The organism is Actinomadura nitritigenes, from assembly GCF_017573545.1.
GTDB lineage: Bacteria > Actinomycetota > Actinomycetes > Streptosporangiales > Streptosporangiaceae > Spirillospora > Spirillospora nitritigenes.
Map to the genome: position 1 here is coordinate 1 of NZ_JAGEOK010000052.1, position 49,789 is coordinate 49,789.

A 49,789-nucleotide genomic window follows, 5' to 3' on the forward strand; every position below is an offset into this window, starting at 1 on the left:
GCCGCAGAGGCTCCAAAGTCAAGGGTGGACGAAGTCCATCGCGAAGCGACGCCGAAGGCGCCCTTGACTTTGGAGGGGCGGCCCCGTACGCCAGCGCCACCCCACCACCCGAACACCCCTCTTGCCATTCAAACGAACACCCACCTCGAGAGCCCCCAACACCCACCTCGAAAGCTTCCCGAACACTTACCTCGAGGCGCCCTGAGTCCCCTATCCGATGGACCGCCCCGACGAATGCCCGTTGCGAGATCCCGGTTGCCATCCTGAAAGCGTCAAATACCAGCGCGACCAATTTCCGAATCAGGCATCGGCACCCACCTCAGCGCGAAAACCAAACCCGCACACCCACACCCACACCCACACCCACACCCACACCCACACCCACGATGCGCTACAGCACAGAAAACGAAACCAAACACCCGCCCCAATCAACGGCGGTCTTCACCCGTCGGCAGGGCCGGGATGCGGCCCGGCTTCCAGCCCCGACGGCGTCCCATCGGAATGACGGCGCCGCCGAAGGCCACGATGACGGTGAGGCCGAGGGCGCCACCGGCGATACCGAGCCCGATGTTCCGGGTGCGGTGGTCGACGGGCGCGGCGTGCGCGATGGGGACGGGGCTGCTCAGCGGGCGGGCGGCGGACGTCTGCCCGGGCTTCGCGTTCGGGTCCATCACGGCGGACACCGCCTGCATCGGGCTGATCATCCCGTACCCGCTGCCCTGCCCGTTGCCGCCCTCCGCGGTGATCAGGATCCGGTTGATGACCTGCTGGTACGTCAGTTTCGGAAACCGGGACCGGACGAGCGCGGCGACTCCGGCGGCGTAGGGGGCGCTGAAGCTGGTGCCCTGCAGGCCGCCCGCGTAGCCGGTGCCGACGGTGGAGATGATGTCCTGGCCCGGCGCGGACACGTCGATGCGCGTCTTGTGGTTGGAGAAGTCGGAGATCGTGCCGTTCTGGTCCACCGCCGCGACGGACAGGACGCCCGGATAGTTCGCCGGGTAGCCCGCGCTCTCCTTGCCGCGCTCGTCCTTGTCGACGTTGCCGGCCGCGGCGACGATCAGCGCGTCGTGCTGCTGCGCGACCTTGACGGCCTGCTGGAGGAGCGTGGTGTCGGGGGCGCGCGCCGAGACGTTGATGACCTTGGCGCCGTGCTCGGCGGCCCACTTGATCGCCTTCGGCAGCAGGGTGTTGTCGTCGGTGCTCTCACCGGTGGTGAACTTGGCGTCGAGCAGCTTGACCTGCGGCGCGACCCCGACGAACGGGACGTTGCGGCGGCGCATGTCGGACGCGGCGATGATGCCGGAGACCTGGGTGCCGTGCCCGTAGCAGTCGGTGGGCGTGGTGCCCGTCGCGTCGAAACTGCCGACGATCTTGCCCTTGAGCTGCGGATGCGCGGCCTCGATGCCGCTGTCGACGACGGCGACGGTCACGCCGGCGCCGCGGGTGATCGACCACGCCTGCTCGAAGTCCAGCCGCCGCTGCGCCCAGGGCTGCTGGGTGATCGCCGAGGCGGGCTGGCCGCTCGGCTTGTTGCACTGGCCACCGGACGGGGCCTGCTGCTGCTTGCGCTCCGGGGACTTGGTCGGCGTCGGCTTCCCGGTGGCCGGCGGCTTGGTGGTCGGCGCCGCCTGCGGCCGGTCGCCGGGGGCGGCGGACGCGACCGGGGCGAACGCGAGTGCCGTGGTCAGGGCCAGGCCGGTGGCGCCGGCCACGAGTCCCGCTCCGCGCATTCCCATCTCTCCTGAAACCGTGCGATCGCCATGACTCTAGACGATTCGCCGCCGTCACCCGGACTGCCGTCCTCATCGGGACACGCGCGCTCGCCGCCCTTCAGCGGAACTCCGGAAAGGTCCCGTCCCTCACGCGCGCTTCCGAAGGGCCCGCGCCTTCACTGGGATTCCTCGTCCTTGCGCGGCGGCTCGACGAGGTCCTCGTCCCACGTCCAACCGAGGGTCCGGGCGGTGGCGGCGAGGGCGTCCCGGCTGCGGCCGCTGATCTCGACGGCGAAGTCGGCCATGCCGGTGTCGTGCCGGACGATCACGTCGGGGCCGCCGAACAGGGCGGTGTCGGCGCCGAGTTCCCGCCAGTTCTGGAAGCCCATCGGCCGGTAGGCCGCCTCGATGCGCTCCCGCACCGGGGGGCCGTCCGGGAAGTCGTCGTCGCCGAGCTGGACGGACCAGCCGAAGTGGGACGGCAGCCGGACGGCGGCGAGCAGCACGAAGAACTCGGAGATCGACCGGGCCTGCAGGACCCACCCGTCCTCGCCGACGCTGGCGAGCACGCGCGGGTCGTCGTGGCCGGCCTCGGACGCGAGGTAGGCCCACTCGTTGCAGTACTCGTATTCGGCCATGAAGCAGCAGAGCCGCAGGTCACCGCCGGGTTCGACGAACGGGTTCGGTTCCGGCAGGCCCTCCGAGACGCCGTAGCCGGACGGGTCGGGCCGCAGCGTCAGCGGGTACTCGGGGTTCGTCCAGTACAGCCGGGGCGAGTACGTGAAGGAGTTGAACGGCAGGTCCCACCATTCGTCCAGCGCCTTCGGGACGGGCAGCGTCCGGTCGACGCCCTGGAAGGGGTCCTCTTCCTCGCCGGTCCATTCCTCGTGGAGCGCGCGGACGTAGGCGTGGTGCTCGGACTCGGACCATTTCGGCCACGGGTCGACTCCGGCGGGAACCGTGTAGCCCCATTCGTCCTGGAATTCGCGCAGCAGGTCCCAGCGCGGGCGCGGCGCGGCGAGCCGGTCCGCGAACCGCCCATAGTCGATGATCTCCGTCACGCTGGCAGCGTAGTGCCCGCGCCCTCCAGAAGACCCCGAACCAGGCCATCAGCGGACCTTAGGGACTCAACAGCCGCCGTACTAGCATTCGGCGCGTGCACTCCACCGCCCCCGTCCCCCCGCCTCCGAGCGGGCCGCCTCCGGGGGAGCCGTTCGGCGAAGGCGGGGACCGCGCCTCCGCGAGGCGCCGGCTGGTCCCCGCCGCCGTGGTGTGCGCGGTCGCCGCCGTCGCGGCGGTGACGTGGGTCGCGGGCGGTTTCAAGGAGGCGCCGAAGCAGCCCGTCGAGCGGCCGGGCAAGGCGCTGAACGTCGGCCTGTTCACGGTGACGGTCCGGGACGCGCGGCTCGGCCTGGTCAAGGGCGGGTTCGACGCGGCTCCGAAGCGGTACCTGATCGTCCGGATGCGGGTCGTCAACAACGGCAAGGAGACCGAGTCGCTCGGCAACGGCGGCCTGACGGACGGGCTCGCCGCGCGCACCAAGGCGGGCAAGTGGCTGGAGCCCGACCAGGTCGAGGGCGTCGCGGGCGGCGCGAAGACGGACTCGGTGCAGCCGGGCCTGCCCGTCGAGGCGTCCGCGATGTGGCAGGCGGGGCCGTCGGACGCGCCGCGCCGGTTCACCGTCGGCCTGCGGAAATGGGAGTACCGGACGGGGTTCACCGACGTCAGCTACAACTGGCTGCCCGACACCGAGGACGGCGCGCTCGCCGCGAAGATGACCCTCCCGGTCGCGGCCGCCGCGACTCCGGCGGCCCCCGCGTCGTCCCCGGCGCCGTTCCCGACCCGGGCGGCGCCCCCCACCCGCGCGGCGCGCCCGCCGTCCGGAGCCGCGCGCCCCTCGTCCGGAGCGGCGCGTCCGACCGCGCGGACCACCCGGCCGCAGCGGCCCCGGCCGACCGCGAGCCCCTGATGGACGGGCGCGAGCTGCTGGTGCGCGGCGGTGCCGGGGTCGTCGGGACGGGCCTGCTCGTCGCGGCGATGTGGGTGCACACGATGCGGCCGAAGGTGGACGCCAAAGAGCTGGACCCGCTCCGCAACGACGGGAGGATCGGGCAGACCGTCTCCAACCGCATGTTCAGCGTCCGCGTCGACGGCGTGCAGGCGGCGCGGTCGCTGGCACCCGGTCTGAGCTTCGGGAACGAGCCTGCGATCGGCACCGACGGCATCTACCTCGCGGTGCGGATCCGGGCGAGGAGCGAGCGCGAGCCGCTCCGCCTCGGCACCGCGGTGCTGGAGACGCCCGGCGGCTACAGCTACCGGTACGACCCGCGCTCGGGGACGACGAGCACCGTCCCGGACATGCAGCCGCTGATCTGGGCGCCGGGGACGCTGCTGTTCGAGCTGCCGAAGGACCGCCTGCGCGGCGCGCATCTCGTCGTCGGGACGGGCGGGCTGCTCCCGCAACTGTCCGCCGCCGCCGACATCGACCTCGGGATCGACGCGAACCGGGCCGAGGCGCTGCTCCGGAGCGCCGCCGACCGCTTCGACCCGGAGGCGGGCTCGTGACGACCGCGGCCGGTTCCGGGTTCCACGACCCGCAGCCGACCAACCCCGACCTGCCCGTGATCCCCCCTCGGCGGCGGTCGCGGCTCCGCCCCCGCGACCGGCGCGTCGTCCAGGCGCTCGCGCTGACCGCGCTGCTGCCCGCCCTCCTCGTCCTGAAGTGGATGGACGAGACCGACAGCGTCCAGAAGAGCCTGAAACCGCCGGAGAAGGTGACGGACGTTCCGCACGGCGCGACCGGCACGCTGGTGGGCGCGCAGTGGAAGGTAATCGCCCGGCAGGCCACCGCGCCGCTGTCGTTCGGCACGAAGCCGAAGGACGACACCGTCACGGAACTGCGGGTCGTGCTCGCCGTCCGGCCGGACGACGCGGCCGCCGCGAAGGCGATCGGCTCCTACGGCATCGTCTACACCTTCACCGACGGCGACGGACGCAGCTGGTCGGCGACCGGTCTCGCCGCCGGGACGGCGCGGCCCGGCGCGGTCAGCCGCCTCACCGTCAGAGGGACGGTGCCCCGAACGGTGGCGGAGGCCCTGGCGCTGCGGGTGCAGGCGCCGAAGGCGTCACGGAAGCAGGGGACGCCACTGCCTTCGCTGCGTTTCGCGCCGTGACCCGCGCCATCACCAGGTTGAACGCGGCGGCGAGCAGGCAGATCCGGAGGATCTCGAAGACCAGGCCCGTCCCGAAGTCCACCAGCGGCAGCCGCGGCATCCACCACGTCACCTCGTGCGGGCCGAGCAGCTCGTACACCCACCGGCGGGACGCGTCCCGGCCGACGTCCAGCGCGGAGAACAGCAGGCAGAACACCGCGAACGGCAGCATCCCGGACCGGCGGACGAGCCGCAGCCCGTACCAGGCGGGCAGCCACATCTCGCGGAACCCGCGGGTCAGCACCTCCCTGACGCTGCCCTGCCGCTCGATGCCCCCGGCCGCCGCGAGCCGCCGCGCGGCCCGGCCGCGGCCGAGCACGACCCGCTCGTCGCCCGCGTCCAAGCCGAGGATCACCCCGGCGATGACCAGCCAGATCAGCGCGCCGAGCACCGCGTCCTTGAACGGCGGCCACAGGTCCAGGACGGGTCCGGCGGCGCCGTCGATCCACTGCCACGCCTGCCGCCCGGTGATCCGGTCGGCCGCGTCGCCGCGCAGGTGGTCGATCGTGAAGATGCCGAACAGCGTGAAGTTGATCTCCAGGAAGGCCATCAGCGCGCCCGCCGAGCGGCCGAGCCGCTCCTCCAGCAGCCACTCCACCGCCGTCTTGACCAGGAAGAACGCGGCGGTGATGGCGACGGCGAGCACGACGTGCTTCTCCAGCGAGATCAGCATGCCCATGCCCTTGAGCTGCCCCTGGAAGCCGCCCTCGGCGAAGCCGCGGCTGGCCGCCATGTCGGCGAACTCGCGGGCGTCGTCGGTCTGCATCCCCCACGCCAGGTAGAAGATCACGAAGGGGAGCGCGGCCCGCGCCATCGCGCCGACCACCGACTCGTCGTTCCCGACGGCCCACGGCGTCAGGTCGCCGTCCGCCGCGCGGGCGTGCACGACGTCCAGGCCCTCGCGGACGCAGTGCACCATCAGCACCGCCGTCGCCAGCGTGATCATCACCAGCAGCCCGACGGTGACGAGCGGCGCGACCGTCGCGGCGGTGCCCTTCATCGCGCCGAGCCGGTACCCACCGTACAGCGCGCCGTACCGCAGCAGCCGCCCGGCGGTGAACCACAGCGTCAGCGGCAGGACGAACCGTCCCGCGAGCTTGAGCGCGGCCCACGGCAGCAGCAGCGGCGACCGACCCGACAGTGCGAACATCGCGCCGATGCTACTCCGCGGGCCCCTACCGCCCCAGGCCACCGGCCTCCCCGGGCACCCCGGCACCGGCACCGGCACCGGCCGGGAAACGGCGAACCCCGCCGTCCCGGACGGACCGGGACGGCGGGGTTCGGAGGTTCCAGGCCGGACCTGGCCGGTACCCGCTCAGGGACGCCCCCGAGCGGGCGCACGGCAGAGGTCAGATGGCCACCTGGAGCGCGGCGACCTCGCCGGTCTTGGCGGTCACCGCGTTGTCGACGCTGACCCCGCCCGCGGCCAGCACCCGCACCGTCCAGTCGCCGTCGGCGGCGAAGAAGCGGAACACGCCCTCGTCACCGGTGACGACCTCGGCGGTGAACTCGCCGGTCGAGTCGAGCAGGCGCGCGTACGCGCTGGACACGGGCGCGCCGTCACGGGTGACGGTGCCCTGGATGACGGCCTCGTTGGTCAGGTCGACGGTCGCGGGAAGGTGCGCCGTCTGCTCCGGCGCTGCGCAGCCCTGGGTCATTGCTCCTCCATCTCCGTGCACACGGAAAGATTCGTTCCGCCGGCGGCGGTGGGGTGTCGTTACTTGGGCTCGCCGAGCTCGATCGGCACGCCGACCAGCGAGCCGTACTCGGTCCACGAACCGTCGTAGTTCTTCACGTTCGGCAGGCCGAGCAGCTCGCGCAGCGCGAACCAGGTGTGGGACGAGCGCTCGCCGATGCGGCAGTAGGCGATCGTGTCCTTGTTCAGGTCGACGCCGGCCTCGGTGTACAGCTGCCGGAGCTCGTCGTCGGACTTGAACGTGCCGTCGTCGTTGGCCGCCTTGGACCACGGGATGCTGCGCGCGGTCGGCACGTGGCCGGCCCGCTGCGACTGCTCCTGCGGCAGGTGCGCCGGGGCGAGCAGCTTGCCGCTGAACTCGTCCGGGGACCGGACGTCGATCAGGTTCTTGCTGCCGATCGCGTCGACGACCTCGTCGCGGAAGGCGCGGATCGAGAGGTCCTGCTCGGTGGCCTTGTAGTCGGTCCGCGGACGCGACGGGACGTCCTCGACCAGCTCGCGGGAGTCCAGCTCCCACTTCTTGCGGCCGCCGTCGAGCAGCTTCACCTTGTCGTGCCCGTACAGCTTGAAGTACCAGTACGCGTAGGCGGCGAACCAGTTGTTGTTGCCGCCGTAGAGGATCACCAGGTCGTCGTTGGCGATGCCCTTGGCGGACAGCAGCTGCTCGAAGCCGGTCTTGTCCACGAAGTCGCGGCGGACCGGGTCCTGCAGCTCGGTCTTCCAGTCGATCTTGACGGCGCCACGGATGTGGCCCTTGTCGTAGGCGGACACGTCCTCGTCCACCTCGACCAGGACCAGGCCCGGGTCGTCCAGGTGGGCCTCGACCCAATCGGTGTCCACCAGGACGTCGGAGCGGCTCATGCGGGAACCTCCCTGTCGGAGCGAATCTTCGCGGTGATACGTCGGAAGAGCGGATAAATCTCGCAGCCGAGGCAGAACCCGAACGCCGCGTTCAGGAACGCCGCCGCCAGCGCGAGGGCGGTGGCACCGATGCCGAGCCAGGTGATCCCCGTCACGTATCCGACCGTCCCCACCACGGCGAAGACGAGCCCGACGCCCTGCGCGAAGCGGGGCGCGGCCGCGTCCTCCAGTTCCGCGGGAGGAGCGAGCCGGGGGCGGATCAGCGCTTTGAACACCAGCCCGTACGGGGCGTGCCGGAGGCCGAGGAACGCGCCGATGGCGAACACGACGGCCTGAGCGGCGAGCAGTGCCCAGCTTCCGGTCACCAGGACCGCGACGAGAACGACCGTCGTGACCGAGGCGCCGAAGCGCGGCCCACGCGGATCAACCTGCATCGGGGTGCTCCATGGCGGAGAGGAAGCGTGCGTACGAGCGTGGAAATCGGAAGAGCTCGGGGGCGGATGGGCTCGATGCCTCAGGCCGTGCGACAGAGCGAGGCGGCCACGCGGCAGAAATCGACCGCGCGGCGCTTCGTGAGCATCTGCTCTGTCCAGTAACGCACGGACACGATGTTAAGCCGACAATCCACGCCCTGTCACATCCGTCTCGCCTTCCGAGACAGTGACATGTGTCTTATCGCAGGTCACCGGGGTACGGCTCACAGGTTGATCGGCCGCTCCCGGGTCTTGACAGCGCCGTGACGGGCCCGTCCGCACGGCCTCCCGGGCCCGGGATCGCGGTCACCGGACCACGCTCACCGGACCACGCTCACCGGACCACGCTCACCGGACCACGCTCACCGGGCTGCGATCACCGGGCCGCGGTCACGGGATCGCGACGCCGAGGGCGGCGATCACGTCGGCCTTGCGGGGCGCCCCTGAGGCGCGCTGGACGACCCGCCCCGCCCCGTCCAGGACGAGGACCGTCGGCGTCCGCACCACGTTCAGCCGGCGCACCAGCTCCAGGTGCGCCTCGGCGTCCAGCTCCACGTGCGCGACGCCGTCGACCATCCCGGCGACCTCGCCGAGGACGCGCCGGGTCGTGCGGCAGGGCGCGCAGAACGCGCTCGAGAACTGCACGAGCGTGGCCTTCGCGCCGAGTTCGGCGCCCAGCTCGTCGGGTCGCAGGGTCTCGCCCACCTGGTCGTCGCCGTCCTTCCGCCCGTCGCCGGTGGCGCCGCCGGCGCCCGGCGCGGCGCGCAGCACGCCGTCACGGCGCCGGCGCACGAGGCCGAACGCCGTCGCCGCCAGCAGCACCCCGAGGGCGACCAGAGTTCCCGTCATCACCTTGGGCAACCCGCCCGCGATCGTGTTTCTTCCACACCGCGAGCCTACGTGGGGATCGTGAGCAGCGGCTTCCCGTCCAGCCCGACGATCTCGAACGAGTAGAGCTGGCCGCGCGGGAACATCGTCGAGCCGTGGTAGTCGCCGTAGCCGGTGTCGTAGGGGACGGACCAGCTGCCGATGGCGTCCCGCCGCCCGTCCCGGGCGATCACCATCATCCGGCAGTGCTCCCCCTTCGGCACGCCCGACAGGTACAGCTCGACCTGGGTGCCCCACTCCTTGCGCTGGAGGAAGACGACGCCCTTGATCTTGTTGTCGGGGTTGACGGCGACGATCCGCTCGCCCCGGCCCGCCGGGCTCAGGGTCGTCTCCGGCTCCGGCTCCGGCGAGGCCGACGCGGCGGGCGGGGACCCGGCGGGCGGGGACGCGGTGCGGCCGCCGCCGCCGGACGGCAGCACGAACCCGCCGAACAGCGCGCCCGCGACCAGCAGCAGGCACGCGGCGGCGGCGAGCGGGGCCCATCGGATGACGCGGCCCCGCCCGCCGGCCCGCCGCCCCAGCGGTCCGAGCCGTCCCCTCCGTCGCTCGGCCGCGCGGGCCAGCAGCCCGTCCAGGAACTCCGGGTCCGGCGCCGCCGCGCGGCCCGGCCCGGCCACCTGCTCCAGCTGCGCCTCCTCGACCCGGCCGAGCAGCGCCGGCAGCCCGGCCAGCCCGGCCAGCTCGTCCCGGCACGCCGGGCAGCCCTCCAGGTGCGCGTCGACCCGCGCCCGCTCGGCCGGGTCGATCGCGCCGACCACGTAGACGCCGAGCGCGGTGCGCACGTCCGCGCATTCGTTCATGGCGCCAACCCCCGCTCCTCCAATGCGAGTTTGAGCGCCCGCAGCGCGTAAAAGGTGCGGGACTTCACGGTGCCGGCCGGGATGCCGAGGGCCTTGGCGGCCTCGGCGACCGACCGGCCGCGATAGTAGGTCTCCACGAGCACGGCCCGGTGCGGCGGGGTCAGCGCGGCGAGCGCCTCCGCGACCGTCCAGGACTCCAGCGCCCGGTCGATGTCGTCCGAGCCCGGCAGGGTCGCCATCACCTGCTCGTCGATGCCGGTCTCCGGGGGCCGCGCCCGTTTCGCCCGGTGCGCGTCCACCACGAGGTTGCGCGCGACGGTGAACAGCCACGGGCGGACCGGACGGCCCGCCAGCGCGTCCGGGTGCCGCCAGGCGCGCAGCAGCGTCTCCTGCACGACGTCCTCCGCCTGGAGCCGGTCCCCGCCGGTCAGCCGCAGGACGTAGCCCAGGAGGGGACCGCCGTGCTCGCTGTACAGGGCGCGCAGCAAACCCTCATCCGCGGTGGGACCCACATCACTGTCACGGATGCGGGCGCGCCCCGGTTCACGGAGGCCGCGGTTATTTCTGCTGCTGCTGGAGATCGTTCAGGTTGACGTTGTGGGCGGTCGCCGTGACCTTCAGGCCGCCCGCGGTCGGCTCGATGCCGCTGATCCGCGACCCGACGGGCAGGTCCCTGACGGGGACGACCCAGGTCAGCTGCTGCCGGACCAGCGTCAGCGGCATCTGGGCGGCGCCCTCGCCCACCGACTCCGGCGTGATCGCGATGCCCTTGGAGGTCGGCTTCACCGACACGACCGCGGTGCCGTTCACCTGGAACCCGAGGACGGTGCCGGTCAGGTCCACCGCGAGGTCGTTCCCCTTGGGGCCGATGCTCCTGACCTCCTTCGGCGCCTCCTTCTTGATCACGTCGTAGGGGATGATCGCGGAGGCGGCCGCGGTGTCGGCCGTCATGTTCGTGGTGTCGCCGTTGATCACGTCGGACAGCGGCGCGTTGAGCCCGCGCATGTCCACCGTCACGTCGGAGACGGTGACGCCCTGCTCGGTCCAGTCGCCGATGTCGACGGTGATGTGGTCGTACTCGCCGCCGACCACCTGTGTCAGGAACGGGATGCCGTGGATCGTGACATCGGGCTGCCGCGGCAGGTCGTACTGCGCCGCGACCTGCTGCCCGATCCGGTTCTGCGCGATCCGGACCCCGACCCGGTCGGCGACGACCAGGCCCACGGCGACCACGATCAGCAACCCCAGCAGTGCTTTGCGCATCTCTCTCCCTCGAGCGGCGGCATGCGCGATCGCCACACCTTAGTGCCCGGAACGCCCCGGTCGAGTCGCACTGCGGGATGAGTTGCCGGACGCGCGGATCACCCCGGGAGGTCGGTTCCGGCGCCGGAAAGGCGGGATCAGCCGCCCGCGAAGGGCGGCAGCACCTCCACCACGCCGCCCTCCGGCAGCTCCACCGACGCGTGCGGCCGGCCGCCCACCGGGTCCCCGTCGATCAGGAACGAGCTGCGCCCGACGACCCGCGCGAAGTCGGCGCCGCGCCCGTCGCGCGCCAGCGCCGCCTCGATCGCCTCGGCCAGGTTCCCGGCTTCGTAAGGCTCCTCGTGCGTCCCCGCCGCCGCCTTGGCCGCGGCCCAGTACCGCATCGTCCCTCTGGCCACGCTCCCACGATCTCATGCCTTCCCGGTATGCGGCCATTGCCTCCCTCCAGGGCTCGGATATGCTCGTGACGAGGGATCCGGGCGACGAGGCCATGGAGTTCATCCGCATGACCCTTCATGGTCACCTCGTCTTCGAGCCGCCGACCGTGGCCGGGGGCTTGAGGGTGAGCCGCCTGGGTCCTATGTCTTTTTCAGGGGACGAGGAGGCGGGCACTTGAGCAGTCTGCTCTTGCTGACCAACGCGCTGGAGCCGTCCGACGAGGTCCTGCCCGCGCTCGGGCTGCTGCTGCACTCGGTGCGGGTCGCGCCCGCCGAGGCGTCCGCGCTGATCGACGCGCCGCCCGCCGACGTCGTCCTGGTGGACGCGCGGCGCGAGCTGGTCCAGGCCAAGAGCCTGTGCCGGCTGCTGCGCACCACGGGGCTGGACTGCCCGCTGCTCGGCATCGTGACCGAGGGCGGGCTCGCCGCGCTCAGCTCCGAGTGGGGGCTGGACGACATGCTGCTGCAGACCGCCGGGCCCGCCGAGGTCGAGGCGCGGCTACGGCTCGCGGTCGGCCGGGCCGCGGCGGTCGCCGACGCCGACGAGGTGCCCGGCGAGATCCGCAGCGGCGAGCTGACCATCGACGAGGCCACCTACACCGCGCGGCTGCGCGGCCGGATCCTGGACCTCACGTTCAAGGAGTTCGAGCTCCTCAAGTACCTCGCGCAGCACCCGGGCCGGGTCTTCACCCGCGCCCAGTTGCTGCAGGAGGTGTGGGGCTACGACTACTTCGGGGGCACCCGGACCGTGGACGTCCACGTCCGGCGGCTGCGCGCCAAGCTCGGCGCCGAGTACGAGTCGCTGATCGGCACCGTCCGCAACGTCGGCTACCGCTTCGTCCCCGATCATCGCCCCGGCGACGCCGAAGACCGAACCCCCGCCAAAGCGTGAGCCCTGGCGGGGGTTCTTCGTTCAGCTCCTGCTGACGACCCCTCCGGTGGCGGGGTCGAGGATGACCTGCTTGGCCTTGGGGTGGCGGAAGTCGAACATGCCCTCGATGCCGCCCGCGCGCGCGTCGAAGGAGGCGTCGCCGATGCGGCCGGTGCCCCAGTTGTCCTCGATGAAGCGCAGCACCGACGTCTGCTCCACCGGGCGGTGGTCGACGTGGTTGACCTTGGCGTACGGGGAGACGACCAGCATCGGCAGGCGCTGGCTCGGTCCGCAGCGGTCCTGGTAGCCACCGGCCGCCTCGGCCTTGCCGCACAGCGGCGAGTCGGTCGCGGGGTCGGTCGAGCCGTTCATGATGCGCGGTGCGACGTGGTCGTACCAGCCGTCGGAGTCGTCATAGGCGAGGACGACGGCGGTGGACGCCCACTCCGGCGACTTCTGCAGCTTGTTGATCGTGCTGGTGACGAACCTCTGCTCGTCGATCGGGTCGGAGTAGCCGGCGTGGCCGTCCTGGTACTCGGCCGCCTTGAGGAAGCTGACGGACGGCAGGTTGTGCGCGGCGAGCGCGGCGTCGAAGTCGGTCAGGTCGTACTGGTGGTTGGCCTGGTCGGTGTACCCGATGGCCTTGGTCGACGACGGCGGCAGGTGCTTCTCGTTCGCCGTCGACTTGTAGTACTGGAACGGCTCGTGGTGCGGGCTGTAGTCGACGACCTGGTTCTGGCCGATGTTGGCGTGGGCGGAGCCGCAGACGGCGTAGCCGTTCGCCTTGCCGGTCGGGCGGAAGCCGCCCTGGAACCAGCCCCAGGTGACCTTCGTGGCGTTGAGCAGGTCGCCGATGTTCTTGCCGGTCATGGCGGCGAGGTTGTTCTTCGACGTGTGGTTGTTGCCCGAGCAGTCGTCGAACGCGGGGTCAGGGTCGTTGATCACCGTGCCGACGCCGTCGGCGTTCGGGGAGGCCACGACGTAGGAGTCCGAGACCTTCGCGTGGGTGACGGGGTCGACGGCGTAGCCGCCGTGCGTCTGCCCGGAGATCAGGTTGAGGGCGCCGGGGGTGGACGGCCCGAACACCGAGTCCCACGAGTTGTCGCTCATGGCGTAGTTCTGGGCGTAGTTCCACATGCCGGTGACGGTGTTGCCGTCGTAGTAGTCCATGACGAGGCCCGGCTCACCGAACAGGATGGGCTGCCCGGTGCACTTGTCCTTGCCGGTGTTCTCGACGAACTTGTCCATCTTGCCGCCGTTGACGGCCTTCTGCTCCGCGGCGTAGCCGTGGTCCTGGTCGCAGGTGAGGGCCTGGGACGGGGACAGCCGCTTCGGGTCGTACTGGTTCGGGTTGTCCGTCAGCAGCTTGTGGGTCAGCCCGTTGATCCTCGGCGTGCCCTTCGCGGCGTGGAACGGCGTCCCGTCGGTGTTGGCGGCCTTGGGGTAGGTGCCGAAGTAGTGGTCGAAGGAGATGTTCTCCCCGTAGATCACGACGACGTGCTTGATGGGGCTGCGGGACGTTCCGCCGTGCCCCTGGCCGGCGGCGCTGTGGTCGGCGGCCAGCCCGGCCGTTCCGGAGCCGGTGCCGCAGGCGGCGGCGAGCGCGGACAGTCCCGCGGTGACCGCGGCGGCGGCGATCAGTACGGGGCGGCGGCGGACGCCGGGGCGGGCGCCTTTCCTGCCGGTGCCTCCCGACCCTGATGTGTCCTGCATGTTCCCTCCTTCGATGCGGGGTCCAGCAGGCGCGTCCGCGCCTACTCCAGCAGACCCCGGCCGAGATGATCTACCCCGTTCCTTACGCCGGGAAGAACGAAGAAGTAACCGCCGCCGAACGGTGATATGTAGTCGGTGAGGGGTTCACCGGCGAGGCGCTCCTGGACGGCCTCGAACTGGCGGTGCGGATCCTGCTGGAAGCAGCCGAAGACCAGGCCCATGTCGAGGTTCCCGGCGCCGTCGACGCCCCGGTCGTAGTTGCAGGACCGGCGCAGGATGCGGCCGGCCTCGGTGTCCGGGACGCGCGGGTTGGCGCGGCGGATGTGGCTGGTCAGCGGGATGACCTTGCCGATGGGGTCGGCGGCGTAGCGGGGCGTGTCGGTCTCGTGGACGCCGTCGAGGGGCGCGCCGGTGTCGCGGCTGCGGCCGAACATCTGCTCCTGCTCGGGCAGCCCGACCCGGTCCCAGAACTCGACCAGCATCCGGATCAGCCGGATGACCTGGTACGTCCCGCCGGACGTCCAGGACGGCTCGTCGCCGCCCGCCCAGACCAGCCGGTTCATCGCGGCGGCGTCGGTGACGTCGGGGTTGGCGATGCCGTCCTTGAAGCCCATCAGGTTGCGGGGCGCGCCGGACGGCCGGGGCCGGCTGGAGAATCCGTTGATCCGCCAGCGGATCTGCATGCCGCCGCGGGTGTGGCGGCAGATGTCGCGGAGCGCGTGCAGGACGGTGTCCTCGTCGGCGGCGCCGAGGGTGAGGGCGAGGTCGCCGTGGCACCAGGCGGGGTCGAGGTCGTCGTCGGGGAACGTCCGCATCCGGGTGAGCCGCTTCGGGCGCCTGGACGCGAGCCCGAACCGGTCGTCGAACAGGGACGCTCCAACGCCGGCGGTGACGGTGAGGCCGCCGCCGGGGGCGTCCGGGCCGAGGATGCCGGAGTCGGGCGGCGGCGCGCTGATGCCGGGCTCGGCCGGGACGCCGCCGCCGGTCAGGAGGCGCGCCCGGTCGGTCAGCGCGCGCATCAGGTCGGTGAGCTCCGCCTTGCTCTCGGCGATCACGTCGAACGCGACGACGATGGTGCGGGCCTGCGGTTCCTCGATGATCCCGGCCTGGTGGACGCCGTGGAACGGCGGCGCCTTCGGGGACGGGCTTTTCGGGTGCTCGGCGTCCTTCGACTCAGTCGCGGCGGCGGCGCCGGTCGTGACCGCTCCCGCGACGCCCGCGGCGAGCGCGCCGCGCAGGAACGAGCGGCGGCCGGGCCCGCTCACGACGTCCCCCGGACGGCGGCGCTCATGACGTCCTCCGGACGGCGGCGACGGACGCGACGGACGCGAGCCGCTCGACGAGGTCTCCGACGGCGCCGTTGACGCGCTCGCGGTCGGTGGTGCTCAGCTCGTCGAGCGGCGTCCACCTCCCGTGCCGGCGCTGCGCCTCCAGCAGCCTGGACGTCCGGTCGAGGCCGCCGTCGATGCCGCCGAGGTCCATCCGGGACTTCAGCACGGGGCGCAGCGGGTCGAGGACCGCACGGGTCCCCTCCAGGTTCGCCGACGCGGTCGCGAGGGCCGTCCCGCTGCCCTGGTCACCCTTGCCCGTCAGCTCGAACTGCACCGTGTTCTCCAGGATCTCGTGCGCCCGCAGCCCGAGGTCGGACGGATCGATCTGCTCGCGCGGGAAGTCGGCGATCAGTGCCCGGACGTCGGCGGCGAGCCGGTCCGCCGGTCTCCGCAGCGACGCCGCGGACTCCCCGTGCCACAGCCCGTGCTCGATGCGCCGGAAGCCGGTGAAGCCCGGGTCGCGGACGCCGTCCGGCAGCCCCGCGGGGCGTCCGTCGATCTTGTCGGCGTAGTCGCCGAAGGTGCCGTACGCGGCGCCGAGCCGCTCGTAGGCCAGGTGCGCGGGCAGCCACTTCTCGCGCGCCGCGTCCAGGTCGCCGGAGCGGACGGCGTCGCGCAGCTCGTCCACCCGGTCGCGCAGGACGCCGAGCCCCCTGGTCACGTACGCGCGGTAGGACCGCAGCGCGGGGAACAGGTCGTTCTGCGTGACGGGACGCACCGCCGGGCCGCCCGCGGAGCCGGTCACGGTCACCTTGGGTCCGGTGACCGGGTGGCCGCCGTCCGGGAAGCACCAGAACGCGTAGGTCCCGCCGCCGACCGTGACCCGCAGCGCCCGCGTCGTCCCCGGCCCGACCCCTTCCAGCTCGGCGTAGATCGCCCCGCTGGACGGGTCGATGAGGTCGACCTCCGTCGCGGCGCTGTCGGCGTTGTGCACCATCAGCGTCTGCGTGCCCGCGCGCGGATCGCTCCACCCCCGGCCACAGTGCGCCCGGTCGGCCTGCACCACCGGCGCGGCCCGGTGGCCGCCTCCGCCGCCGCAGCCCGCGAGACCGGCCGCCGCCACGACCGCGAGCAGCGTGAACGCGGGCGTCCTCAACAGGCGCGCCCGCGGGCGCGCGCGGTCTCCGTCCACCGCGGCAGGCTAGCCGAAGCGGCCGGTGATGTAATCCTCCGTGCCCTTCTGCTCGGGGTTCGTGAAGATCTTGCTGGTGTCGTCGATCTCGATGAGCTTGCCGGGCTTGCCGGTGCCGGCGATGTTGAAGAACGCCGTCCGGTCGCTGACGCGGGCGGCCTGCTGCATGTTGTGCGTGACGATGACGATCGTGTACTGGCTCTTCAGCTTGCCGATCAGGTCCTCGATCGCGAGCGTGGAGATCGGGTCGAGCGCCGAGCACGGCTCGTCCATCAGCAGCACCTGCGGCTGGACGGCGATCGCGCGGGCGATGCACAGCCGCTGCTGCTGGCCGCCGGACAGGCCCGCGCCGGGCTTGCCGAGCCGGTCCTTGACCTCGTTCCAGAGGTTCGCGCCGCGCAGCGACTCCTCGACGACCTCGTCGAGGCGGCGCTTGCCGCGCACCCCGTTCAGCTTCAGCCCGGCCGCGACGTTGTCGTAGATCGACATCGTCGGGAACGGGTTGGGCCGCTGGAACACCATGCCGACGACGCGGCGGACCGCGACCGGGTCGACCGACGAGGCGTACAGGTCCTCGTCGTCCAGCATCACCTTGCCCTCGACGCGCGCGCCCGGGATCACCTCGTGCATCCGGTTCAGGGTGCGCAGGAACGTGGACTTGCCGCAGCCCGAGGGGCCGATGAACGCCGTCACCGAGCGCGGCTCGATCGTCATCGAGATGTCCTCGATGGCGTGGGTGCCGCCGTAGTAGGCGTGCAGCCCGGAAACTTCGATCCGCTTGGCCATTGTGAGGTTCTCTCCTATCGGGCTAACGGGAGGACGGCTTGCGCAGCCACGCCACCAGGCGCGCCGCCAGGTTGAGCAGCATGATGAGCACGATCAGCACCAGCGCGCCCGCCCAGGCGCGGTCCACCGCGTTGGTGTTGGGGTCGGTGGACTGGTCCCAGATGAAGGTGGGCAGCGAGCCCTGCGCGCCGCTGAACGGGTCGGTGTTGATCGCCTTCGTGATGAAGATCGTCAGCAGCAGCGGGGCGGTCTCGCCCATCACGCGCGCGACGGCGAGCATGACGCCGGAGACGATCCCGGGCAGCGCCGTCGGCAGCACCACGAACATGATCGTGCGCCAGCGCGGCACGCCGAGCGCGTACGCGGCCTCCTTGAGGTCGCCGGGGACGAGCTTGAGCATCTCCTCGGTGGCGCGGACGACGGTCGGCAGCATGAGGATCGTCAGCGACAGCGCGCCCGCGAAGCCGGAGAAGTCCATGCCGAGCGCGAGCAGCCAGAACGCGAGGACGAACAGGCCCGACACGATCGACGGGATGCCGGTCATGACGTCGACGAAGAAGCTGATCGTGCGGCCGAGCCGCCCGTTGCGGGCGTACTCCACCAGGTAGATCGCGGTGAGCACGCCCAGCGGGACGGAGATCAGCGCGGTCAGCCCGACCTGTTCCAGCGTGCCGATGATGGCGTGGTAGGCGCCGCCGCCGGCGTCCTTGCTGGCCAGACCGTTCATCGAGTGGGTGAGGAACACGCCGTCGAACCGCTTGGCGCCGTTGGCGATCACCGTCCAGAGCACCGACACCAGCGGAATGACCGCCAGCAGGAACGCGAAGTAGACGAACACCTTCGCGGCGCGGTCCTTGGCCTTGCGGCCCGCCGACACCGACCCCAGCGTCGACGTCGCCTTCGTACCGGAGAGGGAGGTCACGAGAACTCCTTGCGGCGGGCCACGACCGCGCGGGCGCCCACGTTGACGATCAGGGTGATGACGAACAGGACGAGACCGGACGCGATGAGCGCGCTGCGTCCCGTCGGCCCGGACATGGCGAAGGTGTTCGCGATGTTCGCCGCGAACGTGTTGCCGCCGTCCTTGAGGATGTGCCAGTCGATCCCGGACGTGGTGGACAGCACCATCGCGACCGCGATGGTCTCGCCGAGGGCGCGGCCGAGGCCGAGCATCGCCGCCGACACCATCCCGGAGCGGCCGAACGGCAGCACCGACATCCGGATCATCTCCCAGCGGGTCGCGCCGAGCGCCAGCGCCGCCTCCACGTGCGCGTGCGGGACCTGCACGAACACCTCGCGGGTGATCGCGGAGATGATCGGCAGGATCATGATGGCGAGCACGATGGAGGCGGTGAGGATCGTCCGGCCGCCGGTCTCGTTCCCGCCGAACAGCGGGATCCAGCCGAAGTAGGAGTTGAGGAACTCCGACACCCCGGTCATCTTCGTGACCAGGAAGTTCAGGCCCCACAGGCCGTAGACGATGCTGGGCACCGCGGCGAGCAGGTCGACCAGGTAGGCCATCACGCCGGCGAGCCGGCGGGGCGCGTAGTAGGTGATGAACAGCGCGATGCCGACCGCCACGGGCACCGAGATGACCAGCGCCAGGACCGAGGTCATCAGCGTGCCGAAGACGAGCTGGGCGATGCCGAACTTCGCGGGGGTCCCGTCGGGGTTCCACTCCTGCGAGGTGAGGAAGTTCGCCTTGTCGTCCTGGAGCGCCGGGATCGCCTTCCACACCAGGAAGACGGCGATCGCCGCCATGATCGCCAGGATCACCAGGCCGGAGCCGCGGCTCAGCCCGGCGAAGATCCGGTCCCCGGCGCGGCCGGTGCTCATCGAGAGCGCGGGCCGGGGACGCTCCGCCGCCTTGGCCAGGGCGGCGGGGGTGTCGCTCGTCACGGTGTCTCCCTCCTCGCGGCCCGCGTCCGGGCCGCTGAGACGTGCGGCGGCCCCGCCGCCGGGATCACCGGCGGCGGGGCTGTGGCTGGTGCCGGAGTCCTCGCGGGTCAGGACAGGCCCTTGACCGTCTCGCGCACCTTGGTGGCGATGTTGTCGGGCAGCGGGGCGTAGCCCTGCGAGGTCAGCGACTGCTGGCCCTCGGGGCTGGAGATGTAGGTCAGGAAGGACTTGACGAACGTGGCCTGCTCGGCGGGCAGGCCCTTCTCACAGGCGATCTCGTAGGTCACGAGGACCAGCGGGTAGGCGCCCGCCACCTTGGTGTTGTAGTCCAGCTTCAGGGCGAGGTCGTTGCCGGTGCCGACGATCTGCGCGCCCTGGACGGCCTTGGAGGCGTTCTCCGGGCTGATCTCGGTGTACTCGCCGGCACCGTTCTGCAGCTTCGCCGTCTGCAGGCTGTTGTTGCTGGCGAACGACAGCTCGACGTAGGAGATCGAGCCCTCGGTCTGCTTCAGCGCGGTGGAGATGCCGTCGGAGCCCTTCAGGCCCTGGCCGCCGGGGGCGACCCACTTCTTGCCGGGCTCGAACGACCACACGTCGGGCGCGGTCGCCTTCAGGTACTTCGTGAAGTTGTCGCTGGTGCCGGAGTCGTCCGAGCGGTGCAGCGTCTTGATCGCGGTGGACGGCAGCTTGGCGCCGCTGTTCTCCTTGGCGATCGCCGCGTCGTTCCACTTGGTGATCTTGCCGGCGAAGATGCCCGCGAGCGTCTTCGGCGACAGCTGGAGGCCGTCGACCCCGTTGAGCTTGTACACGACCGCGATCGGGCCGGGCACCATCGGCAGGTCGATCGCCTTGCCGGTCTTGCAGCGCGCGTCGGCGGGGCCGTGCTCCTCGGGCTTGAGGGCCGAGTCGGAACCGGCGAAGGCGACCTGGCCGGACGTGAAGGCCTGGATGCCCGCGCCCGAGCCGCTCGGGTTGTAGTTGATGTTGGCGCCCGAGCACTTGCTGGTGTAGACCTTCGTCCACTCCTCGATCGCGTTCTTCTGCGCGCTCGACCCGGCCGCGTTGATCGCGCCCTTCGCGCAGTCGATGTTGGCGGCCGCCGCACTGGTGGCGCCGGTCGAGCCGCCGCCGCCGTTGTTGTCGTCACTGCCGCAGGCGGACAGGGCCAGCGCCCCAGCGACGACCACACCGCCGAGGGCGGCGAGCCGAGAACCGTTCTTCACCGGGAGGTCTCCTCTTGGATTCGTCGGGCGGGTCCCCCGACCGCCGCACTGGCACGGTTTGACCAGGTGGTGGGGTCGCCGTCGGATGCGACGGTAGGCAGGCGAGGTGACCGGACGCCCCGATCCAGGTGAACGGAGAATGAACGAGGCCGGGACCTGTTGCGAAGAATGTCCCGATTTGGCGTGGCCGCCGGGTTAACAGCGCAGCTCAGACATGCCAAAAGCCCGTGCGGAGAAGGTCATGCGGGTTTGCCGGAACGGACACCGGGAAGCGGCCCGATCCGGTCAGGGAGACGGATCCGGACCGCCGCCGGAGGATCCCCCGGCGCGGCGTCGCCGCCGGTCACCGCGGATCGGCGGGCTCGTCCAGGCGGCGCTTGTAGTAGGCCCAGGGCGAGTCGAAGTCGGACGGGACGACGAGCTCCCAGCCCTGCTCCTCCAGGGCGCGGCGGCGCCGGCGCGACGGCCACCACAGCCGCCGGTGCTCCCACTTGTCCGGCGACGCCTCGACCAGATGGAAGAGGTACCCGTAGTCGACGGCGTGCCAGCCGCGGCGGCCCTCCCTCTCCAGCGCCTCCATCTCGTTGAAGGCGTGCAGCGGCCGCAGCACCCGGCGGGCGGGGCCACCCTCCGGGACGGACTCCTTGGCCGCGGCCACGGAGGCACCGAACCGCTGCTGGGCGGCCTGACGGCTGATGCCGAGCAGCCCGCCGAGGACCTCCCAGCTGTGCCCGGCGGCGCGCGCGCCGGTGATGGACTGGCGCAGCAGCCTGCCGGCCTCCTCCGCCGCGACGGCGGACGCGGCGACCATCAGCAGGGACGCGTCCGGGTCGCTGTCGAGGCCCTCGCGCCCCTGCTCGCTCGCGGACAGGACGGCTTCGGCGACGGCCTCGCGGATCGCGTCCGCCTGCTCATCGGCAAGGGGCGCGCTCACCGGGCGTCCTCGTCGGGGGCGGGAGGGGTCATGATGTCAAGGATTCCTTGACATCCCACCCGTGTCAACGATTCGTTGACATCACTCGGGAGCGCCGTACATCACGTCGACCGCGTATCGGGTGAACCCCAGCGACTCGTAGAGCCGGACGGCCGCCGTGTTCGACTCGTCCACGTAGAGCATGAACTGCGCGAGCCCGGTGTCGCGCAGATGGTGCAGCCCGGCGAGCGTGAGGGTTCGCCCCAGTCCGAGGCCCTGCGCGTCCGGGTCCACGCCCACCACGTACACCTCGCCGATGCCGCCCGGATGCACCTTCGTCCAGTGGAACCCGGCCGGCTCGCCGCCCCGCTCGGCCAGGAAGAAGCCGGACGGGTCGAACCAGTCCTCCGCCTCGCGCTCGCGGACGTCCTCGATCGTCCAGGCGCCCTGCTCGGGATGGTCGGCGAACGCGCGGCCGTTCACCCGCAGCCACGCCTCCTCGTCGCGCCCCGGATCGAACGTGCGCAGCCGGACGCCCTCGGCGACCGCCGGCTCGGGCAGCGGCCCCTCGGCGGGACGGCGCATCTGGAACAGCGCGCGCACACGAGGCATGCCCTCGGACTCGGCGAGCGCTGCGGCGGCCGGCAGATCGCCGTGCGCCCACACTCGCAGCGGACCGCCGGCCTTCTCGCGCAGCGCCCGCAGGAGCGCGCGCCCATGCCCGCGCCGCCGGTGGCCCGGGTGCACGACCAGCTCGCCAGAGGCGGGCTCGTCCTCCGTCGCCGGATCGAGATGCGCGTAGCCGGCGACCGCGCCGCCGTCGCGGACCACCAGTCCCCCGCGCCCGGCGCGCAGCGCGAGCAGCGCGTGCTCCGACAGGGGCGCGACGCCGTCGGCCCCGGCGGCCGCCTCGACCAGCGCGCCCACCTGCTCCGCCTCGTCCCCCCGCAGCTCGTCCATGATCACACCCTAACCGCCCGCCGCCCTGGTCAAGTTGTCACATAACCGTCATCACTCCGCCGATCGCCGGATGCCCGGCCTCTCTACCGTCCAGCGCATGATCAGACGACGCACCCTCCTGGCCGGCGCCACCGCGGGGCTGGTGGCGGCGGGACTGGCCGCGCAACCCGCGTCCGCGCACCCCAAGCCCCCGGCGTCCGTCCGCCTGCTCGCGCTGAACGACTTCCACGGCAACCTGGAGCCCCCGACCGGCAGCTCCGGCACCGCCATCGACGAGAACGGGAACTCCGTCCCCGCGGGCGGCGCCGCCTACGTCGCCGCCCACCTCAAGCAGCTGCGCGACCGCGACACCCTCACGGTCGCGCAGGGCGACCTGATCGGCGCGTCCCCGCTGATCTCGGCGGCGTTCCACGACGAGCCGTCCGTCCAGTTCATGAACGACATCGGCCTCACCGCGTCGGCCGTCGGGAACCACGAGTTCGACGAGGGCTACCAGGAGCTGCTGCGCATCCAGAACGGCGGCTGCCACCCCGTCGACGGCTGCTCCCCCGCGGGTGAGTGGAAGGGCGCGAAGTTCGACTACCTGGCGGCGAACGTGCTGCTGGAGAAGAAGAACAAGCCGCTCCTCGACCCCTGGACGATCCGCCGGATCAACGGCGTCAAGATCGGCTTCATCGGCGTCGTCACCAAGACCACGCCGACCATCGTCACCGCCGACGGCGTCAAGGGCCTGCGGTTCGACGACGAGGTCGACGCCGCGAACAAGGCCGCCAAGGAGCTGAGGAAGCGCGGCGTCCACGCGATGGTGCTGCTCGTCCACGAGGGCGACAACGTCAACGCCGGCGAGAAGCCCGACGACTGCGGCGTCGTCCCCGGCGCCGGCACCCGCATCGCCCAGCAGGCCGACCCGGACATCGACGTCGTCCTCGCCGGCCACACCCACCAGCAGTACGTCTGTACGGTGAAGGGCCCGGACGGCCGGCCGCGGCTCTACTCGTCCGGCTCCTCGTTCGGCCGGATCATCACCCAGGTCGACTTCAAGGTCGACCGGCGCACCGACGACATCGTCCGCTCGTCGATGACGGCCGACAACCACGTCGTCACCCGCGACGTCCCGCCGGACCCGGCGACGCAGAAGTTCGTGCAGACCTGGAAGGACCGGGTCAGCGTGATCGCCGACAAGCCCGTCGGCAGGATCACCGCCGATCTCACCCGCGCCCCGTCCGCCGCCGGCGAGACGGCGCTCGGCGACGTCATCGCCGACTCCCAGCTCGCCGCGATGAAGGACAAGGGCGCCCAGGTCGCGCTGATGAACCCCGGCGGCGTCCGGACCGACCTCACCTACAAGGCGAGCGGCTCCGAGGGCGACGGCGTCGTCACCTACGGCGAGGCGTTCGCCGTCCAGCCGTTCAGCAACGTGCTCGGCGTGACGTCGCTGACCGGCGCGCAGCTCGACGCCCTGCTGGAGCAGCAGTGGACGTCCGCGGGCGAGAAGATCCTCCAGCCGTCCGCGAACCTGCACTTCACCATCGACCGCTCCAAGCCGGTCGGCGACCGGGTCTCGAACATCACGGTCGGCGGCGCCGCCGTGGACCCCGCCGCCACCTACAAGGTCGCCGCGAACAACTTCCTGCTCGGCGGCGGCGACGGCTTCACCACGTTCACCCAGGGCAAGGACCAGGTCCTCGGCCCGATCGACCTGGACGGCTTCGTCGCCTACCTGAACGCCCAGGGCACCATCAGCCCCCCGCCCCTGGACCGGATCTCCGGGAGCTGAGAGCCGGCTGAACACCGGCACGGAAAGCCCGGCTGAAGAAGGCACGGAAGGCCAGACCCCAGCCAAGGCCACGGGTGGGCCCGCGGAGCGAGTGCAGCGAGCGCAGCGGGCCTACCCGACGACTGACAGGCTGTTTCGCCGCGGAGCGCTAGCGGAGCGGCGAAACAGCCTGTCAGTCGCAACGGGGGTTCCAGGGGGTCGCCCCCCTGGGAAAACACAGCCCCCCTGGGAAATCACGCCCAGAAGTGGACGGCCCAGTAGACGACGGCGGCGACGATCGCGGCGGCGGGGAGGGTGAGGACCCAGGCCATGATGATGTTGCCGGCCATGCCCCAGCGGACGGCGGACAGCCGTTTGGTGGCCCCCGCACCCATGATCGCCGAGGTGATCGTATGCGTGGTGGAAATTGGAGCGTGCCAGAAGTACGCGGTGACGTACAGGACGATCGAGGCGGTCGCTTCCGCGGCGAAGCCCTTCGGCGGGTCCACCTCGATCACCTTGCGGCCCAGCGTCCGCATGATCCGCCAGCCGCCCGCGTAGGTGCCGAGCGACAGCGCGCCCGCGCACGAGACGATCACCCACAGCGGCACCGAGTTCCCGCTCGCGTGCCCGGTGGTGACCAGCGCGAGCACGATCACGCCCATCGTCTTCTGCGCGTCCTGCAGGCCGTGGCCGAGGGCGAGCGAGGCCGCCGACAGCGTCTGCGCGATGCGGAACCGCCGCACCACCCGGCTCGGCTGGGCCCGCCGGAAGATCCACAGGATCGCGACCATCGCCAGGTAGGCCAGGGCGAACCCGACCACCGGCGACACCACCATCGGCACGACGACCTTGTCGACCACGCTCTGCCAGTTCACGTACGACGAGGAGGCGAGCCCGGCCCCGACGACGCCGCCGATCAGCGCGTGCGACGACGAGGACGGCAGCCCGAAGTACCAGGTGATCAGGTTCCAGGTGATCGCGCCGAGCACGCCGGCGGCGATGACGGTGAGGCCGTGCAGGCCGCTCGGCGGGGTGATGACCTCGCTGATGGTCTTGGCGACCTCGACGCCGAGCAGCGCGCCCAGCATGTTCATCACCGCGGCCATGCCGAGCGCCACCCGCGGCGTCAGCGCCCGTGTGGACACCGCCGTCGCGATGGCGTTCGCGGCGTCGTGGAAGCCGTTGGTGTAGTCGAACACCAGCGACACCACGATGACCAGGACGAGCACGGCCATCTGCGCGTCGGACCGCAGCCCGAGCGCGCCCGCGACCATCACCAGGAGGATCCCGGCGAGGAGCAGCAGCCACGCCCGTCCGCTGACGCGGCGGGTCGCCTGCTCGCCGATCGATTCGTCGGTGTCCGCCGTCGGCTCCCGGACGATGGTCGAGCCCGGTTTCGGGGCTGCGCTCATGATTCCTTGACCGCGATGGTCTCGACCGTGTTCGCGACCTGCTCGAACGCGTCCGCGGCCTCTTCGAGGCGGTCGATGACCTGCTTGAGCTTCAGCACGTCCAGGGTGTCGTACTCGCCGCTGAACAGCTGCGCCAGCAGCTTGCGGTACACCTGGTCGCCCTGGTTCTCGAGCCGGTTGATCTCGATCCAGTACTCGTTGAGCTCCTTCATGGAGCGCAGCCGGGGCATGGCCTCCGCGGTGAGCTCGGCGGCCCGCTCCAGCACCTCCACCATGTGCACGATCCCCTTGGGGAACTCGTCGATCTTGTAGAGGGCGACGAGGTCGGCTGCCTCCTCCATCTCGTCCATCACGTCGTCGATCGAGGAGGCCAGCCGGTAGATGTCCTCGCGGTCGAACGGGGTGATGAAGGTTTCGTTCAGCCGTCGCATGATCGCGTGAGTGCATTCGTCGCCCGCATGTTCGCAGGCGCGCATCTTCTCCGCGATCGCTGCCCGGTCGGCGCCGTCGCTGATGAGCTCTACGAGCAGCCTGGCGCCGGTGACCAGGTTGTTCGCCGAGTCGGCGAACATGTCGTAGAAGCTGTCCTCACGCGGCGTGAGACGCAAGCGCACGTCGTTCTCCTGATGTGCCGGAACAGTCCGCAGAGGATCGTAGGCGCTACTGGCCGTAAAAAGAACCTTTGCCCCAGCTTCGGCCGGTGTCACCCATCCTCTCACCTACAAGATTGCCCTAGATCACCAGGTACATACCCCTGCGGTTGTGCCAATCGGGCCCGCTGCGCATAGGCTCTGGTCCGGACCAACGGCCGCACGGAGAGTGACGACGCGTGTGAGTGAGATTCGTTACAGCGTCCCGGCGATCAGCTGCGGGCACTGCGTGACCGCGATCAGCGGGGAGGTCGGGCGGGTGCCCGGCGTGAGCGAGGTGGCGGTGGACGTGGACGCCAAGATCGTCACCGTCCGTGGCGACGGACTGGACGACGCGGCGCTGCGCGCGGCGATCGACGAGGCCGGTTACGACGTCGCGGGCTGACCTGGGCACCCGGTTTCGGGACCTGCACCATCGGCAGAAACGGTCGGCCCGTCTCAGGCGCCGGACGCGAGCCGTCCTGGCGGCCAGGCAGGCGGACCGGCCCGGGAACGCGAACCGGGGACGTCCGTCGCGGACGCCCCCGGGCGGATCGGGCCTCGGCTACTCCTGCGGCGTCAGCTCGCGACGACCGGCCTCGCCGGAACGCACCCCGAGCACCATGTCGATTTCCGCGATGGTGAGCGGCCGCTCCGCCGCCGCCACCGCGCTGAGCATCTCGGCATAGAGTTCGATCTCGTCCAACGCAACGCGGTCGTGGACGCGCAGATCGAGGTTCTGCTGGCGCACCGCGTCCACCTCCGTTCGTTCCCCACACCCGAGTCCGAGGCTACGCGTCCCGCCCCGACGGGCACATGACCCAAGAGGGCCATTCGAGGGCCACCCACATCCGTGGTCTTCCCGGGTCAGGTGAGCATGATGCGCCCGATCACCCGGGAGGGGTCCCCCGACGACCTGTCAAGGACGCCGGTCGGACGCCGTCAGCCGCCCCGGTGGAAGTCGCCCAGCATCTGCTCCAGCGGCGTCTCCGGCAGGTCGCGGGCGGTGAGCCGGGCCACCGTCGCCGCGTTGACGTCCGCGCCCGCGAGGCGCGCCGCCTGCCGCGCGACCGTCTGCTCGAACAGCGCCCGGACCGTCCTGGCGTAGGCGAACGACGGGTCCTGCCGCAGCCGCTCGAAGCGGGTGAGCAGCTCGACGCGCAGCTCCTCGTCCAGCATGTACAGGTCGCGCTCGGCGTACTTCTGGAACAGCCCGACCATCTCCCGGTCGCTGATCCCCTGGAACTCCATGATCCGCGCGAACTCGGCGCGGAAGGCGGGGCTGCCCGCGAGGAACCCCTCCATCTCCGCCGCCGGGCTGGAACAGACCACCATGAACCGCCCGCCGCGCTCGCGCATGCCGCGCAGCAGCTCGTTCACCACCGCCGGGCTGCGGTCCAGCAGGTACGCCTCCTGGATCAGCAGCACGCCGCCAAGGGCCTGCTCGATCATGCCGGCGACCCGGCTCTCGGTGTCCGGCTGGTCGCGCCCCGCCAGGTGCACCGGACGGCACGCCACCACGTGCCCCGACTCCAGCAGCCCGAGCGCCGCGTAGATCCCGCCGACGAGCCCCGCCACCGTCGTCTTGCCCGTCCCGGGCGGCCCGACGAACACCAGGTGGTGGGCGTCGCGGTCCGCCACGCCGTACCGGACCCGGTCCGCCGCCTGCTCCGCCTCGTCCGCCATCTCCCGGACGACCGCCTTGACGTCGTCCAGCCCGGTCAGCCCGTCCAGCTGGCGCAGGTAGCCGTCGATGTCGCCGGGGGGCCGCAGCGCCGGCTCGATGCCCTCCGCGACGCCGTGCAGGTCGTCCGGCGTCAGGACGAGCCGGTCGTGCGACGCGCCGGCCCGCGCCATGTTCCGCTGGCTCGCCTGGTCCAGGTACGCCTCGACGAGCCGCGCGTTCACCAGGTCGCCCGGGCCGCGGAGCCGTTCGAGGTCCTCCTTCGCGACCTCCAGCGCCGACGCCCCGATCGTGACGCGCCGCTCGTCCGCCAGCAGGTGCAGCAGCGTCATCCGGGCGTCCAGCCCGCTGAAGTCGGGCAGGCGGTACACCCGGAACGCCTGCACCAGCCTCGGGTGCTCCCTCAGCAGCCGCTTGTACGCGCGCGGCTCGCACGTCGCGATCAGCGGCGTCGTGTTCACCGGGTCGCGGCGCGCCCGCCGCACCGCGCCGGTGACCGCGACCGGGTCCTGCGCGGCGCCGATCGCCACGTCCAGCCGCTCGAACAGGATCGCCGGGCCCTGCTGCCGCAGGATCCGCTCCATGGCGTCCACCGGCGCGTCGCGGACGTCGTCGGCGTCGTGCGCGCGGATGGCGCCGTCGCCGAGGCCCGCGTCCGCCAGCGTCAGCGCGATCAGCCGCGCCAGCCTGCGCTGGCCGGTGTGCGGGCCGCCGACCAGCAGCACCCCCGGCACGCCCGCCGGCGCCGACCCCGGGCGGCCGTCCACCCGGGTCACCTCGGCGTCCTCCCCGGCCGCCGCGTTCCACTCCTCGACCTGGGCCCGCAGCTCGTCGAGCAGCTCGCCCGCGTCCTGCTCGCCGGACACGAACCCGATCCCGAACCGTTCGAGCGTCCGGCGCCGGCCGAGGTCCTGCGGCGGCGGGATCTCGTGGACGGGCCGCTCGGGCGACGGCGTGTCGTCCAGGAAGTCGAAGTCGCCGACCATGGTCTCGGACATGACCCGGGTCCCGGGACCGGGGGGCGGCCCCTGCGCGGGGCCGTCCTCCAGGTCCTCCGGGCCGAGGATGCGCGTGCCGGGCGGCTGCGCGTTCCGCGGGGGCGGCGGCACCGGAGAGCCCTGCGGGGCCGCTGGGGAGCCCTGGGGGGACGGCAGGGCGCCCTGGGGGGACGCCGCCCCGTCCTCGAAGCGCGTCGCGTACGCGCCGGCGGGCGGCCGCGGCGCCGCGCCTGCGTCCTCGGCCCGCGTCGCGTACGGGTCGAACGCGGCCGGCTCCACCGGGGGCACTCCCGGCTGCGCTCCCTGCGAGCCCGGAGCTGCCGGGGGCCCCTGCGGACTCTGTGCGGCCGGAGAGCCCTGCGGATTCTGTGCGGCCGGAGGGCTCTGCGGGCTCTGTGCGGCCGGGGGCACGCCGGCGCCGGGAGGCAGCCCTTGAGCGGGAGGCCCGTCGCCGAGCCGCTGGTAACCGAGCTGCGTGTACGGCGGCACGACCGGCTCGTCGTGCTTCTCCTCGTCCGGTGAGAAACCGCCGAGCTGCTCCGCCGGCCCCTGCCCCCGGTCGGGAGAGGTGGCCTCCTGGTCCGCGAAGGGCGGCTGCCCGGCGCCCGGATAGGGCGCCCCGCCCGCCTGCGGCTGCGCCTGACCGGCGTCGAAGCCCGGGTATCCGGACGGTCCCGGGTCGGGCGGCCCGAGCGGCGGCACGCCCGGCATACCGAGGGCGGCCTGCCCCTGATCGCTCGGCACGGGCTTGGGCGCGGCCTGCTGGAAACCGAGCTCGGTGTACGGCGGCGCCACGTTCCCGCCGGCGTCCTCCTCGGCGGGCGAGAGGCCGCCCATCGCCGGATCCGGCGAAGCGAACCCGGCCGCCGGCTGCGGCCGCCCCGCCGGACCGGGCGCGTTCTCCCAGCCCGGCTGGGCCGGCGGCTGGACGAACGGCTGCGCGGGCCCCTGCGGCTCCGCCGGCTTCGGCGGCGCACCCGGCGCCACGCCCGGCTGGCTCTGCATGCCGAACGGCGGCGACGGCGACGGGCTCGGTGGCGGGGTCTGCGTCGGCGCGGCCGCCGTGGCGCGCGCACGGGTGCGCCCGATGATCCCCGCGATGATCGCGGTCGGCGTTGGGAAGCCGCGGGGCCGCGCCGGCATCCCGCCGAGCCGGCACCACGCGAGGTCCAGCTCGTACATCGCGGCGAGCAGCGTCTCGGCGCTCTCGCCGGAACCCGCCGCCAGCAGCGGGTCCGGCAGCCGCAGGTCGGTCGGCCACAGCCGGCGCAGCGGATGCCCCTTCTGCTCCGCCACCGCCTGCACCGTGTACCGGATCTCCGGGTCCAGCCACGGGACGATCGAGCCCGCCACGTCCTTGCGGACGACGTCCAGGTCGGCGGCCAGCAGCGCGGCGGCGACCATCCGCGGCTCGGTGTACGCCGCGTCGGCGGGGTCGCCCGGCAGGTCGGCGATGGCCTCGCTCAGCGTGTAGAACGCGTGCCGGAAGTTGTCGCCCGGCGAGCTCTCGTTCCGCAGCGCCGGCACGAGGTGCGGCGGGCACCGGGTCAGCCACTGCTGGACGATCGCCTGGTCCCCGTACGGGAGCGCCCCGTAGTCGACCGTCGGGTTGCTCAGCGTCGTCCCGAGGATCGCCAGCAGCGCGTCCGCCCGGGTCTGGAACCGCACGTCGTCGCGCAGCGCGCTCGCGACCGCCCACATCGTCCGCAGGACGACGACCGCCGCGTCCACGCGGCTGGCGCGCAGCCGCTCGGAGTACAGCCCGACCAGCGTCTCCAGCGCGGGCGGGGTCATCCAGCGCGGGCCGTCCACGTCCGGCAGCGGCCTGGCCCGGTACGGCCTCCACAGGTCCAGCATCTGCGCGTCCAGCCGGGCGTCGAACACCGGCGCGGTCGCGCACCACATCATCACGCCCCACGCGACCGCCACCGTGGACGGCGTCTCCTGCGTGAACTGCGACCACCAGTGCGGGTACTCCGGGGCGGACAGCGCCGCCGCGGACTCCACGGTCGCGCGGACCCGCGACGTCAGCTCGCTCGCGAAGCCGTGGCCGACGAACGGCAGCGACGCCGGCGGGTCATAGGAGAAGTCGGGGCCGGCCGGGATCACGTGCGGCGGGAGCTGCGGGACCTGCATCCCGCCCTGCTGCGCGGGCCGCGCCGCCATCCGCACGGCGGGCGTCCGCGGCGGCGGGCACAGGTACCACTGGCCGTCCGACGGGTGCAGCCGGTACCACCGGGCCCACGCGCCGAACAGCCACCACGTCCCGTCCGGCAGGACGAGCATGCGGCCGGCGATGGCGTGATGGCGCTGCTGAGGAGGCGCCGACGGCCACCATTGGGCGGCCACCATCGCCCTCGTGTCGCGCTCGGCCTCCGCGAACGGGTCCTGCCCCATCCGGGGGCTGGGCGGCGGAGCACTGCCATAGCCCGGTCCCCACACCACGTGGGTCATGGTAGTCAGACGGAGCGCCCCAGAATTCCCTCCGAGCGGCCCGCCGCGAATACCCCCAGGTCAGCCCCTACCGTCCCGCGCAAACCTGTTGATCCGCCAGTCCGCGGGAGCCGCCGGCGGGAGTCAGCGCCAGGCGGCGCGGGCGTGGCGCTCGGCCTTCTGCATGTAGACGTCGGGGGTGTGCTGGAGGACCGAGCGGTCGGCGTCGTTCAGCTCGCGGACGATCTTGCCGGGCGTGCCCGCGACCAGGACGCCCGACGGGATCCGCTTGCCCGGCGGCACGAGCGCGCCGGCGGCGATGAGCGTTCCCGCCCCGATCCGGGCGCCGTTCAGCACGATGGCGCCGATGCCGATCAGCGAGCCGGTCTCGACGTGCGCGCCGTGCACCATGGCCTTGTGCCCGAGGCTGACCCGGTCCTCCAGGACGGCGGGCATGCCCGGGTCGGCGTGCAGGCAGCTGAGGTCCTGGATGTTGCACTCGTCGCCGACGACGATCTCCTCGTCGTCGCCGCGCAGCACCGAGCCGTACCAGACGCTGGACGCCCGGCCGAGCGTCACGCGTCCGACGACCACCGCTCCGGGCGCCACCCAGGCCTCGGCGTGGATCTTCGGCCCGTCCTCGCCCAGCGACCCCACATAGCTCATGCGCCCGATGCTAGGCCGTGCCCGGATCCGGCCGGGGGCCGGGGAGGCGGGACCCGGGGAGGGCGGACGCGGTGCCCTGGACGGGTCGATTCGGTGGATGTCACGCGACACGGCGGCGCAGGTGAGGGCGTTTTTTCGGGAAATTGGGTATTTTGTCGCCCCCAGCCAGATGAAGAAACGGCAGCGAGAAGGGCGTTCCGGTTGCGCGAGCGGGGCGGATCGCACGAGAGTCGATGCTGACGTTTCTGCTGTGGGCCCGCTGACCGGCGGGTGAGGATTCGCAAACCGACCCTGACGGGGTGATACCCCCGCCAACGACCCCCCAAGGCATCATGAGCAACGAAGCCGAAATCCTGCCGAACCTCCTTCAAGACGAGTCCTTCGAGATCGTCATGCGCGGCTACAACCGCCGCCAGGTCGACGACTACATCGCCCGCGCCCAGCAAAAGCACCGCGAGCTGGAGGCCCGGCTCGCGCGCGCCCAGGACGACGCCGAGCGCGTCCGCCGGGAGATGGCCGAGGTGCGCGAGGCCCGCAAGCCCACCGGCGACGACCTGAGCGACCGGCTGCGCCAGATCATCAACCTCGCCGAGGACGAGGCGCAGGACAAGGTCGCCGAGGCCGAGGCCAAGGGCGCCGAGATCCGCAAGGACGCCGAGCAGGAGTCCAAGCGCATCATCGACGAGGCCCGCGCGCACGCCGACAAGAACCTCTCCCAGGCGCAGGAGAAGGCCGACCACATGCTGTCCGCCGCCAAGAAGGAGTCCGACAGCGTGCTGTCGGCCGCCAAGCAGGAGGCGGAGCAGACGGTGACGAGCGCGCGGCTGGAGGCCGAGCGCACGCTCACCGCGTCCGAGCGCCGCGCCAGCGTGATCAACGAGGGCGCCACCCAGCGGCTCACCTCGCTGACCAAGAACCACACGCAGGCCCTCCAGCGGCTCACCGAGATCAGCGAGACCCTGCACCGGCTGCTGACCGCCGAGAACGAGGCGGGCCCGCTGGAGAAGATGGTCGAGGACGCCGTCCGGCAGACGCCGCCGCGCAAGCAGCCGGCCGCCGCCCCCGCCCAGCCGGTCCCCGCGCAGCCCGCCCCCGCCGCCGCGGCCGGGCCCAAGCCGCCCGCCCCGTCCACCGCGACCGGGCCCAAGCCCGTCGTGGCCAAGCCGGCCGCCGCTCCCGCGCCGTCGATGAAGAAGCCGGAGCCGGACGGCCCGGTCACCGGCACGGGACCGCAGGTCCCGCCGCCCGCGAAGGCGCCGCGGCCGATCGAGGACACCGACGGCGGCCCGTCCGCCGGCCACGCCCCGATCGTCCCCCCGGCCCCGCGCGGGCCCGCCGACCCGAGCTGATCCCCAGCCCCGGCGGAAACGTCACCCGCTCCCCGAACGGTGCGCCCGGCCCCTGCCGGGCGCACCGTTCGCGTTTCCGCGGCCGTTCGGGCGGAGCGGAAATCGCGACATAGGATCATCCGGGTGAGCAAGAGGACCACGACGCGCAACGGGACCGCCCGCCCGATCCGGCTCCTCGGCGACCCGGTGCTGCGCACCGAGTGCGATCCCGTACGGACGTTCGACACGGCCCTCGAGAAGCTGGTCGACGACATGTTCGTCACGATGTACGAGGCGGACGGCGCGGGCGTGGCCGCGAACCAGGTCGGCTCCGGCCTGCGCCTGTTCGTGTACGACTGCGAGGACGACCGGGGGCGCCGGCACGTCGGCCACGTCGTCAACCCGGTGCTCGTGGCCGCCGACGGCGAGCTGCTGGTGGAGTCCGAGGGGTGCCTGTCGCTGCCGAGCATGCGCTTCGACACGCCGCGCCACGCGCACGCGGTCGTGGAGGGCGTGGACGCGAAGGGCCGGCCCGTCCGCGTGGAGGGCACCGGGTACTTCGCCCGCTGCCTCCAGCACGAGTGCGGCCATCTCGACGGCAAGGTCTACATCGACGTGCTGTCCGGCGACGTGCGGCGCGAGGCGATGCGGGCGATCCGGGACCTCCAGCGCCCCTGAGCCCGGCTCAGTCGGCGTCCAGCGGGAAGAGCACGCGGAAGGTCGCGCCCTCGCCCGGGGTCGAGTCGACCTCGACCGACCCCTCGTGCGCGGCGACGAGCGCGGCGACGATGGCGAGCCCGAGGCCGGTCCCGGTCCGGCCGTCCTCGCGGGAGCGGGACGCGTCGGCGCGGTAGAAGCGCTCGAAGACCCGTTCGGCCTGGTCGGGTGAGAGGCCCGGGCCCTCGTCGGCGACCTCCAGCTTCGCGGCGGGCGCGCCGCGCAGGGTGCCCGGGGACAGGCGCACCTCCACCGGCGTGCCCGGCGGCGTGTGCGCCACCGCGTTCGCCAGCAGGTTGCCGAGGACCTGCCGCAGGCGCGGCTCGTCCCCCCGCACCTGGTAGGCGAGGCCGCCCTCGACCGACAGCTCGATCCGCCGGTCCGGCGCGACGACCCGGGCCTCCTGCACGGAGTCGGCGGCGACGGCGAGCAGGTCGACGGGGCGCCGCTCGATGGGCCGCTGGCGGTCGAGGCGGGCGAGCAGCAGCAGGTCCTCGACGAGCAGGCCCATCCGGCCGGCGGTCTCCTCGATGCGGCCGATCATCCGGCCGACCTCCTCGGGGGTGCGGGCGGCGCCCTGCCGGTAGAACTCGGCGAAACCGCGGATGGCGGTGAGCGGGGTGCGCAGCTCGTGGCTGGCGTCGGCGACGAAGCGGCGCATCCGCTCCTCGGACCGGCGGGCCGTCTCCTCCGAGCGCCGCGCCGCCGCCTCCGACTCGGCGCGGGCGCCGAACGCCGCCTCGATCTGGGCGAGCATCGCGTTCAGGGACCGTCCGAGCCGGCCCATCTCGGTGCGCGGGTCGGCCTCCGGGACGCGCCGCGACAGGTCGCCGGCCGCGATCGCGCCGGCGGTCTCCTCCACCTCGGCGAGCGGGCGCAGGCTCGCGCGCACCACCCACACCCCGAGGACGACCAGCACCGCGAGGACCAGCAGCCCGACGATCACGTCGATGGCGATGAGCCGGTTCACGGTCCGCTGGATCTCCGCCAGGCTGACCGCGATGAGGACGGTGGCGCCGGTGCCCGGGATCGGCTCGGCGAGCACCCGCCATTTCGCGCTCGACCCGCCCGTCCCGGACACGGTGAACGGCCGGTCGATCCGGCCGGTGACGTCGGCGGGCAGCTTGGGGTAGCCGCGCTCGCCCACCGCGAGGTTCTGCCCGATCGGGCGGCCGTCGGCCCCGCGGACCTGCGCGTACATCTCGCTGGGCACCCGGACGTTCAGGTTGTAGTGCCCCTGGACCTGCTCGGTCACCTGGATGATCACGTGCCCGACCGAGGAGCGCAGCTGGTCGTCGGCGCGCCCGACGAGGTACTGGCGCAGCACGGAGGCGCCGGCCGCGCTCATCACGGTCATCCCGAGGGTGACCAGGACGAGCATGCCGGCGATGAGCTTCATCTGCAGCGGCGACCGCGACCACAGCCCGCGGATCCAGGAGTTCCATCGGGGGCGCCGCGGCGGCTCGCCGCCTCCCGCCCCGCCCCGGTACGCGCCGCCGGCCGCGGCCCGCCGGTCGCCGGGCGGCGGTCCCGGCTCCATGACCGGCCGGTCGCCGGGCGCCGGGCCCGCGGGGTGCGCGGAGAGCGCGCCGGGGCCGGGAACGCGGGGCTCCATCAGGCCGGGGGCTCTCTCAGGACGTAGCCGACGCCCCTCAGCGTGTGGATGAGGCGGGGCTCGGCGTTGTCGACCTTGCGGCGCAGCGCGGACACGTAGGACTCGACGATGCCCGCGTCGCCGCGGAAGTCGTAGTTCCACACGTGGTCGAGGATCTGGGCCTTGGACAGGACCCGCCCGGCGTTCGCCATGAAGTAGCGGAGCAGCTTGAACTCCGTCGGCGACAGCTGAACGGCCTTGCCGCCGCGCCAGACCTCGTGGCTGTCCTCGTCCAGCTCGACGTCGGCGAACACCATCCGGGGCGGGGGCTCGGCGACGCCGCCGCGGAAGCGCCGCAGGACGGCGCGGATGCGCGCGATGACCTCCTCCAGGCTGAACGGCTTGGTGACGTAGTCGTCGCCGCCGATCGTCAGCCCCTTGATGCGGTCCTGGACCGCGTCGCGCGCGGTGAGGAACAGCACGGGGGTGTGGTCGCCGCCGGACCGCAGCCGCCGCGCGACGTCGAACCCGTCGATGTCGGGCAGCATCACGTCGAGGACGATCAGGTCGGGCCGGTGCCGGCGCGCGGACTGGACGGCGTCGGCCCCGTTGGTCGCGGTGAGCACCTCGAAGCCGGTGAAGCGCAGGCTGCCGGCCAGCAGCTCCAGGATGTTCGGCTCGTCCTCGACGACGAGCAGCGTCGCCTCGGGCGCCCGCACGCCTGCGTTCGCGTTCGCGTTCGCCGTCCGTTCAACCACTGACACGCTCTCCCTCCAGGGTCGACTCCGAGGTTCCCACCCGAACCTGAATGTCCCCTGAAGGTGCGCCGAGCATTCCCTTCACCTGCGGCTCCTCGCCTCCGCCTCGATCGCGCGGACGAGCATGTCGAGCTCGGTGGCGAACACCTCCGCGGTGGTGATCTCGCGGAGGTGCGGTTCGGCGGCGCGCAGCCGCGGCAGGGCGCCGGGGCCGTCCGCGGCGGGGCGGGCGTGGGCGCCGAGGCTGGCGTTGCGGTGCCGGTCGATGGGGTCGCCGTGGGCTTCGCGGTGCATCCGGCCGAGGACGAGGTCGATGAAGACGAGGTAGTAGCGGACGGCGGCGCGCTCGTCGAGGCCGGCGTCGGCGAGGGTCGCGAGGATCGTCTCGACGAGCCGGAGGGCGCCGGGACCATGGTCGCCGCGGGTGACCAGGGCGTCGATGGTGCCGGGGTAGGCGCCGAGTTCGCGGCGCATGCCGTCGGCGATGCGGCGGAGGCGGCCGGGCCAGGGCCCGGCGCCGAGGTCGGGCGGGACGACGTCGTGCGCCGCGATCGCGTCCATGACGAGCGCGACGAGTTCGTCCTTGCCGGAGATGTGCCGGTAGAGGGCCATGCGGGAGACGCCGAGGTCGGCGGCGAGGGCGCGGATCGTGAGGGCGTCGAGGCCGTCCCGGCGGGTGATCTCGAGGGCGGCGGCGACGATCTGCGCGCGGCTGATGCTGCCCCAGGGCCGCCGCTCGCGAGCAGGCGGTGCGGGCGGGTCGGCAGGCGGGTCGGCAGGCGGGTCGGCAGGCGGGTCGGCGGGCGGGTCGGGCGGCCCGGCGGGCGGGCGGTGCGGGCCGGGCTCGGGCATGCGGAGAACCGTAGCCGAACATCTTGCGGACGGTTGTCCGCAAGATTTAGGTTCGCCTTACCTAACTCCCATGGAAAGGCGGACCCGATGCCCGGAGGGCCGGAACGGAGGGGGGTGATCGCGGCGTTGCCGGCCGCGGTGCTCCCCGCGAGCCTCGCGCAGACGATCGTCATCGCCGCGCTGCCCGTGCTGCGGGACGAGCTGGACGTCCCCGCCGCACAGGTGACCTGGACGCTCACGGCGTTCATGCTGGCCGGGGCCGTCGTCACGCCGATCGCCGGGCGGCTCGGCGACCTGTACGGGCACCGCCGGGCCCTGGTGGCGTGCCTGCTGCTGTTCACCGCCGGGACGGTCGCCGCGGGCCTCGCCGCGTCAGCGCACTCGTTCGGGTGGCTGGTGGCGGGACGCGCCGTCCAGGGGATCGGCTCGGGGACGTTCCCGCTCGCGCTCGGGATCGCCCGGTCGGCGCTGCCGCCGCACCGGCTACGGGGCGTGGTCGCCCTGGTCAGCGCCGTGTTCGGGATCGGCGGGGCGGCCGGCATGGTGGTCGCGGGACCGCTCGTGGACGCCGCCGGGACACCGTGGCTGTTCTGGGCGACTCTGGTCCTCGCCGCCGGCGCGCTCGCTCTGGCGGCCCGGCTGCCGGCGACGCGGCCGGGCGGTTCCGGGCGGATCGACTGGGCGGGCGCGGTGCTGCTGTCGGCGACGCTGGTCTCCCTGCTGCTGGCGATCAGCCAGGGACGCGCGTGGGGCTGGGGTTCGGCGCGGGTCGCCGGGCTCTTCGCGGGCGCGGTCCTGGCGGCGGCCGCCTTCACCGCCGCCGAACGGCGCGTCCGCGCGCCGCTGGTCGACCTGCGGCTGCTGCGCGGGCGCGGACCGGTCACCATCACGCTGGCCACCCTGGTCGTGTGCGTGGCGATGTTCGGTTCGATCACGCTGATCCCGCAGTTCGTGCAGGCGCCGCGGGCGTCCGGTTACGGGTTCGGCCTCTCCGCGTCCGCGGCGGGGCTGCTGATGGTGCCGATGGCGGCGCTGATGCTGCTCGCAGGCCCGGCGGCGCCCCGGGTCGCCCGCCGCGCCGGGTCACGCGTCCCGTTCCAGGCCGGGACGGTCTGCGCGGTCGCCGCGTTCGCCCTGCTCGCGTGGGCGCACGGGGCCCTCTGGGAGGTGTACGCCGCCTGCGCGATCATCGGGGCCGGCTACGGGCTGGCGTTCGCGGCCATCGGGAACCTCGTCGTGGAGAACGCCCCGCCCGGACAGACCGGGGTGGCGACGGGCGTCAACACGATCGTGCGGACGGTCGGGGCCGCGGTCGGCGCGCAGGCCGTCACCGCGATCCTCGCGGCGCGCACGGGGACCGCCGCGAAGCTCCCGCCGGAGTCGGGCTACACCGGGGCGTTCGCGGTGCTCGCCGTGGTCGCGGTCGCCGCCCTCGGCGTCGCCGCCGCGATCCCGCGCGGGGCCGGGGTCTCGCTGGATCCTCGGGAAGCGAGGGGCCTGGATTCAGGGAACGTTCAGGTACGTCCGCTTGAGTGATCGGCACAGGGCGCGCCCCGGTCCGGACAGGGACCGGATCCCCGCGCCCTGGCCACTCCTCCTCGCCACCGCGGCCGAGAGGGCGACACGCCGCACGCCCTCCCGGCCGCGGTTTTTTGATGCAGGCCTTATCCAGCACACTTTCAGGTCGGATCCAGGTGGGCTCCAGACCCCGGGCGCAGATTCGTATGCGACGGCGAGACGAGGGAGTTCACATGGACGCCGGAAGGCCCGAGGAGCCACAGCAGCAGAGTCGGGATCGGCACGTCGCGGGATCCGAGCGGCACACGCCATCCGAGCGGCCCGCGGCACCGGGGCACGCCGGAGGACCCGAGCGGCCCGATTTCGCTTCGCCCGGACAACCGCACGGACAGGCGCCGCACGGACAGGCCCCGCAGGGGCAGCCCCCACACGGACAGGCGCCGCACGGACAGACCCCGCACGGACAGGCCCCGCAGGGGCAGCAGCCGCAGGGGCAGCCCTCGCAGGAGCAGCCGCGCGAACAGGCGCACGGGCAGCAGCCCCTCGGGGGGTGGCAGCAGCCTGGGGCCTGGCACGCGACCACTGCGGCGGGCGGGGGCGCAGGGGCGGCCGGACCGCCGCACTGGGGCCTCCCCCCGGTGGAGGCGTCCGGGCCGTTCCGCCGGGGTCCGATGTGGACGGCGCGGCAGAAGGTCGCGGCGCTGATCGCGGGGGCCGCGCTGGCGGTCGGCGCGGGCGGGGCGGGCGCGGCCGTGGCGATGGCGTTCGCCGACCACGACACCGTCTACTCCAGCCCGGTCGCCGTCTCCGGCGCGTCCAGCAAGGCGAGCACGACCGCGCAGGTCGCCGCCGCCGTGCAGCCGAGCGTCGTGTCGATCTCGAGCCAGTCGCAGACCGGCGAGAGCGAGGGGTCCGGGGTGATCCTGCGCTCCGACGGCGTGATCATGACGAACGCGCACGTCGTCTCGGACGGCGGGCGGCTCTCGGTGAAGTTCAGCGACGGCAGGACCGCGCAGGCGACGCTGCTCGGCGCCGACACCGCGAACGACATCGCGGTGATCAAGGCGCAGGGCGTGTCCGGGCTGAAGCCCGCGACGCTCGGCGACAGCAGCCGGCTCGCGGTCGGCGACACGGTCCTCGCGGTCGGCAACCCGCTCGGGCTGAGCGGGTCGGTGACGTCCGGCATCGTCAGCGCGCTCGGACGCCAGGTCCAGGAGGGCGACTCCGGTGGCGGCCAGCAGAACCTGCCGCCGGGCCTGCAGGGGCAGCTGTCCCAGCAGCAGCAGGCCGTCATCGAGAACGCGATCCAGACCGACGCGGCCATCAACCCCGGCAACTCCGGCGGCGCGCTGGTGAACAGCGCGGGCCAGGTGATCGGCGTCAACACCGCGATCGCCACGTCCGGCAGCAGCTCGGGCAACATCGGCGTCGGCTTCGCGATCCCGATCGACCAGGCGAAGAAGGCCGCCGACAAGATCATCTCGAGCGCGTCGCTCTAGAGGCTCACCGGGGAGCGCCGTCCCGTCCATGCTCTGGGGGGAGCGGGCGGACGGGCGGCGGCCCCGGTGCGAGGGGCCGTTCCCAGGCCGGGCCGGGTGCTGGGGACGGCCCCGTCATGGGAGAGCGGCCGCGTGACCTGCCTGTGGGTCACGCGGCCGCGTCTCCCTGAACGGGCACCGACCGGGCCGGGCGCGGTCGGCCCGGTCGGCGGCATCGGACAGCGGCCGGCAGCGGCCGCCGTCAGCTCGACGGGACGCGGATCGCCGGACGGCGCCCGGCCGTGACCTTCGCCAGCATCTTTCGCGTCGTGTGGAGGTAGTAGTCGCGGGGCAGGGTCCGCAGCCGCAGCGGCAGCCGCGGGTACACCACCGACAGCGCCCCCATCAGCATCCGGAACCGCAGCTCGCGCGCCCGGTTCCACGTCCATCCGTACTGTGCGCGAATCGGCGCCGGCATCATCCCCGCGGTGATCAGCCGGATCGCCGCCAGGCCGGGCGCGTTCAGCGGGCCGCCCGGCAGCCTCGGGTGGAGCACCTGGTCGGCGATCGCCCGGGACGCGTCGCTGATCTCCAGGCCGTTGAGCATGCCGGCGTAGTACACGCGGAAGTCCCGGTACGTCGCGGGCAGCCGCTCCTCGGGGCAGCCCAGGATCGTCGCGTAGACCTTGGTCTGGCCGTAGAACTCCGCCAGCTCGTCCTCGGTGAACGTCCGGCGGAACAGCAGCTGGTAGAACTGCGCGGCGACGGCGAAGAGGGTGGCCGCGACCCACACCTGCAACTCCGGGTCGTTCGCCCGGTAGCCGGGGCCGGTGACCTGGTCGTGCCCCCGCGTGACCAGGGCGCTGAAGGTCTCCGCCTCCTTCCGCGTCCCGAACTGCACCGCGTACAGCCAGCCCATGGTGTTGCGCAGCCGCCGCAGCGGGTCCTCGGCGGTGTAGCTGTGGTCGTACACGCCCTGCGCGACCTGGGGATGCGCGGTCTGCAGCAGCGACGCGGCCCCGCCCGCCGCGATGAGCGCGCCCTCCCGGGTGATGTGGCGGATGAGGTCGTCGTCGGAGAACAGTCCTTCGGTCATGGCGATCAGTGTAAGTAAGTACTTGCAGGACTCGCACCCCGGGGCGGCGGGAAAACCGGACGACATGATCGTCCGCGGACGGGGATAATCGGGGGCATGCCCGACGACATCCACGTCCGCGGCTCGGTCTCCATCCCGGAGTCCGAGCTCGGCTGGCGCTTCTCCCGCTCCTCGGGACCCGGCGGGCAGCACGTCAACACCAGCGCGACCGCAGCCGAGTTGTCCTTCGACGTCGCAGCGTCCCCGTCCCTGCCCGAGCCCCTGAAGGCGCGCGCACTGGAGCGGCTGTCGGGACGGCTCGTCCGGGGCGTCCTGACGATCCGCGCCGAGGAGTACCGCTCCCAGATGCGCAACCGCGAGGCCGCGCGCGCCCGGCTCGGCGCACTGCTGGCCGAGGCCACGGCGCCGCCGCCGAAGAAGCGCATCCCCAAGAAGGTCCCGCGCGGCATCAACGAGCGGCGCCTGGAGAACAAGAAGCGCCGCTCCGACATCAAGCGCCAGCGCTCCCGCCGGTGGGACTGAGCGACCCTCCTCACGACTCTTGGGCAAATTGTCCGAAGTGAGCCTTTGGGCCGTCATGTCGGAGCGACATCTCGGCTGATCGACGGCGAAAACTCGGCAATACCGAAAGCGACGGCAAACTCGGCCGACCCGCGAAAAATCCTCAGATGTTTGCTTCTCCGGGCTGACGGAATGACCTGCGCGGTTCCCGCGGAACTCCGCGGACCGTGCCGCGAGCGCACGCGTCGCCCGCGGGCCGCATATCAGCCAGAAACGGAGAAAGAACAGGATGAGATGGACTACCGCGGGTCCGGCCGGCGTCGTCGCCGTGCTGGCCGGGCTCGCCCCCTTCGCGACCGCAGGGCAGGCGTCGGCGCAGGACGGCGGCGCGTACGGGCACGGGCCCCGCACCCATGTGGTGCGTCCGGGACACTCGATCCAGGCGGCCGTCGACCGGGCCAGGCCCGGCGACACCATCAGACTGCTCCGCGGGACGTATGACGGGGGCGTTCTCGTCAGGAAGCGCCTCACCATCCGCGGCGCCGGCGACAAGACCGTGCTCCGGCCGGGCGGCACCGACCACTGCGCCGCCGTCAAGTGGGCCGGCACCGGCATCTGCGTCATCGGCCGTCCCGGCCACCCCGTCAGGGGCGTCACGGTCAGGGACCTGATCGTGCGGAAGTTCGCGAAGAACGGGGTCTTCGGCCAATTCACCGACCGCCTCACCGTCGAACGCGTCCTCGCCACCGGTAATGGCGAGTACGGAATCTCGGAATTCAACTCGACGCGCGGACGGTTCGTGCACGACTGGGCCCTCGACAACGGTGACGAGGCCGGCTTCTACGTCGGCGACATCGCCGACGCGCACGGGACGATCGTCGCCGGGAACCGGTCGAGCGGAAACGCCATCGGTCTCCTCGTCCGGCACGCCCGCAACGTCAGGGCGTGGGAGAACGACCTCGTCGGCAACTGCGTCGGAGTCGCGCTGGTCGACGACGGCCAGAAGGGCGGCCAGGGCAACACCAAGGTGTGGAGGAACAACGTCTCGAGGAACAGCCGGGAATGCGCTCCGCACGAGGAGGTACCGCCGCTCGGCGGCACCGGCGTGCTGTTCTTCGGCGGCGACCACAACGTCGTCGAGAAGAACGTCGTGATGGACAACCGGGGGAAGCTGCCGTACTCCGGCGGCATCGTGCTCTTCCGCGGGACGCCGCCGCTGAACCGGCCCGCCCGCCACAACCTCGTCCAGCTCAACGTCGTCCGCGGCAACGCGCCGTTCGACCTGGTGGACAACAGCGGCAGCAGGACCAACCGGTTCCGCCGCAACCTCTGCCGCACGTCCAGCCCGGCCGGTCTCTGCTGACCTGACCGCGCCGGCGGAGCGGGCGTGCGACGGGCCTTGAACGGGTCCGGAACGCGCGAACGCCCGTCCCGGGGGTGGACGGGACGGGCGTCCGGACCTGGCCGGCCGGGGTCGGCCGCAGTCCGCGGTGCCGGCCGTACGCCGGCCTCAATGGGGCGGGGTCAGCCGTAGTACTCGATGAAGGGCACCTTCTTGCCGGTCTGCGTCGCGGTGCCCGCGCTGACGACCGCCGTCGTGCCGGGGCGGGCGTCGGCGTCGGACGCCTGGACGGTGCCGCTGCGGGCGGGTCCGCTGAGGGTCGTCCACGACGTGCCGTTGTAGTGCATGTACTGGGTCTTGCTTCCGGTGGTGACCGGCAGCATCACCACGCCGCCCCTGCCGTCGGCCGACAGCCCGATGCCGGCCGTGTTCAGCGGGGTGTTGATCGTCTTCCAGGAAGTGCCGTTGTAGCGCAGGATCGCGTTGGTGATCTGGGCGTTCTGCCGGACGCGCAGCACGTACACGTTCGTCGGCGAGTTCGCGACGATCCTGTACAGGGTGCCCTGGTAGGCGGGGACGCCGAGGGAACCCGGCACGGCGATCCGCTTCCACGCCTTGCCGTCGTAGTGCATCACCAGGCCGGTGACGGACGTGCCCGTGGCGGACGTCGACCCGGCCAGCCACACGTCGTTCTTCGACTTCACGTCCACGGCGGTGATCGCGGACGAGGCGGGCAGCGGGACCTTCGCGTCCGCCCACGCGGTGCCCGTCCAGCGCAGGACGGCGCTGAGGCCGCCCGCGGCCGGGTCGACGCCCGCGACCGAGTAGGCGGTGCCGTCCGGCGCGGCCGCGACCTGGCTCGCCAGGCCGACCAGCGGGTAGGGCACCTTGCTCCACTTGGTGCCGTTCCAGTACAGGCCGACGTTGCCGCCGATGTTGTAGCCGACGACCCACGCCTTGCTCGCGCTGGCGACGGCGACGTCCGTCGGGGTGAACCCGACCGGGGCGGCCTGCGCGACCCACCCCGACCCGTTCCACTTGGCGATCTTCGTCTGGGGGCTGAAGAACGAGCCCGCGGCGCCGACCGCCCACCCGGCGTTCGTCGCGCCGAAGTCGACGCGGTCGAGGCTGCCGTCGTATTTCAGCCCGGCGCCGCCGACGTTCCTCCACCCGGCGGCCTGGGCGGGCACGGCGGACAGGGCGAGCGTTCCGGCGCCGCAGGCGATCGCCAGGGCCGCGGCGCACACCGCGTTCCGTCCCATGAGAGCTCCCAAGATCAGTTCAAGCGCACGCCAAAGGGTACGGGAAGACTTACTTCCGGGTAAGAGCGACTTTCCGGACGGCCAGAACAGGCCGCACCCCGGCCCCGCGCGCCCCGCCGACCTCCTGGGTCCCCGAAAACGGCGGACGCCCGGAGCCGGTGCGGCTCCGGGCGTCCGGCGCGGTCACCGGAAGGCGATCACTCGCCCTTCCAGTTCGGCTTGCGCTTCTCGGCGAAGGCCGCCGGGCCCTCCTGCGCGTCCTTGGACATGAAGACGGGCAGCGTGATGTCCTGCTGCTTCTTCCACGCCTCGGCGGACGACCAGTCGGCGGACTCGACGATGACCTTCTTGGTCGCGGCGAGCGCCAGCGGGGCGTTCTCCGCGACCTTGAGGGCCAGCTCCTTGGCCGCGGCGAGCGCGCCGCCCGGCTCGGCGAGCCGGTTGACGAACCCGAGCTCGGCCATCCGCTCCGCCGGGTACTTGTCGCCGGTCAGGGCGATCTCCATGGCGATGTGGAACGGGATGCGCTGCGGCAGCCGCAGCAGCCCGCCGCCCGCGGCGACCAGGCCGCGCTTCGGCTCGGGCAGCCCGAACTGGGCCTCCCGGGACGCCACGATCATGTCGCAGGCGAGCGCGACCTCGCAGCCGCCGGCCAGCGCGTAGCCCTCCACCGCGGCGATCAGCGGCTTGGCCGCCGGGCGCTCGGTGATGCCGGCGAACCCGCGGCCCTCGACGGTCGGGTTGTCGCCCGTGAGGAAGCCCTTGAGGTCCATGCCGGAGCAGAACGTGCCGCCGGCGCCGGTCAGGACGCCGATGGACAGGTCCTTGCGGGAGTCCAGCTCGTCCAGGGCCGCCGCGATCCCCTTCGCCACCTCGCCGTTGACCGCGTTGCGGGCCTCCGGCCGGTTGATGGTGATGATGAGGACGGCGCCGTCTTCTTCGGTGAGAACAGCGTCGTTGCCGGGGGGCGTGGGGGGTCGCCCCCCCTCGGGCGATACAGCGTCGGTCATTCAGTGCCTCACTTCGGCTGGAAGCGGATGCCACCGTCGAAACGGATGGTCTCGCCGTTCATGTAGTCGTTCTCGATGAGGGACTTGACCAGGTGCGCGAACTCCGACGCCTTGCCCATCCGCTTCGGGAACGGCACCGGCGCGGCGAGCTTGGCCTTGAACGCGTCGGCGGCCTCGCCCTCGCCGTAGATCGGGGTGTCGATGATGCCGGGGCAGATGGTGTTGACCCGGACGCCGATCGCGGCGAGGTCGCGGGCGGCCGGCAGCGTCATGCCGATGATGCCGCCCTTGGAGGCCGAGTAGGCGATCTGCCCGGTCTGGCCCTCGATGCCGGCGATGGACGCGGTGTTGATCACCACGCCGCGGGCGCCGTCGGCGTCGGCGGGCTCGGTCTTGGAGATCGCCGCGGCGCCGATGCGCATCAGGTTGAAGGTGCCGATCAGGTTGACCCGGATGACGGTCTCGTAGGAGGCCAGGTCGTGCGGGGTGCCGTCGCGCCCCACGGTGCGCGAGGCCCAGCCGATGCCGGCGCTGTTGACGATGACGCGCAGCGGGGCGCCGGTGTCGACGGCGGCCTGGACGGCGGCCTGCACCTGCTCCTCGCTGGAGACGTCGGTCTTGACGAAGACGCCGCCGACCTCGTCGGCGACCTTCTTGCCCTTGTCCTCGTTCATGTCGGCGACGACGACCTTGGCGCCTTCGGCGGCCAGCGCGCGGACGGTGGCCTCACCGAGGCCGCTCGCGCCACCGGATACGACGGCGGAAACTCCGTTCAGGTCCATAAGCAGCACCTTACGTGAGGGACCGAATGTGGTTCGGGATGATGTTACCCAGACGTCATCCCGGCGTTCTGCTCACACCCCGGCAGATTGCCCGGGCGCGATGTTACTCAGGGGTCACAATACGGCGAACGTTTGCCGGGGAACGCCTCGGGCACCCGTGGGTGCATGACCGAACCTCCGGCACAGAGCCAGTCCTACCCGGGACGCACGGGGGACATGACGCCTGAGCCCCGCGACGAGATGCGCGGCTACGCCGGCAGCGGTCTCCTCGACGGCGGGCGCGCTCTGATCACCGGCGGCGACTCGGGCATCGGCCGCGCGGTGTCCGTCGCGTTCGCCAAGGAGGGCGCCGACGTCGCCCTCACCTACCTCGAAGAGGACGACGACGCCCGGCACACCGCCTCCCTCGTCGAGGCCGAGGGCCGCCGCTGCTTCACCTTCGGCGGCGACCTCGCCGAGGAGCGGCACTGCCGCGAGACCGTCGAGCACGCCGTCCGCGACCTCGGCGGCCTCGACGTCCTCGTCCTGCACCACGGCACGCAGACGCCGGTCAAGGACGTCCGCGAGATCGACGACGCGCAGCTCCAGCGCACGTTCGCCGTCAACGTGTACGCGCTGTTCTGGACCGTCCAGGAGGCCCTCGACCACATGGGCCCCGGGTCGTCCATCGTCTTCACCGGATCCATCAACGGGCTCCGCGGCAACAAGACGCTGATCGACTACGCCGCCAGCAAGGCCGCCGCGATGACCCTCGCCACCTCCCTCGCGCAGAACCTCATGGACCGCGAGATCCGCGTCAACTGCGTCGCCCCCGGACCCGTCTGGACGCCGCTGATCCCCGCCACCTTCGACGCCGAACGCGTCGAGGGCTTCGGCGGCCAGGCCCCGATGGGCCGCCCCGCGGACCCCGACGAGATCGCCCCCTCCTACGTCTTCTTCGCCGCGAACCGGCAGTCGTCCTACTACACCGGCCAGACGCTGGTGCCGGCCGGCGGCGAGATCCATCCCGGCTGAGGCGCCCATGGAGCTCCAGCGCAGCGACCCCTCCGAACCCGGTCTCGCGCGGCGCAGGTGCGGCAAGGGCTTCACCTACCTGCGCCCGGACGGCCGCCCCCTGTCCGACCCCGCCCAGCGCGAACGCATCCGCGCCCTCGTCATCCCGCCCGCCTGGCAGGACGTGTGGATCTGCCCCGACGCCGACGGCCACATCCAGGCGATGGGCACCGACGCCGCCGGACGCCGCCAGTACCTGTACCACGAGGCGTGGCGCGAGCAGCGCGACCGCGAGAAGCACGACCACGTCCTCGAGCTGGCCGCACGCCTCCCCGACGTCCGCGAGACGCTCGCCGGGCACCTCGCCGGCCGCGGCTACCGCCGCGAGCGCGTGCTGTCCGCCGCCGTCCGGCTCGTCGACCTCGGCTTCTTCCGCATCGGCAGCGAGGAGTACGCGGCGGAGAACGGCACGTACGGGCTCGCGACCGTCCTGCGCGAGCACGTCACCTGCCGGCGCGGAGAGGTCGCCTTCGAGTACCCGGCGAAGGGCTCGAAGTACCGCTACCAGTCCGTCGCGGAGGAGAACGTCTGCAAGGTCGTCACCGGCCTGAAGCGCCGCAAGGACGGCTCCCCCGAACTCCTCGCCTACCGGACGCGCAACGGCTGGCACGACGTCACCGCCTCCGACATCAACGCCTTCATCCGCGAGGTGACCGGCGGCGACTTCACCGCCAAGGACTTCCGCACCTGGCACGCCACCGTCCTCGCCGCCGTCGGCCTCGCCGTCTCCACCCGCGCCGGCACCGGCGAGACCGCGCGCCACAAGGCCGTCGTCCGCGTCGTCAAGGAGGTCGCCGCCTACCTCGGCAACACCCCGGCGGTGGCCCGCGCCTCCTACATCGACCCCCGCGTCATCACCCTCTACGAGTCCGGCCGGACGATCGCCCCCGCCCTCACCAAGCTCGGCGTGGACGCCTCCCCCGGCGAACTCGCCACCCAAGGCCCCGTCGAACGGGCCGTCATCGACCTCCTGAGATCCTGACCCCGGGCGGTCACCACGCCGAGACGCGCTCCTCGGCACGTCCGGCGCCCGCCGCCTCCGGCTGCTCCAGGCAGTACAGGGCGTAGGCGTGCTGGATCACCGGCAGCGCGACGTTCCGCACCCGGACGCCGCCCTGCGTCATCCCCTTCTCCGTCCCCTTGTGCGCGTGCCCGTGGACCGCCAGCGCCGGGGCCGCCGCGTCGATCGCCTCGCCCATCAGGTAGCTCCCGAGGAACGGATAGATCTCCAGGGGCTCGCCTTCGAGCGTGTCCTCGGCGGGCGAGTAGTGCGTCAGGCTCACCCGCACGTCCGCGTCCAGCTCCAGCAGCGCGGTGCCGAGCCGGTCGGCGAACGCCTTCGTGTGCTGGATGAACGCCTTCATCTCCGGCTCGCCGAAGTCGCTCGCGCACTTGCCCTCGAACCCGCCGCCGAAACCCTTGCCGCCCGCGACGCCGAGCCGTCCCCCGTCGCAGTCCACGACCGTCCCGTCGCCCTCCAGCACGGTCACCCCCGCCTCCCGCAGGATGTCGGCGATCCCGTCCTGCTGGTCGGAGTGGTAGTCGTGGTTGCCCAGCACCGCGATCACCGGCACCCCGAGGTCGCGCAGCTCGCCCGCCACGACCCGGCCCTCCTCGACCGTCCCTTGCCTGGTCAGGTCACCCGCGACGAGGAACACGTCCGCCTGCCGGGCCAGCCGCCCGAGCCCTCCCCGGTACACCCCGGCCATGTCGGCCCCCACGTGCAGGTCCCCGGCCGCCGCCACACGGATCATGACAGCCTCTCCTCCCCATCGGGCTCTGGCACCGCGACGACGTGCACCTCGTTGCAGATCTCGTGCCCCTCCGCGGCCACCCGGGCGGCCTCCTCGACCTCCCGGCGCTGCTCCTCGCTGGCCACCTCCCCGCGCAGATGCACCACGTTCCCCCGCACGTCCACGCGGATACCGAGCTCGTGCGCGCGCGCCGCGAGCGTCTCCTGGATGTGCGCCGGCAGGTATTCGTTCACGGCACGCCCCTCTCGATGACGCCGAGCCGGGACAGCAGGGTCAGGAACGCGTACGCGTACGGCGACTCCCCCGTCTCCTGGGCCACGTACGGCCAGTCGACCTGCTCCCGCAACGCCCGGCTGACATGCAGGAACCCGCTGAAGTCGCACGCCGTCTCGCTAAACGCCATCAACCGCATGACCACCAGGTCCGTCGCGGGCAGCACCGGCATGTACACCGCGCCGACCGCCATCTCCGTGGCCCGCCCCAGCAGCGCACCGTCCACCGGACGTCCCGACGGCGTGTGGATCAGGTCGATGTGGTGCTCCCCGTCGCAGACCTTGGCGAGCCAGTTCTCCGGGCTGTCCATGTGCCCCATGCCGGCCGCGGCGAGCGCCGCGAGCGCCTCCTCGACGTCCCGCTTCCGCACCACGAAGTCCACATCGTGCGTCGACACCGCCGCACCGTGCGCGTACGCCGCGAACCCGCCCGCCAGGGCGTACTCGATCCCGGCGTCGCGCAGCGCGGCGGCGGCCCGCTTGAGGCTCAGCAGCAGGCCGTCCCCGGCGCCTCCCGGGCCCGGCGACCCGCTGCCCCGGACCACACCGAGGTTCGGCACGGCCCCCGCGCGCCTCGACCCGGCCTGCACATCCCCCACACGCCCCCCCCCCCCCCCCCCCCCCCCCCCCCCCCCCCCCCCCAACCCCCCCCCACACCCCCCCCCCCCCCCCCCCCCCCCCCCCCCCCCCCCCCCACCCCCCCCCCCCCCCCCCCACCCCC

Annotated in this window: 50 protein-coding genes; 14 read left to right on the top strand and 36 right to left on the bottom strand. The window is 72.6% G+C overall.

The annotated features are described in order from the left end of the window. Positions 1–428: 428 nt before the first annotated feature. Both J4557_RS45285 and J4557_RS45290 read right to left on the bottom strand, forming a co-directional pair. Positions 429–1,730 carry a S8 family peptidase gene (locus J4557_RS45285; RefSeq protein WP_208273488.1) on the bottom strand — a complete coding sequence of 434 codons (1,302 nt, stop codon included), beginning with the start codon at positions 1,728–1,730 and terminating at the stop codon, positions 429–431. Between the two features lie 158 nt (positions 1,731–1,888). Further along, positions 1,889–2,773, bottom strand: coding sequence for a hypothetical protein (locus J4557_RS45290; RefSeq protein WP_208273490.1), 885 nt, complete (start codon positions 2,771–2,773; stop codon positions 1,889–1,891). Positions 2,774–2,868: 95 nt separating this feature from the next. Between J4557_RS45290 and J4557_RS45295 the strand changes: the two genes are divergently transcribed. The 3 genes from J4557_RS45295 to J4557_RS45305 are packed head-to-tail and all read left to right on the top strand — an operon-like array spanning position 2,869 to position 4,885. Then, entirely contained in the window at positions 2,869–3,681 is an 813-nt protein-coding gene (locus tag J4557_RS45295; RefSeq protein WP_208273492.1) for a hypothetical protein, read from the top strand. After that, complete coding sequence (locus tag J4557_RS45300; protein WP_208273494.1) at positions 3,681–4,277, top strand: hypothetical protein; 597 nt, start codon at positions 3,681–3,683, stop codon at positions 4,275–4,277. The genes J4557_RS45295 and J4557_RS45300 overlap by 1 nt, the downstream gene beginning before the upstream one ends. After that, the gene (locus tag J4557_RS45305; RefSeq protein WP_208273498.1) at positions 4,274–4,885 is read left to right on the top strand and encodes a hypothetical protein; all 612 of its coding nucleotides are present in this window, start codon (positions 4,274–4,276) and stop codon (positions 4,883–4,885) included. The genes J4557_RS45300 and J4557_RS45305 overlap by 4 nt, the downstream gene beginning before the upstream one ends. Here the strand turns inward: J4557_RS45305 and J4557_RS45310 are convergent. The 10 genes from J4557_RS45310 to J4557_RS45350 all read right to left on the bottom strand — a co-directional run bounded on the left by J4557_RS45310 (position 4,773) and on the right by J4557_RS45350 (position 11,303). Then, complete coding sequence (locus J4557_RS45310) at positions 4,773–6,074, bottom strand: hypothetical protein (protein WP_208273500.1); 1,302 nt, start codon at positions 6,072–6,074, stop codon at positions 4,773–4,775. The two genes, J4557_RS45305 and J4557_RS45310, sit on opposite strands and share 113 nt — an antisense overlap. A 199-nt stretch (positions 6,075–6,273) precedes the next feature. Next, entirely contained in the window at positions 6,274–6,582 is a 309-nt protein-coding gene (locus J4557_RS45315) for a DUF1416 domain-containing protein (RefSeq protein WP_151539333.1), read from the bottom strand. A gap of 59 nt (positions 6,583–6,641) precedes the next feature. Further along, a complete protein-coding gene (locus tag J4557_RS45320; protein ID WP_208273501.1) occupies positions 6,642–7,481 on the bottom strand; it encodes a sulfurtransferase in 840 nt (279 codons plus the stop codon). Then, complete coding sequence (locus tag J4557_RS45325; RefSeq protein WP_208273502.1) at positions 7,478–7,915, bottom strand: DUF4395 domain-containing protein; 438 nt, start codon at positions 7,913–7,915, stop codon at positions 7,478–7,480. Before J4557_RS45325 ends, J4557_RS45320 begins: the two co-directional genes overlap by 4 nt. Positions 7,916–7,995: 80 nt before the next feature. Next, a complete protein-coding gene (locus J4557_RS52405) occupies positions 7,996–8,061 on the bottom strand; it encodes a putative leader peptide (RefSeq protein ID WP_360761443.1) in 66 nt (21 codons plus the stop codon). Positions 8,062–8,344: 283 nt separating this feature from the next. Beyond that, the gene (locus tag J4557_RS45330) at positions 8,345–8,803 is read right to left on the bottom strand and encodes a thioredoxin family protein (RefSeq protein ID WP_208273503.1); all 459 of its coding nucleotides are present in this window, start codon (positions 8,801–8,803) and stop codon (positions 8,345–8,347) included. A 47-nt stretch (positions 8,804–8,850) separates the two neighbouring features. Next, positions 8,851–9,642 (bottom strand): zf-HC2 domain-containing protein, encoded by a 792-nt coding sequence (locus J4557_RS45335; RefSeq protein WP_208273504.1) that lies wholly within the window; start codon positions 9,640–9,642, stop codon positions 8,851–8,853. Further along, positions 9,639–10,169 (bottom strand): sigma-70 family RNA polymerase sigma factor, encoded by a 531-nt coding sequence (locus tag J4557_RS45340; protein ID WP_208273564.1) that lies wholly within the window; start codon positions 10,167–10,169, stop codon positions 9,639–9,641. The genes J4557_RS45335 and J4557_RS45340 overlap by 4 nt, the downstream gene beginning before the upstream one ends. A gap of 31 nt (positions 10,170–10,200) precedes the next feature. Next, complete coding sequence (locus J4557_RS45345) at positions 10,201–10,905, bottom strand: LmeA family phospholipid-binding protein (RefSeq protein WP_208273506.1); 705 nt, start codon at positions 10,903–10,905, stop codon at positions 10,201–10,203. Between the two features lie 137 nt (positions 10,906–11,042). Continuing rightward, on the bottom strand, positions 11,043–11,303 hold the full coding sequence (locus J4557_RS45350) for a MoaD/ThiS family protein (protein WP_208273508.1): 261 nt from the start codon (positions 11,301–11,303) through the stop codon (positions 11,043–11,045). Positions 11,304–11,517: 214 nt separating this feature from the next. On the opposite strand from J4557_RS45350, the gene J4557_RS45355 reads away from it, so the two are divergent. Then, complete coding sequence (locus J4557_RS45355) at positions 11,518–12,234, top strand: winged helix-turn-helix domain-containing protein (protein WP_208273510.1); 717 nt, start codon at positions 11,518–11,520, stop codon at positions 12,232–12,234. A gap of 21 nt (positions 12,235–12,255) precedes the next feature. Here the strand turns inward: J4557_RS45355 and J4557_RS45360 are convergent, their stop codons facing one another. From J4557_RS45360 to mshD, 9 genes are all read right to left on the bottom strand, one after another. Beyond that, positions 12,256–13,926 (bottom strand): alkaline phosphatase family protein, encoded by a 1,671-nt coding sequence (locus tag J4557_RS45360; RefSeq protein ID WP_208273512.1) that lies wholly within the window; start codon positions 13,924–13,926, stop codon positions 12,256–12,258. 41 nt (positions 13,927–13,967) lie between these two features. Then, positions 13,968–15,191, bottom strand: coding sequence for an iron uptake transporter deferrochelatase/peroxidase subunit (efeB, locus tag J4557_RS45365; protein ID WP_208273514.1), 1,224 nt, complete (start codon positions 15,189–15,191; stop codon positions 13,968–13,970). A gap of 22 nt (positions 15,192–15,213) precedes the next feature. Further along, positions 15,214–16,389, bottom strand: coding sequence for an EfeM/EfeO family lipoprotein (locus J4557_RS45370; protein ID WP_208273516.1), 1,176 nt, complete (start codon positions 16,387–16,389; stop codon positions 15,214–15,216). 9 nt (positions 16,390–16,398) lie between these two features. Beyond that, positions 16,399–17,175, bottom strand: a complete 777-nt coding sequence (gene pstB / locus J4557_RS45375) for a phosphate ABC transporter ATP-binding protein PstB (RefSeq protein WP_190856799.1) — start codon at positions 17,173–17,175, stop codon at positions 16,399–16,401. A gap of 22 nt (positions 17,176–17,197) precedes the next feature. Then, on the bottom strand, positions 17,198–18,097 hold the full coding sequence (gene pstA, locus J4557_RS45380) for a phosphate ABC transporter permease PstA (protein WP_208273518.1): 900 nt from the start codon (positions 18,095–18,097) through the stop codon (positions 17,198–17,200). Then, a complete protein-coding gene (gene pstC / locus J4557_RS45385) occupies positions 18,094–19,011 on the bottom strand; it encodes a phosphate ABC transporter permease subunit PstC (RefSeq protein ID WP_208273566.1) in 918 nt (305 codons plus the stop codon). Before pstC ends, pstA begins: the two co-directional genes overlap by 4 nt. Positions 19,012–19,181: 170 nt before the next feature. Further along, positions 19,182–20,297, bottom strand: a complete 1,116-nt coding sequence (pstS, locus tag J4557_RS45390; RefSeq protein WP_208273520.1) for a phosphate ABC transporter substrate-binding protein PstS — start codon at positions 20,295–20,297, stop codon at positions 19,182–19,184. A 343-nt stretch (positions 20,298–20,640) separates the two neighbouring features. Beyond that, positions 20,641–21,231, bottom strand: coding sequence for a hypothetical protein (locus tag J4557_RS45395; protein WP_208273522.1), 591 nt, complete (start codon positions 21,229–21,231; stop codon positions 20,641–20,643). An 81-nt stretch (positions 21,232–21,312) separates the two neighbouring features. Continuing rightward, a complete protein-coding gene (gene mshD, locus J4557_RS45400; RefSeq protein WP_208273524.1) occupies positions 21,313–22,170 on the bottom strand; it encodes a mycothiol synthase in 858 nt (285 codons plus the stop codon). Positions 22,171–22,267: 97 nt separating this feature from the next. On the opposite strand from mshD, the gene J4557_RS45405 reads away from it, so the two are divergent. Beyond that, positions 22,268–23,947, top strand: coding sequence for a bifunctional metallophosphatase/5'-nucleotidase (locus J4557_RS45405; RefSeq protein ID WP_208273526.1), 1,680 nt, complete (start codon positions 22,268–22,270; stop codon positions 23,945–23,947). Positions 23,948–24,180: 233 nt separating this feature from the next. Here the strand turns inward: J4557_RS45405 and J4557_RS45410 are convergent, their stop codons facing one another. Both J4557_RS45410 and J4557_RS45415 read right to left on the bottom strand, forming a co-directional pair. Then, positions 24,181–25,341 (bottom strand): inorganic phosphate transporter, encoded by a 1,161-nt coding sequence (locus tag J4557_RS45410; protein ID WP_425544037.1) that lies wholly within the window; start codon positions 25,339–25,341, stop codon positions 24,181–24,183. Further along, positions 25,338–25,955 (bottom strand): DUF47 domain-containing protein, encoded by a 618-nt coding sequence (locus J4557_RS45415; protein WP_208273527.1) that lies wholly within the window; start codon positions 25,953–25,955, stop codon positions 25,338–25,340. The genes J4557_RS45410 and J4557_RS45415 overlap by 4 nt, the downstream gene beginning before the upstream one ends. Before the next feature lie 217 nt (positions 25,956–26,172). On the opposite strand from J4557_RS45415, the gene J4557_RS45420 reads away from it, so the two are divergent. Further along, complete coding sequence (locus J4557_RS45420; RefSeq protein WP_307800584.1) at positions 26,173–26,376, top strand: heavy-metal-associated domain-containing protein; 204 nt, start codon at positions 26,173–26,175, stop codon at positions 26,374–26,376. 159 nt (positions 26,377–26,535) lie between these two features. Here the strand turns inward: J4557_RS45420 and J4557_RS45425 are convergent, their stop codons facing one another. The 3 genes from J4557_RS45425 to J4557_RS45435 form a co-directional block, all read right to left on the bottom strand. After that, the gene (locus J4557_RS45425) at positions 26,536–26,730 is read right to left on the bottom strand and encodes a hypothetical protein (RefSeq protein WP_194736913.1); all 195 of its coding nucleotides are present in this window, start codon (positions 26,728–26,730) and stop codon (positions 26,536–26,538) included. A 182-nt stretch (positions 26,731–26,912) separates the two neighbouring features. Beyond that, positions 26,913–31,097, bottom strand: a complete 4,185-nt coding sequence (locus J4557_RS52035) for an AAA family ATPase (protein WP_208273531.1) — start codon at positions 31,095–31,097, stop codon at positions 26,913–26,915. A gap of 132 nt (positions 31,098–31,229) precedes the next feature. After that, positions 31,230–31,751, bottom strand: a complete 522-nt coding sequence (locus tag J4557_RS45435) for a gamma carbonic anhydrase family protein (protein ID WP_208273533.1) — start codon at positions 31,749–31,751, stop codon at positions 31,230–31,232. 332 nt (positions 31,752–32,083) lie between these two features. Between J4557_RS45435 and J4557_RS45440 the strand changes: the two genes are divergently transcribed. After that, positions 32,084–33,100 (top strand): DivIVA domain-containing protein, encoded by a 1,017-nt coding sequence (locus J4557_RS45440; RefSeq protein ID WP_208273535.1) that lies wholly within the window; start codon positions 32,084–32,086, stop codon positions 33,098–33,100. A gap of 123 nt (positions 33,101–33,223) precedes the next feature. Further along, the gene (gene def / locus J4557_RS45445; protein ID WP_208273537.1) at positions 33,224–33,757 is read left to right on the top strand and encodes a peptide deformylase; all 534 of its coding nucleotides are present in this window, start codon (positions 33,224–33,226) and stop codon (positions 33,755–33,757) included. Between the two features lie 7 nt (positions 33,758–33,764). Here def and J4557_RS45450 read toward each other — a convergent pair whose 3' ends face one another. The 3 genes from J4557_RS45450 to J4557_RS45460 form a co-directional block, all read right to left on the bottom strand. Beyond that, positions 33,765–35,411 (bottom strand): sensor histidine kinase, encoded by a 1,647-nt coding sequence (locus J4557_RS45450; protein ID WP_243777390.1) that lies wholly within the window; start codon positions 35,409–35,411, stop codon positions 33,765–33,767. After that, a complete protein-coding gene (locus J4557_RS45455) occupies positions 35,411–36,148 on the bottom strand; it encodes a response regulator transcription factor (RefSeq protein WP_208273572.1) in 738 nt (245 codons plus the stop codon). The genes J4557_RS45450 and J4557_RS45455 overlap by 1 nt, the downstream gene beginning before the upstream one ends. Positions 36,149–36,229: 81 nt before the next feature. Further along, on the bottom strand, positions 36,230–37,000 hold the full coding sequence (locus tag J4557_RS45460) for a TetR/AcrR family transcriptional regulator (protein ID WP_208273539.1): 771 nt from the start codon (positions 36,998–37,000) through the stop codon (positions 36,230–36,232). A gap of 114 nt (positions 37,001–37,114) precedes the next feature. Between J4557_RS45460 and J4557_RS45465 the strand changes: the two genes are divergently transcribed. Further along, positions 37,115–38,536 (top strand): MFS transporter, encoded by a 1,422-nt coding sequence (locus J4557_RS45465; protein ID WP_208273541.1) that lies wholly within the window; start codon positions 37,115–37,117, stop codon positions 38,534–38,536. A 653-nt stretch (positions 38,537–39,189) separates the two neighbouring features. Next, positions 39,190–40,017 (top strand): S1C family serine protease, encoded by an 828-nt coding sequence (locus J4557_RS50470; protein WP_243777392.1) that lies wholly within the window; start codon positions 39,190–39,192, stop codon positions 40,015–40,017. Positions 40,018–40,258: 241 nt separating this feature from the next. Here the strand turns inward: J4557_RS50470 and J4557_RS45475 are convergent, their stop codons facing one another. Beyond that, positions 40,259–41,092 (bottom strand): oxygenase MpaB family protein, encoded by an 834-nt coding sequence (locus J4557_RS45475; RefSeq protein ID WP_208273545.1) that lies wholly within the window; start codon positions 41,090–41,092, stop codon positions 40,259–40,261. Positions 41,093–41,188: 96 nt separating this feature from the next. Between J4557_RS45475 and arfB the strand changes: the two genes are divergently transcribed. Next, positions 41,189–41,614, top strand: coding sequence for an alternative ribosome rescue aminoacyl-tRNA hydrolase ArfB (arfB, locus tag J4557_RS45480; protein WP_208273547.1), 426 nt, complete (start codon positions 41,189–41,191; stop codon positions 41,612–41,614). 268 nt (positions 41,615–41,882) lie between these two features. Beyond that, positions 41,883–42,956, top strand: coding sequence for a right-handed parallel beta-helix repeat-containing protein (locus tag J4557_RS45485; RefSeq protein ID WP_208273550.1), 1,074 nt, complete (start codon positions 41,883–41,885; stop codon positions 42,954–42,956). A 161-nt stretch (positions 42,957–43,117) separates the two neighbouring features. Here J4557_RS45485 and J4557_RS45490 read toward each other — a convergent pair whose 3' ends face one another. The 3 genes from J4557_RS45490 to J4557_RS45500 all read right to left on the bottom strand — a co-directional run bounded on the left by J4557_RS45490 (position 43,118) and on the right by J4557_RS45500 (position 45,989). Continuing rightward, positions 43,118–44,197 (bottom strand): hypothetical protein, encoded by a 1,080-nt coding sequence (locus J4557_RS45490; RefSeq protein ID WP_208273553.1) that lies wholly within the window; start codon positions 44,195–44,197, stop codon positions 43,118–43,120. Between the two features lie 197 nt (positions 44,198–44,394). After that, positions 44,395–45,207: a crotonase/enoyl-CoA hydratase family protein gene (locus J4557_RS45495; protein ID WP_208273555.1), complete on the bottom strand. Its 813-nt coding sequence runs from the start codon at positions 45,205–45,207 to the stop codon at positions 44,395–44,397. A gap of 8 nt (positions 45,208–45,215) precedes the next feature. Beyond that, a complete protein-coding gene (locus J4557_RS45500; protein WP_151539976.1) occupies positions 45,216–45,989 on the bottom strand; it encodes an SDR family NAD(P)-dependent oxidoreductase in 774 nt (257 codons plus the stop codon). 165 nt (positions 45,990–46,154) lie between these two features. On the opposite strand from J4557_RS45500, the gene J4557_RS45505 reads away from it, so the two are divergent. Together J4557_RS45505 and J4557_RS45510 are read left to right on the top strand one after the other, a co-directional pair. Continuing rightward, complete coding sequence (locus J4557_RS45505; protein WP_208273557.1) at positions 46,155–47,003, top strand: SDR family oxidoreductase; 849 nt, start codon at positions 46,155–46,157, stop codon at positions 47,001–47,003. A 7-nt stretch (positions 47,004–47,010) separates the two neighbouring features. After that, the gene (locus J4557_RS45510) at positions 47,011–48,024 is read left to right on the top strand and encodes a DNA topoisomerase IB (RefSeq protein ID WP_208273560.1); all 1,014 of its coding nucleotides are present in this window, start codon (positions 47,011–47,013) and stop codon (positions 48,022–48,024) included. Positions 48,025–48,034: 10 nt separating this feature from the next. On the opposite strand, the gene J4557_RS45515 is transcribed toward J4557_RS45510, so the two are convergent. From J4557_RS45515 to J4557_RS45520, 3 genes are read right to left on the bottom strand one after another with little or no spacing between them, the layout of a single operon-like run. Further along, positions 48,035–48,796: a metallophosphoesterase family protein gene (locus J4557_RS45515; RefSeq protein ID WP_208273562.1), complete on the bottom strand. Its 762-nt coding sequence runs from the start codon at positions 48,794–48,796 to the stop codon at positions 48,035–48,037. After that, positions 48,793–49,029: a BON domain-containing protein gene (locus J4557_RS50475; RefSeq protein WP_307800586.1), complete on the bottom strand. Its 237-nt coding sequence runs from the start codon at positions 49,027–49,029 to the stop codon at positions 48,793–48,795. The genes J4557_RS45515 and J4557_RS50475 overlap by 4 nt, the downstream gene beginning before the upstream one ends. Beyond that, the gene (locus J4557_RS45520; protein ID WP_307800587.1) at positions 49,026–49,628 is read right to left on the bottom strand and encodes a nucleotidyltransferase; all 603 of its coding nucleotides are present in this window, start codon (positions 49,626–49,628) and stop codon (positions 49,026–49,028) included. The genes J4557_RS50475 and J4557_RS45520 overlap by 4 nt, the downstream gene beginning before the upstream one ends. Between the last annotated feature and the right edge of the window lie 161 nt (positions 49,629–49,789).

Bases quoted from the DNA above. Each gene is read 5' to 3' on its own strand.
- J4557_RS45285 (WP_208273488.1), bottom strand. From the start codon at position 1,730: ATGCGCGGAGCGGGACTCGTGGCCGGCGCCACCGGCCTGGCCCTGACC.
- J4557_RS45300 (WP_208273494.1), top strand. From the start codon at position 3,681: ATGGACGGGCGCGAGCTGCTGGTGCGCGGCGGTGCCGGGGTCGTCGGG.
- J4557_RS45310 (WP_208273500.1), bottom strand. From the start codon at position 6,074: ATGTTCGCACTGTCGGGTCGGTCGCCGCTGCTGCTGCCGTGGGCCGCG.
- J4557_RS45315 (WP_151539333.1), bottom strand. From the start codon at position 6,582: ATGACCCAGGGCTGCGCAGCGCCGGAGCAGACGGCGCACCTTCCCGCG.
- J4557_RS45320 (WP_208273501.1), bottom strand. From the start codon at position 7,481: ATGAGCCGCTCCGACGTCCTGGTGGACACCGATTGGGTCGAGGCCCAC.
- J4557_RS45325 (WP_208273502.1), bottom strand. From the start codon at position 7,915: ATGCAGGTTGATCCGCGTGGGCCGCGCTTCGGCGCCTCGGTCACGACG.
- J4557_RS45330 (WP_208273503.1), bottom strand. From the start codon at position 8,803: ATGACGGGAACTCTGGTCGCCCTCGGGGTGCTGCTGGCGGCGACGGCG.
- J4557_RS45335 (WP_208273504.1), bottom strand. From the start codon at position 9,642: ATGAACGAATGCGCGGACGTGCGCACCGCGCTCGGCGTCTACGTGGTC.
- J4557_RS45345 (WP_208273506.1), bottom strand. From the start codon at position 10,905: ATGCGCAAAGCACTGCTGGGGTTGCTGATCGTGGTCGCCGTGGGCCTG.
- J4557_RS45360 (WP_208273512.1), bottom strand. From the start codon at position 13,926: ATGCAGGACACATCAGGGTCGGGAGGCACCGGCAGGAAAGGCGCCCGC.
- pstB (WP_190856799.1), bottom strand. From the start codon at position 17,175: ATGGCCAAGCGGATCGAAGTTTCCGGGCTGCACGCCTACTACGGCGGC.
- pstC (WP_208273566.1), bottom strand. From the start codon at position 19,011: ATGAGCACCGGCCGCGCCGGGGACCGGATCTTCGCCGGGCTGAGCCGC.
- mshD (WP_208273524.1), bottom strand. From the start codon at position 22,170: ATGGACGAGCTGCGGGGGGACGAGGCGGAGCAGGTGGGCGCGCTGGTC.
- J4557_RS45405 (WP_208273526.1), top strand. From the start codon at position 22,268: ATGATCAGACGACGCACCCTCCTGGCCGGCGCCACCGCGGGGCTGGTG.
- J4557_RS45410 (WP_425544037.1), bottom strand. From the start codon at position 25,341: ATGAGCGCAGCCCCGAAACCGGGCTCGACCATCGTCCGGGAGCCGACG.
- J4557_RS45435 (WP_208273533.1), bottom strand. From the start codon at position 31,751: ATGAGCTATGTGGGGTCGCTGGGCGAGGACGGGCCGAAGATCCACGCC.
- J4557_RS45440 (WP_208273535.1), top strand. From the start codon at position 32,084: ATGAGCAACGAAGCCGAAATCCTGCCGAACCTCCTTCAAGACGAGTCC.
- J4557_RS45450 (WP_243777390.1), bottom strand. From the start codon at position 35,411: ATGGAGCCCCGCGTTCCCGGCCCCGGCGCGCTCTCCGCGCACCCCGCG.
- J4557_RS45460 (WP_208273539.1), bottom strand. From the start codon at position 37,000: ATGCCCGAGCCCGGCCCGCACCGCCCGCCCGCCGGGCCGCCCGACCCG.
- J4557_RS50470 (WP_243777392.1), top strand. From the start codon at position 39,190: ATGTGGACGGCGCGGCAGAAGGTCGCGGCGCTGATCGCGGGGGCCGCG.
- J4557_RS45475 (WP_208273545.1), bottom strand. From the start codon at position 41,092: ATGACCGAAGGACTGTTCTCCGACGACGACCTCATCCGCCACATCACC.
- arfB (WP_208273547.1), top strand. From the start codon at position 41,189: ATGCCCGACGACATCCACGTCCGCGGCTCGGTCTCCATCCCGGAGTCC.
- J4557_RS45485 (WP_208273550.1), top strand. From the start codon at position 41,883: ATGAGATGGACTACCGCGGGTCCGGCCGGCGTCGTCGCCGTGCTGGCC.
- J4557_RS45490 (WP_208273553.1), bottom strand. From the start codon at position 44,197: ATGGGACGGAACGCGGTGTGCGCCGCGGCCCTGGCGATCGCCTGCGGC.
- J4557_RS45495 (WP_208273555.1), bottom strand. From the start codon at position 45,207: ATGACCGACGCTGTATCGCCCGAGGGGGGGCGACCCCCCACGCCCCCC.
- J4557_RS45500 (WP_151539976.1), bottom strand. From the start codon at position 45,989: ATGGACCTGAACGGAGTTTCCGCCGTCGTATCCGGTGGCGCGAGCGGC.
- J4557_RS45505 (WP_208273557.1), top strand. From the start codon at position 46,155: ATGACCGAACCTCCGGCACAGAGCCAGTCCTACCCGGGACGCACGGGG.
- J4557_RS45510 (WP_208273560.1), top strand. From the start codon at position 47,011: ATGGAGCTCCAGCGCAGCGACCCCTCCGAACCCGGTCTCGCGCGGCGC.
- J4557_RS45515 (WP_208273562.1), bottom strand. From the start codon at position 48,796: ATGATCCGTGTGGCGGCGGCCGGGGACCTGCACGTGGGGGCCGACATG.